Below are 56,335 nucleotides of genomic sequence, written 5' to 3' on the forward strand. Positions count from 1 at the left end.
GTTGCCATAGGTCTTCATCGCCTCCGACAGATCGGCGAAGCGGTTGGCGGCGTCCTCCTCCAGCACGCAGGCGTGGGCGAGGAACAGGGCGGCGTCGTGGATTTCGGTCATGGATCCCTTTGATAAGCGAATAAGCCCGACGACCCCAAAACCATACATTTTTTGCGGTCATCGGTCGCGGCCCCTGTCCCCCTCCCCCGCCCCTGCGACCTTTTGGCGCGCGCCGTGCCGCCCACTCCGCGAAAACCATTGCCTTTCCCGCCGGTTCGCGGCAGCAGACTCCCCCTCATGAGCAAGCCCGCCTTCCCCGCCCTTCCAATCGATCCCGTCCTTCCCGCCCTGCTGGAGGCGCTGGACAGCCGCGGCACCGCCGTCCTCCAAGCTCCGCCCGGCGCCGGCAAGACCACGCGGGTGCCGCTGGCCCTGCTCGACGCCGCTTGGGCAAAGGGCCGCAAGATCCTGGTGCTGGAGCCGCGGCGCCTCGCCGCCCGCGCCGCCGCCCGCCGGATGGCGTCGATGCTGGGGGAGACGGTGGGCGAGACCGTCGGCTACCGCGTGCGCCTGGACACCAAGGTCGGCCCGAAGACCCGGATCGAGGTGGTGACCGACGGCCTGTTCCTGCGCCAACTGCAGGAGGACCCGGAGCTTCCCGCCGTCGGCGCCGTCCTGTTCGACGAGTTCCACGAGCGCGGCATCGACAGCGACCTCGCCCTTGCCCTGGTGCAGGAGGCGCGCGGCGCGCTGCGCGACGACCTGCGCCTTGTCGTCATGTCGGCGACGCTCGACGCCGCCCCGGTCGCCACCCTGCTGGCCGACGCAGACGGCCCCGCCCCGATGGTGACCAGCGAGGGCCGCGCCTACCCCGTCGAGACCCGCCACCTCGACGCGCCCACCCAAGGCACCCGCATCGAGGACGCGGTGGCCGCCGCCGTTCGCCGCGCCCTGCGTGAGGAACCCGGCAACGCCCTGGTCTTCCTGCCCGGTGTCGGCGAGATCCGCCGCGTCCAGTCCCTGCTCGACCAGTCCGACCTCGGCCCGAACACCATCATCGCCCCGCTCTATGGCGACCTGTCGGCCGAGGCGCAGGACCGCGCCATCTCCCCCACCCCGCCCGGCCAGCGCAAGATCGTGCTGGCGACCTCCATCGCCGAGACCAGCCTGACCATCGAGGGCATCCGCATCGTGGTCGACAGCGGCCTGATGCGGGTTCCGCGTTTCGACCCGCGCGGCGGCATGACCCGTCTGGCGACGGTGAAGGTCAGCCAGGCCTCGGCCGAGCAGCGCCGTGGCCGCGCCGGCCGTCTGGAGCCCGGCGTCTGTTACCGCCTGTGGCCGGAGGCGACGCACAAGGCGCTGGCCCCCTTCACCACGCCGGAGATCGCCGACGCCGACCTCGCCCCGCTGGCGCTGGAGCTTGCGGTGTGGGGCGTCTCCGACCCCGCCAGCCTGTCCTGGCTCGACCAGCCGCCGGCCGCGGCGATGGCCCAGGCGCGCGAGCTGCTGACCGGCCTCGGCGCGCTCGACCGGTCGGGCGCGATCACCCCGCACGGCCGCCGCATGGCCGGCTTCGGCGTGCATCCGCGTCTGGCCCACATGATGCTGGCCGGCAAGGCGATGGGCCAGGGCGCGCTCGCCTGTCTGGTCGCGGCCCTGCTGGGCGAGCGCGACATCGTCCGCTCCCAACCGGGCTTCCGCGACGCCGACCTGCGCCTGCGCGTCGACCTGCTGCGCGGCGAGGAGCGCGGCGGCCAGGGTGCGGCGCGCGGCCTCAGCGTCGATCGCGGTGGGGCACAGCAGGCGGTGAAGCAGGCGCGGCAGTGGCGCCGGCAGCTCGGCGTGCGCGACGACGACGCGATGGACTCGAACGCCGTCGGCATCCTGGTGGCGCTCGCCTATCCCGACCGCATCGGCCAGCGCCGCCCCGGAGGCCAGCCCGGCGGGGTTGCGGCGCAGTATCGCCTGTCGGGCGGTCGCGGCGCCTATTTCCAGCAGGCCGAGCCGCTGTCGGCCGAGGAGTGGCTCGCCATCGCCGACCTCGACGGCGCCGCCCGCGAATCGCGCATCTTCCTGGCCGCCCCGGTCACGCTGGCCGATCTGGAGGAGAGCTTCGCCGACGACATCCGCAGCGAGACCATCGTCGCCTGGGACACGCGCGAGCAGATGGTGCTGGCGCGGCGCCGCCGCATGCTGTTCGCCCTGATCCTGAAGGACGAGAAGCTGGCCAAGCCGCCGGCCGAGGCGATGACCGCCGCGATGATCGAGGGCATCCGCGCGCTCGGCCCCGCCTGCCTGCCCTGGACCGACGAGCTGCGCAAATGGCGCACCCGCGTGATGTTCCTGCGCATGAAGGAAGGCGACGTCTGGCCCGACCTGTCCGACGCGGCCTTGATGGACGGCCTGGAGGAGTGGCTGGCCCCTTTCCTCGACGGCGTGTCGCGCCGCGCCCATCTGGAGCGCATCGACCTGTCGAGCGCCTTGCGCGCCCTGCTACCCTGGGAGTTGCGGACCCGCCTGGACGCCGAGGCCCCAACCCATGTCGAGGTGCCGAGCGGCTCCCGCATTCCCATCGACTATGACGGCGAGGAGCCGGTTCTGGCGGTGCGCCTGCAGGAGATGTTCGGCCTTGCCGAGACCCCGCGCATCGCCGGCGGCCGGGTTCCGCTTCTGCTGCACCTGCTGTCCCCCGCCCGCCGCCCGGTGCAGGTCACCCGCGACCTCGCGAGCTTCTGGGCCAACGCCTACAAGGCGGTGAAGGCGGATTTGAAGGGCCAGTACCCGAAACATTACTGGCCCGACAACCCGCTGGAAGCCGAACCGACCGCCAGGGCGAAGCCGAGGGGGCGGTAACGGCCCGCCCCCTCCCCTCCCCTCCGCAAACTTCCCCTCTCCCCCCTGGGGAGAGGGTCAGGGTGAGGGGGCAGCAAAGGCGCCAGCCTTTGCCAGGGGATTGCGAAGGGGCAGCATGCCCCTTGGCGGCGCGCGAAAGCGCGCCCGACCACCCTCTCCCTGGGGGGCTATGGCATTCACACAACTCCAGGCATCGCTAAGCTTCTGGGACAAAAGGAACTTTGCGTCATCCCCGCGAAGGCGGGGATCCAGGAAACTCCGCAGATCAGCGGCGGATGTGGCTGGATTCCCGCCTTCGCGGGAATGACGGCCGACAAAATTGCTTTATCCCAATATCTTAAGTGACGCTGAGATGTGTGAATGCCATCGCCCGCCCCGGGAGAGGGCGCGGAGCCGACGGCCGTAGGCCGGACGAGCACCGAAGGTGATCGTAGGCGGAGCGCAGTCGCGAGACTTGCGAGCGACTTTGGACCCGCGCCGAAGGCGTGGGGAGGGTGAGGGTTGGATCAAGAATCCAGAACCGCATGGCCCCTGCACATCCCCAGCCAAAGCCGGACGCAAATGCGGTAGCCGCATCCCCTCGCAAAGCGCATATTAGATGCGCCTCACCAGCCACCACGCCGAAGACACCAGGGAGCCCGACCATGCGGAGCTTGCATGATTTGCGCGACGAGATGCTGGCGGTCGCCCAGGGCACCCGCCCGGTTCTCCCGGTGCAGTCCGTGACGGATGGCGAGTCGGTCTCCGGCCTTCTCGGCGTGCTGACCCCGGCCAATCGTGCGTTGATGCAACTGATCGCCACCGAACGCCCGGAGACGGTCTCCCGCCTCGCCCAACTCGCCAACCGCGCCCAACCCAACGTCTCGCGCGCTCTGCAAGATTTGGCGAAGCACGGTCTTGTGCGACTGGTCCACGACGGCATGAAAATCCGGCCGGAAATACTAATCAGATAAGGAGCATCTCCTATACAATACAAATCACTGATGCGGAAAACCCTTCTATCATTGTCTTCTGAGAAGTTTGCGCTGACATCAATGATGGGTTTTGTCCATTGATTATTAAAGCATGATCACCAGATCGAAATCTCAGTGAGCCATTGATGTTTGCTAAGCCGATGAAAATTGGACGAAATCCGCGCCCCCTTCCAGAACTCAAACCGTATCTGGAAACTCCATCGGTCAATATCAGACTTAATGCCTCACCATAATCTATTACTTCCGCATAGTCATCTGATGTTCTCAAGCTTTCTAAAACCCCCATCCCACGATCACTTGCCGCAAATTCAAACACTCCTTTTTCAGCGCGAAATGCTATAATCCCATCTTCGCTTACGCCAGAATGCTCGTAAATATTGTCACGAAGTTCACCGAGCGCCCCAGCGAACTGTGCTGACGTTCTACGACTAAACCCCGCCATGTTTGCTGCTTTTTGAGCACATAAGGCAAATGAAACCCATGCCTTCTCATCATTCACTAAGTCAGATGATGTGCGCAAAAAGCCCATGGTCTGCGTTTCTGGAAGCACCCAATGTAGGCGCCCATCATCAAGAGCTCGAATAAAGGCGTCCAATTCTCCTAGCGACAACCAGGAAGCACTTCGGAGAGACGGCAATATCCTTCTCTCCGCTAAACGCGCAAATTCTAGTATAGGCCCAATTGCCTCAGCTTCAAATCTGGGAATTTGGCGACCATCAAGCCGCCCCCGATCTGCAGCGAAAGATAAGTCATCAAGTGCGCGAAAGTCAAATCTCATGGGTTTCAAGGCTGGCCTTTCTAATCTCTCTTTCGCGAATTTAAACTCTCCAGCATGTCTGACACTAAAAGCCTTGTCATCTCAACATTATGGAAAAAAATATCATCCAAACACTCCTCCGGTTCTGTTGGAGAGCTCACCCATGAAACCTCTGAATTCCCTTTTGGATACGCCTTATGACGCATCATTGTCCTCATGAAGGCCGACGAGTCAATAGAGGTTACTCTGTCAAAAAACTTTGCAATATCTGGAAGGAGGTCAACTCCACCTCGCACAAGCAAATTAAGGGGACGCCCAATATCGTTGACCATCTTGGTCAACATCTCTGCATGTGCTTTCCTACGCCCTGGCCATCCTGTTCCTGTTGTAAATTCATAAGCAAGATGACTAATCTCATCTCGGCTTTTAATGTAATCCCCCCACCTTTCGAAATCTCGTTCAGTTCTAGCATTTATATGGAGAGCCGCCGGCAATCCAAATCTAATAAACTCCTCATGAACAATAGCTATTCTCTTCATTGAATGCATATCGTCCCATCGAGGACGATCTATAAACAAGCTATAGTTTGGTGTTGTTACAATAGAAACTCCAACATTCTTCATCGCAATTATAATATTTTTTCGCAATTCCTCACCAAGGCCCCACCATTTTTCCAGCGGTGGATCCTTATTTGTTCCAGTCAGGACAATCTGCGCTCCGGGAGGAATGCAAAATTTTTCGCAGACCTCTTCGTGAGATGAAAAACGCGGCAGACCGGTGCGGGCGCTAAAAAGAGAGTAGAGCGACAGTGCAACTGTTGAAATATTGGGAGGAACTATCCGACGCGATCTATGATAAATAATTGGCACCACTCGAGGCAATTCTGGAGTATAAACTTTAGGGGCGCGCGGAACTGTATTTAGTTCAAAAGTTCCAACTTCACGAACCCTGTCAGCAAATTCATGGTGATTACGACAAACTCGGTCGCAATTCTCAGGATTTCCGCAACAAAACTGCAGACAGTCGAGGAGGGAAGATTCTATCGACAGCCCCCCACAAAGCTCTTTATCTGGACAAACTGCACATCCTAATGAACCTGATGCCGATCGAGGATTATCCCATAAACTCTTTTCAGCTTTTAGCTTTCTACGAATTCTAGCGCGCTTAACTTCTCTTTTTCCTATTCCCGTCAACATATTGAAATCTCCGCCACACCAGAGAATATATGAACTTGCTCAACAGTACCTTTTGCTATTCCGCAAGAATCTCCGATTGCCTGAATTAGAGCGGGAGAAGGATTCGGAAATTTGGCGACGCTGCGGTTTCCTCGGAGGGCGAACAACTCCCCTCCCCTAATCTCAACAGTTAGTTTATCTCCTGCAGAGAGATTTGTGTTGCCTATAATATCAGCCGCTGCAGTCCGGGTAGCCTTGGAAGGCTTACGTGTGAAGAGATCAGACGTAGCGAGTTCAACCTTCCCTCGATCCCAGCTCTTCAAGAAGCTAGGAGTTGCCTTCTCGACGAAGTCAGCACCCATCTCTCAACTCCCTTCAAAAAGAGGACGGTATCGCTTCGACCTACCTTGACTATCTTCGATAACGAGACCCAAGCTTGACAACGATGACAATCGATTATTCCATGCGGTTGTGTGTTTTGTTCCCTCACTCTGACCATATTCGCGCATCAACTCACCAGCATCAGTTATTCCATGCCTGCGTACAAGATCAAAAGTCATTCTCTGCTTAGGATCAAGTTCACCTAACGGGAAAGCATTCGATACATTTTCATTCTTCCCCAACGAACATAGCATTATGGCTTCGCCCCGCGACCTCAGAACCTCTAAGAGCTCGTCTTGCACAACGTCATTTGCGTTTGCAATGGCAGGATAAAAATTTGACTTTCTCTTGCGAATGATCTCTCGAAAAGCCAGAACAGACTCTCTCAGAAAACTCGCTGTTGCGACGTCTATATCAGAGAAATCTAAAAAAATCGGTTCTGGACCATCCCTTTCTGAGCTTGCAGCTTCAAGCAGGCGGTTCAAAGCCATCCTGCCGTTCATTGCGCCGGCCAAAATTGGGCTGCGACCGACTTCCAGCAGGTCAATTTTCATCGGATCACATACCTCACGTCAATCACGTGAGATAAATTAGGTTCAGGGCGTGCAGGAGTCAAGGGCTGATGTCACAGAGGCATTCAAGCCACAACTGTCTTTTCCACGCACCCTTACCGCCGACCGCCATTCGTGATAGGACTATAAACCTCAACCGCCCGAGGAGTGTCCTGCATGCATCGCCAACGGTGCCACGCCCCCTTGCGCCCGTCCTCCCGCGCCCCCGCCCCGCCAAATGGAACACTGAACAGCCCCCGGAAAACCGTTCCAACCTGTTCCAAACGTTCCATCCGACCGCCGCAGGCCGGGTCGGCCGCCCCCGATGGAACAGTGAACAGTCCCCCGAAACCTGTTCCACGCTGTTCCACCCACCCACCTCCGCCTCCAAAACGAAACGGCCCCCTTCCCTTGCGGGAAGAGGGCCGAAGTCGTTTCAGCTATCCGAACCGGCTCAGTCGCGCTTGACCGTGTCGCTGTTCAGCGCGGCCTGGGCGGCGGCGAGGCGGGCGATCGGCACGCGGTAGGGCGAGCAGGAGACATAGGTCAGCCCGATCTTCTCGCAGAAGGAGATCGAGGCCGGGTCGCCGCCATGCTCGCCGCAGATGCCCAGCTTGATGTCCGGACGGACTTTGCGGCCGCGCTCGGTGGCGATCTCCACCAGTTCGCCGACGCCGGTGACGTCCAGCGACTGGAACGGGTCCTGCTCCAGGATGCCCTGGCGCTGGTACTCCGGCAGGAAGCTGCCGGCGTCGTCGCGCGACAGGCCAAGCGTGGTCTGGGTCAGGTCGTTGGTGCCGTAGCTGAAGAACTCGGCCGACTCGGCGATCTCGCCGGCCTTCAGGGCCGCGCGCGGGATCTCGATCATCGTGCCGGTCAGGTACTCCACCGTCACGCCGGTCTCGGCCTTCACCTGCTCGGCGGCGCGGTCGATCACCGCCTTGAGGATGTCGAACTCCTTCTTCGTGATGATCAGCGGGATCATCACTTCGGGAATGACGGCCTCGCCGGTGGTCTTGGCGACCTCGGCGGCGGCGGCGAAGATGGCGCGGGCCTGCATCTCGTAGATCTCGGGGTACGAGATGCCCAGACGGCAGCCGCGATGGCCCAGCATCGGGTTCGCTTCATGCAGCTGGATGGTGCGGTGGCGCACCCGCAGCGGATCGGTGCCGGTGGCCTGGGCGACCTCCGCCATGTCCTCTTCGGTGTTCGGCAGGAACTCGTGCAGCGGCGGGTCGAGCAGGCGGATCGTCACCGGCAGGCCGGTCATGATCGTGAACAGGTCGACGAAGTCCTTCTTCTGGAAGGGCTCCAGCTTGGCGAGCGCCTTGCGGCGGCCGGCCTCGTCCTCCGCCAGGATCATCTCGCGGACGGCCAGGATGCGCTCCGGGTCGAAGAACATGTGCTCGGTGCGCGACAGGCCGATGCCCTCGGCGCCGAACTTCCGCGCGGTGCGGGCGTCCAGCGGGGTTTCGGCGTTGGCGCGGATCTTCATCCGGCGGATGCTGTCGGCCCAGCCCATCAGGGTGGCGAAGTCGCCCGACAATTCCGGCTGGATCGTCGGCACCTCGCCCAGCATCACCTCGCCGGTGGAGCCGTCGATGGTGACGATGTCGCCTTCCTTCACGGTGACGCCGCGCACGCCCATCTGCTTGGTCTTGTAGTCGATGCGCAGGTCGCCGGCGCCCGACACGCAGGCACGGCCCATGCCGCGGGCCACCACCGCCGCGTGGCTGGTCATGCCGCCGCGGCTGGTCAGGATGCCGCGGGCGGCGTGCATGCCGTGGATGTCCTCGGGCGAGGTCTCAATGCGGCAGAGGATCACCGCCTCGCCCTTGCCGGCCATCTGCTCGGCCTCGTCGGCGGTGAACACCACCTTGCCGGACGCGGCGCCGGGGGAGGCCGGCAGGCCCTTGGCGATGACCTTACGGTCGGCCTTGGGGTCGAGAGTCGGGTGCAGCAGCTGGTCGAGCGAGGCCGGATCGATGCGGCGGACCGCCTCGTTCTGGTCGATGACGCCCTCGTTCGCCAGATCGACGGCGATCTTCAGCGCCGCCGGCGCGGTGCGCTTGCCGTTGCGGGTCTGCAGCATGAACAGCTTGTTCTGCTGGACCGTGAACTCGATGTCCTGCATGTCGCGGTAGTGCTTTTCCAGCTTGAGGCGGACCTCGTTCAGCTGGTTGAACACCTCCGGCATCACCTCCTCCATGGCGGGGAGGTCGGACTTGTTGGCGAGCTTGCCGGCGACGGTCAGGTGCTGCGGCGTGCGGATGCCGGCGACGACGTCCTCGCCCTGGGCGTTGACCAGATATTCGCCGTAGAAGGCGTTCTCACCGGTCGACGGGTTGCGGGTGAAGGCCACGCCGGTGGCGCAGTCGTTGCCCATGTTGCCGAAGACCATGCACTGCACGTTGACCGCGGTGCCCCAGTCGGCCGGGATGTCGTGCAGCTTGCGGTAGGTGATGGCGCGGGCGTTCATCCAGGAGCCGAAGACGGCGCCGATGGCGCCCCACAGCTGCTCCTGCACATCCTGCGGGAAAGGCCGGCCCAGCTCGCGCTCGACCGCCTTCTTGTAGTCCTCGATCACCGCCTGCCAATCCTCGGCCGACAGGTCGGTGTCGAGGTTGTAGGACTTGTCGCGCTTGTGGTTGTCGAGGATGTCCTCGAAATGGTGATGCTCAACGTCGAGCACGACGTTGGAATACATCTGGATGAAGCGGCGATAGCTGTCGTAGGCGAAGCGGCCGTCGCCCGACCGCTTGGCGAGGCCGGCGGCGGTCGCGTCGTTCAGGCCCAGGTTCAGGACGGTGTCCATCATGCCGGGCATCGACGCGCGGGCGCCGGAACGGACCGACACCAGCAGCGGGTTGACCGGGTCGCCGAACTTGGCGTCCATCGCCTGTTCCAGCCGCGCGATGGCGGCGGTCACCTGCGCCGTCAGCTCCGGCGGATAGGAGCGGCCGTTGGCGTAGAAATAGGTGCACAGCTCGGTGGTGATCGTGAAGCCCGGCGGAACGGGCAGGCCAAGATTGGCCATCTCGGCCAGATTGGCGCCCTTGCCGCCCAGCAGGTTCTTCATATCGGCCCGTCCTTCGGTGGCACCGGCCCCGAAGCTGTAGACCCACTTGGATTCACCCTGGCTCGCCATCGCGGAATTCCTCTCGCCCCATGGTCGTCCGGCATGCGGGTGCTCCCCTTGTGCTCCACGGGCGATCCACCGGGCGGGTCCTTTCCGCTCAGCGAAACACCGTGGTCAGTTTGCTTGACCGCACATGCCGCTGAGTGGACCTTCTATCGCCCCAAACGTTGGGACACAAGACAGTCGCGTGGTCTAGAACGGGATGACCTGCGCTTTGCCGGCAAAGGAGCGTTGCGACTATATCCTATTGCCGGATCCCCATTACTCCGGCGGATCCGCATAAGCACCGATTCGAATGGTGAAATGCGGTCGAAGTACCCCGTAAATCCAAAGAAAAACGGGACCATTTCCACTGCAAATGTTTCAGATGCTGAAGCAGGCCTCGGCCGGGCACTGCGTCCAGTGCTTGCCCTCCCCCCTCAGCCAGTCCACCAGCGCCGCCGCCGCCATCGGCCGGGCGAAGCGGTAGCCCTGGCCGATGGCGCAGCCCTCCGCCTCCAGCATCAGGTGCTGGGCCTCGCGCTCCACCCCCTCCGCCACGACGGTCAGGCCCAGCGCCTCGCCGATCTGGATGATGGCCCGCACCAGCGGCCGGTTGGCGGCGTCGATGTCCAGCTCCTTGACGAAGCTGCGGTCGATCTTCAGTTCGCCGACGGGGAATCGCTTCAGATAGCTGAGTGACGAATAGCCGGTACCGAAATCGTCGATCGACAGGGTGACGCCCAGCGCATGCAGGGCATCCAGCGCGTCATGGACGCCGACCTCCTCCGTCATCATCAGCCGCTCTGTGATCTCCAGCGTCAGGTCGTTGGCCGGGATACCGTTGGCGGCGAGCGCGGCGCGGACCTGATCCGGCAGATCGCCGCGGGCGAAACGGACGGCCGAGACATTCACCGCCATCCCCGGCACCGGCACCCCCGCCGCGCGCCAGCGGCCAAGCTGTGCCACCGACGTCTGCAGAACCCAGCTGTCCAGCCGGTCGATCAGCCCGCATTCCTCGGCCAGCGGAACGAATTCCACCGGCGACACCGCCCCCCAGCGCGGGTGGGTCCAGCGGATCAGGGCCTCCACCCGGTACAGGCAATGCGGCTTCAGCCGGACCTGGGGCTGGTAATGCAGCTCGAACGGTGCTTCGCCGTCCGGGCAGCCGGCCTCCTGGCGGTCCAGCGCCTCGCGCAGCGCTGCCTCCATCTCCAACCGGCGCACCGCCTGTTCGTTCATGTCGCGGCGGAAGAAATGGCAGCGGTTGCGGCCGGCCTGCTTGGCCCGGTACATCGCCGCATCGGCTTGGCGCAGCAGGGTATCGAAGTCCATGCCGTCGTCGGGATGCACGGCGATGCCGATGCTTGCGGTCGGGGTCAGCGTCAGCTCGGCCACCGTCAGCGGCACCGACAGGGTGGCCAGCACCCGTTCGGCCAGCAGCGAGGCATGGGCGGCATCGCAGCCCGGCAGCAATGCCACGAACTCGTCGCCACCCAGCCGGGCCAGCGTGTCGCCCTCGATGAACAGGCGCTTCAGCCGGGTCGCCACCTCCACCAGCAGCCGGTCGCCGACCGCATGACCCAGCGAATCGTTGATGGTCTTGAACCGGTCGATGTCCAGGAACATCAGCGTCACCGGCTGCCGCGTGCGTCCGGCCAGCGCCAGCGCCGCGGTGGCGCGGTCGGCCAGGAGCTGGCGGTTGGGCAGCCCGGTCAGCATGTCGAAATAGGCCAGCCGGTTGATCTCCGCCCGTGCCCGGTCATGTTCGATGGCGAGCGCGCACAGATGCACGCAGGCCTCCACCAGCCGGCGGTGAAAGGGAGCGGCGGGGCGGGGCTCGCGGTAATAGAGCGCAAAGCTGCCCAGCATCCGGGCGTCCCGCCCCTTGATCGGGTTGGACCAGCAGGCGGCCAGCCCATGCGCCAGCGGCACGTCGCGATAGGGGGCCCAGCGCGGGTCTTCGGCGATGTCGACGGACATCACCGCCTCTCCCTGGCTCATCGCGCTGCCGCAGCAGCCGACGTCGGGGCCGATGGCCAGCCCGTCGATGGCAGTGGCATAGACGGCGGGCAGCGATGGGGCCGCGGCGACCCGCATGCGGTTCTCGTCGTCACGCAGCATCACCGAACAGGCGACCTCCGGCGCGCAGGCCTCCACCTGCCTGCAGAGGAAATCCAGGACCTGTTTCAGCGACCGGCCGGCGGCCACCAGTTCCAGGACATTCTGCTGCAGGCGTGCCACCGCCTCCGCCCGTTCGCGCTCGTCGAAATCGCGCATCTCGCACAGAAGCAGGACGTCGTCGCCATCGGTCAGATGCTGCCAGTGCAGATCGACCGGGACCGGATCGCGGCGGGGAACGCGCAAGGCACCGGTGCCGGGCGGTGGATGGTCGTTCTCCTTCGCCCCATCCCACACCGCCAGCCAGTCACGACCACCGAAATCGAGCAGGGCGGGCAGCGGGCAACCAACCAGCGCATCCAGAGGGATGCCGGCCAGCCGGGCAAAACCGGGATTGGCGCCGACGATGGTGCCGTCGGCCGATGTCCAGACCAAGGCCGCGCTCCATTGCGCAGCGGTTGCCCGCAACAGGCGATCGGACGGCAGGCGGTCGTCCAGCGCGGTCCCGGCCGAATCCATGACCCCTGATCCCTCCGGACATGCTTCGGGAACGCCGCGCCGGCGTCCCGGGGGAGTCAGCTAACATGAACACACGCGGCGCGGTCAAGGCTCCTCATCATCCGGCCATGCTGTTGCATCCACACGAGAATGGTTCCAAACAGCGCGCAGCAAATTTGTTTGCACACAAGCAAAAGGGAGGGAGCGGTTTCCCGCGCCCTCCCCTTCGTCGTTCATCGCCCGGCGAGGCTCCCGGGGAGCGCTCCGTGCAGGATCAGCTGCAGCCGGTGGTCGACCCGCAGCTGTCGCACTTCAGGCAGGTGCCGTTGCGGACCAGGGTCATGTTGCCGCACTCGCCGCAGGGGTCGCCCTCGTAGCCACGGGCGCGGGCCTCGCGGATGCGGTCGAAGCGCTGATCGCTGGTGCTGCCGCCATAGGCCGTGCCAGTGGCCGCGGTGGCGGCGACATGGCCCTGGGCGGTGGCGGCGGCGACCGCCGGGCTGGCCGCCATGGCCGTCTGGGCGGAAGCCTGGGTGACGGCCGACGCCGTGACGCTCACGGCAGCGGTGTCGGTGCCGGTGGCGGCGAAGGCCGCCGCGGCACTGGCCCGCTGGACCTGACCGCCCGTCTGGCCGCCATGCAGGACGCGCAGGTTGTTGCGGACATAGCCGGTCGACGCGATGCGGCGGACGATGTCCGACGGCTGCACCGGGGTGTCCGGCAGGTCGCCCTGCTTGTCGCCGCTGCCGACCGTCGACGGGACCAGATCCTCCGGCGTGGCGTGGGCCAGATCGGTGCGGTTCAGGTAGGAGATGGCGATCTCGCGGAAGATGTAGTCGATGATCGACGTCGCCATCTTGATGGTGTCGTTGCCGGTCACCATGCCCGACGGCTCGAAGCGCGTGAAGGTGAAGGCCTCCACGAACTCCTCCAGCGGCACGCCATATTGGAGGCCGATCGACACCGCGATGGCGAAGTTGTTCATCAGCGACCGGAAGGCGGCGCCTTCCTTGTGCATGTCGATGAAGATCTCGCCCAGGCGGCCGTCCTCATACTCGCCGGTGCGCAGATACACCTTGTGGCCGCCGACATTGGCCTTCTGGGTGTAGCCCTTGCGGCGGTGCGGCAGACGCTCGCGCGAGCTACTCTTCCGCTCGACCACCCGCTCGATCACCTTCTCGACGATGCGCTCGGTGACCATCTGGGCGCGGACTGCGGCCGGCGCCTCGATCACCGCCTCGACCGCCTCGCCATCCTCCTCGTCATCGAGCAGGGCGGCCTGCAGCGGCTGGCTCAGCTTGGAGCCGTCACGGTACAGCGCGTTCGCCTTCAGGCCCAGGCGCCAGGACATCAGGTAGGCGTCCTTGCACTCGTCGACCGTCGCCGTGTTCGGCATGTTGATGGTCTTGGAGATGGCGCCGGAGATGAAGGGCTGCGCCGCCGCCATCATCGTGATGTGCGATTCCCAGGACAGGAAGCGCTTGCCGATGCGGCCGCAGGGGTTGGCGCAGTCGAACACCGACAGGTGCTCGTCCTTCAGGAAGGGCGCGCCTTCCAGCGTCATGGCGCCGCAGCAGAAGGTGTTGGCCGCCTCGATCTGCGCCTTGGTGAAGCCGATGTGGCTCAGCAGGTCGAAGCCCGGTGCGTCCAGCGTCTCGGCCGGGATGCCCAGCGTCTGGGTGCAGAAATCGGCGCCGATGGTCCAGCGGTTGAAGACGAACTTGATGTCGAAGGCGGTGGCGAGGTTGCCTTCCAGACGCTCCAGCAGCTCGTCGGTGAAGCCCTTGGCCTTCAGCGACTCGTGGTTGACGCCCGGCGCGTTCTTCAGCGTGCCGTGGCCGACGGCGTAGAGCGCGATCTCTTCGATCTGGTCCGGGGTGTAGCCGAGCGTCTTCAGCGCCTCCGGCACCAGCCGGTTGACGATCTTGAAGTAGCCGCCGCCGGCCAGCTTCTTGAACTTCACCAGGGCGAAGTCGGGCTCGATGCCGGTGGTGTCGCAGTCCATCACCAGGCCGATGGTGCCGGTCGGGGCGACCACGGTGGCCTGGGCGTTGCGGTAGCCGTGGGCCTCGCCCAGTTCCAGCGCTTCGTCCCACACGCGGACGGCGGCGAGCGCCAGTTCCTGGTCCGGGCAGAGGTCGGCGACGAAGGGCACCGGCTCGACCGCCAGCCCCTCATAGCCGTTCATCTCGCCGTTGGCGGCGCGGCGATGGTTGCGGATGACCCGCAGCATGTGGTCGCGGTTGGCCTCGAAGCCCGGGAACGGACCCAGCTCCTGCGCCATCTCGGCCGAGGTGGCATAGGCGACGCCGGTCATGACGGCGGAGATGCCGGCGCAGTAGGCGCGGCCCTCGTCCGAGTCATAGGACAGGCCCGACGCCATCAGCAGGCCGCCGAGGTTGGCGAAGCCGAGGCCCAGCGTGCGGAACTCGTAGGAGAGCTGGGCGATTTCCTTCGACGGGAACTGCGCCATCAGCACGGAGATTTCCAGCACGATGGTCCACAGCCGGCAGGCATGCTCGAACGCCTCGACGTCGAAGGAGCCGTCCTTCAGACGGAACGACATCAGGTTCAGCGACGCCAGATTGCAGGCGGTGTCGTCGAGGAACATGTACTCCGAGCACGGGTTCGAGGCGTTGATGCGCCCCGAGGCCGGGCAAGTGTGCCACTCGTTGATGGTGCTGTCGAACTGCACGCCCGGATCGGCGCAGGCCCAGGCGGCATAGCCGACCTTGTCCCACAGGTCGCGGGCGCGGACGGTCTTCACCACCTTGCCGTTGGTGCGGCCGATCAGGTTCCAGTCGGCATCGTCCAGCACAGCCTGCACGAACTCGTTGGAGATGCGCACGGAGTTGTTGGAGTTCTGGCCGGAGACCGTCAGGTAGGCTTCCGAATCCCAGTCGGTGTTGTAGGTCTTGAACTCGATCGAGGTGAAGCCTTGGCCGGCGAACTGGATCACGCGCTGGATATAGTTCTCCGACACCTGATCCTTGCGGGCGGCGAGGATCGCCTTCTTGAGTTCCTTGTTCTCCTTCGGGTCCAGGCCCGACTGGGCGGCGGCCATCACCGCCGTCAGGTGCTTCTGGCAGATCTTGGAGCCGGTCACGAGCGCCGCGACCTTCTGCTCCTCGTTCACCTTCCAGTCGATGTAGCCTTCGATGTCCGGGTGGTCCATGTCCACCGTGACCATCTTGGCCGCACGGCGGGTGGTGCCACCCGACTTGATGGCGCCGGCCGCGCGGTCGCCGATCTTCAGGAAGCTCATCAGGCCCGACGACTTGCCGCCGCCGGCCAGCTTTTCGCCCTCGCCGCGCAGGCGGGAGAAGTTGGAGCCGGTGCCCGAGCCGTACTTGAACAGGCGGGCCTCACGCACCCACAGGTCCATGATGCCGCCCTCGTTCACCAGATCGTCGGCGACGGACTGGATGAAGCAGGCGTGCGGCTGCGGATGCTCGTAGGCCGAGGCGGACGAGGTCAGCAGGCCGGTCTTGAAATCGACGTAGAAGTGGCCCTGGCTCGGGCCGTCGATGCCGTAGGCCCAGTGCAGGCCGGTGTTGAACCACTGCGGGCTGTTCGGGGCCGCCATCTGGGCGGCCAGCATGAAGCGCATCTCGTCGAAGAAGCTGCGGGCGTCGGCCTCGGTGTCGAAATAACCGCCCTTCCAGCCCCAATAGGTCCAGGTGCCGGCCAGGCGGTCGAAGACCTGCTTGGCCGAATGCTCACCGACGAAACGCTTTTCCTTCGGCAGCGCGGCCAGCTTCTCGCTATCGGCTTCCTTGCGCCACAGCCAGGACGGAACGGTGTTCTCCTCCACGGCGCGGAGCGCGGCGGGGACGCCGGCCTTGCGGAAATACTTCTGGGCCAGGATGTCGCTGGCGACCTGCGAGAAGTTGTCCGGCACCTCGATGCCGGTCTGCTGGAAGACGATCGTCCCATCCGGGTTGCGGATCTCGCTGGTCGCCTGGCGGAAACCGAGGCTGGCGTAGGCGTCCTGACCTTCGTGCGTGAAACGACGCTCGATCCGCATGATGACACTGTCCCCTGCTTGGAGCACGCCGCGGCGCGCTCGAATGGAAATGTGGTGCGACCCGTCCCGATCAGAGCGGCCGGCGGTCTCTGCCGCCGTCCGGCCCGGCAACGCAGATGGCGCCGTACAAACAGGGGCCTCTTGCCCGACTGTCCGCCGTCGCCGCTGTGCTGCCGGGACCGGGGCCGCCGCTTGAGGCCGGCCGGGTCACGTGGGCCGCATCCTAGCCAGCGCGACGGGGGCAAGCAAGCCCCACTCTGCTAGATATTGTGGTTGACATGACCGAACCCCTCAAAACCTTGGGCTTGTGGTGTTCAACCCGTTACCGGGGATCCTGTTCCCGCCCGCCAAGCAAATTTTTGAGGAGGCGGCGATTGGGCCGCATCGCGGCCGGACGGCACCAACTGTGGGCACTCGAATGGCCGCCGGTGCTGGAGATGACCGCGGTACCCCCCGATTAGAGCGCAAAACGCGCCCGACCGCCAGAGCTTCCTTGCGGTGAAAATCAACATGTTGTTGCTAATATGCCGTTGCACCCACCACCGATTCGCCGTGGGGCGACTCGGACCAAGCCACCGGAATCCAGGGGGCGACTCGAAAAGGCCCGTCTTTCCCGCCCCGAGTCGCCGCTGTTTCGCCGAGGGTTCGGCACGGAAGAGGGGTAGTGGCAGCTGACCCGCAACTATTTCATGCGATCCCGGTTGAGGCGCATGGAGCCAAGGTGGATCCCACGCGACCCTGGGGGAGGAGAGGCGCCCATGCTGAAGATCACCCACAAGATGTGGTTTGCATTGCCTGCGCTGACACTGCTGGTCGGCATGGCGACTCCGCAGGGGGCGGCCGGACAGACGGTCATCATCGACGGCTCGACTCCGGCCGTCGGCGCCACGGTGGAGCGCAAGACCGGTCCCAGCGTCGATCAGTTGATGAACCGCAGCGTCGTCGGCGCCGACGGGTCGAAGATCGGCACCGTGACCGACGTGATCCTCGACGACAAGGGCGAGGCCCAATACATCGTCATCCACTCCGGCGGCATTCTGGGCTTCGGCGGCAAGGACATCGCGGCCGACCTGACCCTGGCCGACTTGCGCACCGGCAGCGAGGCGATCCGCCTGCGCGAGGTGACTGCCGCCAGCGTCCGCGACATGCCCGAATTCCGCTATGACGACAGCATCACGTCCCTGACCCGCAGCCCGGAGCCACAGCGGTAACAACCGGACGGAACAACGAGAAAGGCCGCGCCCCAAGCGGGACGCGGCCTTTCTCTTACCCTTCCGGGAGATCGCGAGCCTCCTCCACCACGTCGCCGCGGCGGAGGATGGCGTCAGCCGATCACTCGTCGTTCTGCTGCTTGCGCTTCAGAGCGGCGCCCAGGATGTCGCCCAGCGAGGCGCCCGAGTCGGACGAACCGAACTCGGCCATCGCCTGCTTCTCTTCCTCCATCTCGCGGGCCTTGATGGACAGCGAGATGCGGCGGGAAGCGCGGTCGATCTGGGTGACCTTGGCATCGACCTTCTCGCCGACGGCGAAACGGTCCGGGCGCTGTTCCGAACGGTCGCGGGACAGGTCCGACTTGCGGATGAAGCCGGTGTAGCCCTCGCCGACGGTCACTTCGATGCCGCCGTCCGTCACCTGCGTCACGGTGCAGGTCACGACCTCGTTCTTCTTCAGGCCGGCGGTGGCCGACTCGAACGGATCGCTGGCCAGCTGCTTGATGCCGAGGCTGATGCGCTCCTTCTCGACGTCGACGTCGAGAACCTTGACCTTGACGCGGTCGCCCTTCTTGTACTCGGCGATCGCCTCTTCACCCGACTTGTTCCAGTCGAGATCGGACATGTGGACCATGCCGTCGATGTCGCCCGGCAGGCCGACGAACAGACCGAACTCGGTGATGTTCTTGACTTCGCCTTCCAGCTCGGTGCCAGGACCGAACTTGTCGGTGAAGGTCTCCCACGGGTTGTCCAGGCACTGCTTCAGGCCGAGGCTGATGCGGCGCTTCTGCGGATCGACGTCCAGGACCATGACCTCGACTTCCTGCGAAGTCGACACGATCTTGCCCGGATGGACGTTCTTCTTGGTCCAGGACATTTCCGACACGTGGACCAGGCCCTCGATCCCCGGCTCCAGCTCCACGAAGGCGCCGTAGTCGGTGATGTTGGTGACGCGGCCCTTGAACTTCGCGCCGACCGGATACTTGGCCTCGACGCCTTCCCACGGGTCGGCTTCGAGCTGCTTCATGCCCAGGCTGATGCGCTGGGTTTCCGGGTTGAAGCGGATGACCTGGACCGTGACAGTCTGGCCGATCTGCAGGGCTTCCGACGGATGGTTGATGCGGCGCCACGCGATGTCGGTGACGTGCAGCAGGCCATCGACGCCGCCCAGGTCGACGAACGCACCGTAGTCGGTGATGTTCTTGACGACGCCCTGGAGGATCTGGCCTTCCTTGAGGTTGGCCACCAGCTCCGAACGGGCCTCGGCGCGGCTCTCTTCGAGCACGGCGCGGCGCGACACGACGATGTTGCCGCGCGAGCGGTCCATCTTCAGGATCTGGAACGGCTGCGGGGTGCCCAGCAGCGGGGAGATGTCGCGGACCGGACGGATGTCGACCTGCGAACCCGGCAGGAAGGCCACGGCGCCCGACAGGTCGACCGTGAAGCCGCCCTTGACGCGGCCGAAGATGACGCCGGTGACGCGGGTCTGGTCGTTGAACGACTTCTCCAGCAGGGCCCAGGCCTCTTCGCGCTTCGCCTTCTCACGGCTCAGCATCGCCTCGCCGTTCTTGTCTTCCATCCGCTCGAGGTAGACCTCGACGGTGTCGCCCGCCTTCAGCTCGGGCGGCTGGCCGGCAACGGCGAATTCCTTCAGCGCGACGCGGCCTTCCGACTTCAGACCGACGTCGATGGTGACCATGTCGTTCTCGACGGCGACGACGCGTCCCTTGACGACCGTACCTTCGAGCGACTCGGCCGCGCCCAGCGACTCTTCAAGCAGAGACGCGAAGCTTTCCTTTTCGACCGTGCGGGCCAGTGACTGTGCCATTGAAACTCCTAAAGGTGGCGCGAAAGCGGCCCCGTTCCGGTCCCTCCCGCGGCAAAACGGGTGGAACCTCGACCGAACCGCCGCGCCGGGCACCACGCCCGGCGACTTGGTTGATGGTTTTCCTTGGAGGGAGTCGGACCCGTTCGCGCCGCCACCGGCGGCCCGTCAACGGAAGTCGGAAGCGGCGGCGTTACGCCGTGGGCTTCAGACCGGTTTTCGAACCGATGTGGGCGACCGCCATCGAGAACACCTGATCGGCATCGAGAGCGGACGTATCAAGCACAAAAGCGTCGGCAGCCGGACGGAGCGGGGCCACCGCTCTCTGGCTGTCGCGCGCATCACGAGCCTTCATGTCCTCCAGGACATCGGAGGATATAGCCGGAATCCCCCGTCTCTGCAACTCCTTGAGTCGCCGTTCGGCCCGGACCTCCACCGAAGCGGTAACGAACAGTTTGGCCTGGGCATCGGGGCAGACCACCGTTCCGATGTCGCGCCCGTCCAGAACCGCCCCCGGCGCGCCGCCCGGCGGGTGGGTGGCGAAGCGCCGCTGAAAGTCGAGCAGAGCCGCCCGAACCTCCGGCACAGCCGCCACCTTGCTGGCCGCCTGCGCCGCCTCGTCGGTGCGCAGCGCCACCTCCTGCAGGATGGGGTGTTCGGGGTGCAGTTCGTAGGCGGCGCGCGCCGCCGCCGCATTGTCGGCCGGATCGCCGCCGGCCCGCAGCACCGACACGCCGACCGCGCGGTACAGCACGCCGGTGTCGAGATGGGCGAAGCCGAAGGCATCGGCGATGCGCTGCGACAGGGTGCCCTTGCCGCTGGCGGCCGGGCCGTCGATGGCGACGACGACCGCCTTGGCCGAAGACTCCTGGTTGGAAAGCGGCTGTGTCATCGCCTCACGCCTCACCGATCTTGGCGCCGAGCCCGTTCATCAGCCCGACGAAGCTGGGGAAGCTGGTGTCGATGAAGGCGCCGTCGTCGACCGACACCGGCTCTTCCGTCGCCATGCCCAGCACCAGGAAGCTCATGGCGATGCGGTGGTCCATGGCGGTGAGGACGGTGGCGCCGCCCTTCGGTCCCTTCCCCGTTCCACCGGTGCCGTGCACCGTCAGGCTGTCGTCGGCGCCGACCTCCACCGACACGCCGCAGCGGGTCAGCCCTTCCGCCACCATGGCGAGGCGGTCGCTCTCCTTCACCCGCAGTTCCTTCAGCCCCAGCATCACCGTGGTGCCCTCGGCACAGGCGGCGGCGGCGGCCAGGACCGGGTATTCGTCGATCATGCTCGGCGCGCGGTCGGCCGGAACCACCACGCCCTTCAGCGCGCTGTGGCGCACCCGCAGGTCGGCCACCGGCTCGCCCGCCTGGTCACGGCGGTTCTCGAAGGCGATGTCGGCCCCCATCTCCACCAGCGTGTCGTAGAGACCGGTGCGGCGCGGATTCATGCCGACGTCGTTCAGCAGCAGGTCCGAGCCCGGCCGCAGCAGGGCGGCGACCGCCGGGAAGGCGGCGCTGCTGGGATCGGCCGGCACATGGATGGTACGGCCGGTCAGCTCCGGCTGGCCGACGACGGTGACGGCCAGCGCGCCGTCCTCCAGCCGTTCGGTCGTCACGGTTGCGCCGAAATGGCGCAGCATCAGTTCGGTGTGGTCGCGCGTCGGCTCCGCCTCGATCACCGTGGTGGCGCCGGCGGTGTTGAGGCCGGCCAGCAGGATCGCCGACTTGACCTGGGCGGAGGCCACCGGCAGGCGGTAGGTGATCGGGACCAGATCGCCGCTGCCGACCACGGTCAGCGGCAGCCGCCCGCCGGAGCGGCCGACGAAGCGGGCTCCCATCTCCTCCAGCGGCTTGGTGACGCGGGCCATCGGGCGCTTGTTCAGCGAGGCGTCGCCGGTGAAGACGCAGGTGATCGGGTGGCCGGCGACCAGACCCATCAGCAGGCGGGCGGCGGTGCCGCTGTTGCCCATGTCCAGAACCTGCGCCGGTTCCTGCAACGCCCCCAGCCCGACGCCGCGCACGCGCCAGACACCGTCGTCGTTCCGCTCCGCCTCCGCCCCCAGCAGGCGCATGGCCGCCGCGGTGTGCAGGACGTCCTCCCCCTCCAGCAGGCCGTGGATCACCGTCTCACCCACCGCGATGGCGCCCAGCATCAGCGACCGGTGCGAGATCGACTTGTCGCCGGGAACGCGGATGCTGCCCCGGATCGCGCCGGTGGTGGTGGAGCGCAGCGGCCTTGCATGCGTCATGGGACGGGTCCTTCGGATCGGAACGGGAAGCGGTTGTGGCCGCCGTTCCTATCACAGCCCCCGCCCCGATGCGAGAGGGCCGGCAAATACCGCTTGGCGCCAATGAAAAGAGGCCGCCCGAAGGCGGCCCCGAGTTCAAGGAGGAAACCAAATGGAGGAGTTGCACACTGTGCAGGTCCGTTCTAGCGAGTTATGGTTAACGCTCTGTAAAGGCAACCCCTGCCCGGCCGGGATACCTCTTTCCCGCTACCGCTGCGGTACGGCGATCACCGGGCCGCTTCATCTTTTTTTTGACAAGCGCCGCCGGGCATGGCAAAGGGCGCCTCTTGAGAACCCCCTGATTTTTGTGACGGAGGACGTGGCGTGGCCAAACCCGAATGGGGCGTCAAGCGCATCTGCCCGAGCTGTGGCGCTCGTTACTATGACATGCGCAAGGACCCGCCGGTCTGCCCGAGCTGTGGCGCGCAGTTCGATCCCGAGGCTCTGCTGAAGTCCCGCAAGGCCCGTCCGGCCCCGGCCGACGACACCAAGAAGGTGGTCGCCGTGGCGGAGGACGAGGAAGAGGCCGAGACCGAGACCGAGACCACGGAGCTGGAGGACGTCGAGGACGACATGTCCGTCGACGACATCGAGGAAGCCGACGACGCCACCGAGGATGAGGATGACGTCCTGATCGAGGACACGTCCGAACTGGGCGAGGACGACATGGACGAGGTCGTCGACGTCGAAGGCGAGGACGAGGAGGAGCGCTGACCGGCGCCCTTCCCGCGGACCGCTTTCCGGTGGGGGCGGGAGGTCCGGCGGGGTGGTGAAAAAAAGCGGGAAAGGACGAATTTTCCGCTTGCATCACTCCACCGCCTGACTATTATCCCGCTCCACCAAGGCCGGACGGAAACGACCGGCCCCCAGAGTTAAAGGGGCCATAGCTCAGCTGGGAGAGCGCTACAATGGCATTGTAGAGGTCAGGAGTTCGATCCTCCTTGGCTCCACCAAATCGATCAAGGGCTCGGCGAGCAATCGCCGGGCCCTTGATGCTTTTACACCATGCTCCTGGCTGAACCTCCGGCTTTACCCATATTTGCCGGCTCACTCCATTTAATGGCCGGACAGATGGCCAGCCCCATGGAATGCCGCCGCGCACGGAATCGGCGCAACGGCATCCGCATGGCTCCGGCCGGCTACTTCAGCCAGCGGTCGAACACCGCCTGATACTCGCCAGTGGCGACGGCACGATGCAGCCACTGGTCGATCCACAGCTTCAGCACGATGTCGCGCGGCAGCAGGAAGGCCTTTTCCGAGAAGTCGAAGGGCTTGTCCGGATGGACGGCGCACAGCTCCGGATGCAGCTTCTGCTGAAGCCGGGTCTCCACCGCGTCGGTGATCATCAGGTCGGCCTTGCCGGCGACGATCTGGTCGAAGATGGTGACGTTGTCCGGATGCACCTCGATCTGGGCAGTGTGGATGTGGGCGCGGGCGAATTTCTCGTTGGTGCCGCCCGGATTGACGATCAGGCGGACGCCGGGCTTGTCGATGTCGGCAACGGTCTGGAAGCGGTCCTTGTTCTCACAGCGGGTGATCGGCGTCTTGCCGTCACGCATCAGCGCATCGGAGAACAGCGCCTTCTTCTGCCTCTCCAGCGTCACGGAAACACCGCCGACGGCGATGTCGTATTTGTCGGCCAGCAGGTCGGGCAGCAGGGTGCCCCATGTCGTCTTCACGAACTCGACCTTGACGCCCAGCGCCTTGCCCATGGCCTCGGCAAGGTCGATGTCCATACCCTCGAACTTCTGCGTCTGCGGATTCAAATAGGTAAAGGGCTTGTAGTCGCCGGTGGTGCCGACGCGCAGCGTGCCGGCCGACAGGACGGCGTCCAGGCGCGACGTCTCGGTTGCCGTGCCGGCGGCCTGTGCGGCGGGGGCCGTCTGCGCCGAGGCTCCGGTGGGCGACAGGGCGGCGACGGCACAGACCAGAACCGCGCCGACGGCGGCGGCAATGCTCCGGCCGCGGCGGCGCAGGGTACGGACAGGCATGAAGAATCCTCCCAATGCTTTGTTTGCGAACCGGATGGTACGGCGCAGGGAAGGATCTGGCGAGGGGGCTTGGCGAGGGAAGCGAACCGAGCGGGCGGAGTGCAGATATGCAGCGCCCGTGGGGGTGCGGAAGCGCCAAAATGGAGAAGGCCGCGAACCCGTTCCGGTTCGCGGCCTTCAGAATGGTGGGCGGTACTGGGATTGAACCAGTGACCCCTACGATGTCAACGTAGTGCTCTCCCGCTGAGCTAACCGCCCACTGTAGCGGCCGGTGGCGAAGCGCTTGGCGTCGTTCCGTCCGGCGTGGGCGGGTGTATACCGACCTCCTTGCCGACACGCAAGACCTTTCATGACCACTCCCGCTTTTTTTATCCGCCAGCGATAGAGCGGCTGCCGATCCCGTGACAGAGGTCCCGTGACACGGGGGCCACCGTCCATTACATCATTCGACCATGGACGCCTCCTTCGACGCGCAGCGCGACGCCGGCGCCGGAACCGATCCGGCCGCCGCCGCTTCGCCGCCAAATGCCCCGGCCTTCGAAATCCTGGCCCCGCAGAGCCAGAGGCTGCCGCTCGTGCTGGCGTCGCCGCACAGCGGGAACGCCTATTCCGCCGCGTTTCTCGCCTCCTCCCGCCTGGATGCCCGCGCGCTGCGCAAGTCGGAGGACTGCTTTGTCGACGAGATCTTCGCCTTCGCCCCCGGTTTGGGCGTGCCGCTGATCCGCGCCCTGTTCCCGCGCGCCTATCTGGACGTCAACCGCGAGGCCTACGAGCTGGACCCGGAGATGTTCGCCGATCCGCTGCCGGCCTATGTCAACACCCGCTCGCCCCGGGTGGCGGCGGGGCTGGGCACCATCGCCCGCGTGGTCGCCAACGGCGAGGACATCTACAAGAGCAAGCTGCGCTTCGCCGAGGCGCTGGACCGGGTCAGCCGCTGCTACACCCCCTATCACAACGCCCTGCGCCAGCTGGTCGACGCAACCCGCGACGCCTTCGGCCACGTGCTGCTGATCGATTGCCACTCCATGCCGTCCGCCGGCGCCGCCACCGATGGACGGCGGGGCAACGGACGGGGCGGCGGGCGCGGCGCCAGCCATCCCGACATCGTGCTGGGCGACTGTTTCGGCAACGCCTGCGCCCCGGCGGTGATCGACGCGGCGGAGGCCTACCTGTGCGGGCTGGGCTATGCCGTCAGCCGCAACAATCCCTATGCCGGCGGCTACACCACCCGCCATTACGGCCGGCCGCGCCAGGGCATCCACACGCTGCAGATCGAAATCGCCCGCGACCTCTACATGGACGAGGCGGCGCTGACGCGCCTGCCCTACCTGGACGTTCTCGCCCGCCACATGACCGAACTGGTCGACACGCTGGGCCTGCTGCCGCCGCACGGACTGGGTCCGCGCTGATCGGCGGATGAGGCGCCGGCAAGGGACCATTGCCCCGTCTCTGCCACAGTTTCGCCTTATCACGTCAGGGCCAAGCTTCGGCTCGGCACCGCTGCGGCGTCTTCCGGGCAGGCGCGCCTTCGCGCCGGAACCGGGGGCCATTCGCACAAAAAAAGGGCCGCGGGCGGACCCGCGGCCTCAGTCTAGGGAGGAAACGCCCAAGAAGTGCGTTACGCCAACTTCCACGCCGAGGCGCGACCGTTGCCGCACTGCACAATATGAACGCGACCCCGGCCGGCTTCAAGCCCAAAAAAGAATTTCTTATTCATTACATTACGTTAACCGCAGTTGGAGGTATCGCGAACCGGATAGCGCCTAGGCATGCTATGTTGCGATGCAGCATGGCCGTTCGTGGAGTGATCCGCCCCAAAGGACAGGGAGCGCCGGACCTTCGGACCAGCGTCTTGAGCTTGACGGCCGGCGCTCGGAACCAAGCCCGCCCACGGTCGTTTCGTAGTGGTCCCGCAAAGGGTGTCCGCCAGGACAGCCGGACCTCGCGGGCTGCGGAACGCCCTGCCGGCGGCCAATAAGGAGAAGAACATCGTGAGCAGGCTCGTCGTCGTATCCAACCGGGTGGCCCTGATGGAAGAGGGCAAGCAGGCGGCCGGCGGTCTCGCCGTCGCCATCCTCGCGGCCTTGAAGAAGACTGGCGGCATCTGGTTCGGGTGGAGCGGAAAGGTCGTCGACGGCGAGTCGCAGGCGGAACCGACCCGGACGGAGGCCGGCAAGCTGACCTATGCCACGCTGGACCTGGGCCGCCGCGACCACGAGGAATATTACAACGGCTTCGCCAATCAGACCTTATGGCCGCTGTTCCATTACCGGCTGGGCCTGATCTCGGTAAACCGGCGCACGCGCGAAGGATACGAGCGGGTCAACGCCTATTTCGCCGACAAGCTGGAGCCGCTGCTGCGCACCGACGACATGATCTGGGTCCACGACTATCACCTGATCCCCTTCGGCGACGAACTGCGCCGGCGCGGCTGTTCGCAGCGCATGGGTTTCTTCCTGCACACGCCCTTCCCGCCGCCGGAACTGCTGACCGCCCTGCCCAACCACCGCGACCTGATCCGCGAGCTGTGCGCCTACGATCTGGTCGGATTCCACACCGCCACCGACCTGCGCGGCTTCTGCGACTATATCCGCACCGAGACCGACGGCACGGTGGAGCAGCGCGGCGCCTACGGGACGGCGACGATCCGCGCCTTCGGCCGCACCCTGCTGGCGAAGGTCTTTCCCATCAGCATCGACACCGAGGCGCTGGAGAGCCTGGCCCGCACCGCCGGCCGCTCGCGGCAGGCCGAACGTCTGCGCGAGAGCCTGGTCGGCCGCCGCCTGATCATCGGCGTCGACCGGCTCGACTACTCCAAGGGCCTGCCGCAGCGCTTCGCCGCCTTCGAGCAGCTTCTGGAGAGCTATCCGGAGCATTGCAACCGCGTCTCCTTCCTGCAGGTCGCCCCGCCTTCGCGCGAGGATGTGCCGGAATACATCGCCATCCGCCGCGAGTTGTCGGAGATGGCCGGCCGCATCAACGGCCGATTCGCCGAGTTCGACTGGCAGCCGATCCGCTATCTGAACCGCAGCTTCGGCCAGCGCGTGCTGGCGGGCTTCTACCGGCTGGCCAATGTCGGGCTGGTGACGCCGCTGCGCGACGGCATGAACCTCGTCGCCAAGGAATATGTCGCCTGCCAGGACGCCGACGATCCGGGCGTGCTGGTGCTGTCGCAGTTCGCCGGCGCCGCCCACGAGATGGGCGAGGCGCTGATCGTCAACCCCTTCGACATCGAGGGCGTCGGCGACGCGCTGCAGCGGGCACTGACCATGCCGCTGGGCGAGCGCAAGGAACGCCATGCCGCCCTGATGCAGACCCTGCGGCGGCACGACATCAGCTGGTGGCGTGAAAGCTATGTGGACGCGCTGACCCGCGCACCGTATGACTTTCCGGTCACCTGAGCATCCGCTCGGTCCATAATCGAGCATCCGCCCGACCCATCATTCGAGCGTCCGCTCGGCCCACCAACAACGCAGACCCGGATCCATGGCCGCCGATCTCTCCTCCACCCCGGCTCCCATCCTTGTCGCCGACATCGGCGGCACCAATGCCCGCTTCGGCCTGATCGACGGCAGGATCGTGCGCGACACCCGCGTACTGCGCTGCGCCGACTACGCCTCGATCGAGGATGCGGCCGGCGCCTATCTGGCGGCGGTCGGGCTGGCGGCGGTCGGCACCCCCGGCCGGCCGAGGCGCGGCGCCTTCGCGGTGGCCGGGCCGGTCACCGGCGACCACATCGCCATGACCAATCTGGTCTGGCAGTTCTCCGTCAACCGGGTGCGCGACGCCCTGGGGCTGGAGGGGCTGGTCGTCATCAACGACTTCACCGCCGTCGCCCTGTCGGTGCCGCGTCTGGCGGAGGAGGACCGGCGCCAGATCGGCGACGGCGCGCCGCAGGCGGGGGCCGTCGTCGGGGTGCTTGGGCCGGGCAGCGGTCTGGGCGTGTCCGGTCTGGTGCCGGGCGCCAACGGCCGCTGGACCGCGCTGTCGGGCGAAGGCGGTCATGTCAGCATGGCGCCGATCAGCGACCGCGAGAGCGCCGTGCTGGGCCAGCTGCGCAAGAGCTTCGACCATGTCTCGGCCGAGCGGGTGCTGTCCGGGCCGGGCCTCGTCAACCTCTACGGCGCACTGTCGATCCTGGACGGGCGGGAACCGGCCGCCCTTACGCCTGCGCAGGTGGCCGACAACGCGCTCAACGGCAGCGAACCCCATTGCGTGGAGGCGGTGGAGATGTTCTGCGCCATGCTGGGCACCGTCGCCGGCAACCTCGCCCTGACGCTGGGCGCGCGCGGCGGCGTCTATATCGCCGGCGGCATCACTCCGAAGCTGGGCACGCTGTTCACCCACTCCCGCTTCCGCAAGCGCTTCACGGAAAAGGGCCGTATGCGCGACTTCCTGGCCCCGATCCCCACCTATGTCATCACCCACGACCTGCCCGCCTTCCTGGGCCTCGCCGAGGCCGCCGGGGCGGAGTAAGGACCGCGGAGCAGGGCGCGCGGAACAGGGTTCGCCCCACTTGCCGCTTGAACCGGTGGGGCGGACCCCACATGGTTGTTCCCATCCCTTTCGGATTCGCAACGGACCACCATGCCCGCCGACCTTCGTGTCCGCTTCCTGCACCCGTCGGGCGCCATCGGCCCCGGCAAGATTGCCCTGCTGGAGGCCATCGACCGCACCGGCTCGATCTCCGCCGCCGCGCGCTCGCTGGACATGACCTTCCGCCGCGCCTGGTTCCTGGTGGAGACGATGAACACCGCCTTCCGCGAGCCGGTGATCCGCACCAGCGTCGGCGGGCGTGAAGGCGGCGGCGCCGGCCTGACCCCGCTGGGCCAGGAGGTGGTCGCCCGCTACCGCCAGACCCAGGAAGAGGCGCGCAAGGCCGCCGAGCCGCACCTGCGCTGGCTGGACGAGGTGCTGAAGGACGAAACTCCCAAAGAAAAGCCCAGGGGAGAGAAGTCCGGAGAGGAGTCCGCCGGAACGGGCTAACGCCTCCGGAGGACTTCACCCTGTCCGGGGGCGGTCGAATTGGACACTGGCGCACCGGGACCGTCGCGCCTAAAAGATGCCTCGTGCACCGCAACGGCAGCGACGAAGGACGGCCCATTCATGCTGAAGCGTCTTTACGACTGGACGATGGCCAAGGCCGCGTCGAAGGATTCGACGGCCTGGCTGGCCGGGGTCTCCTTCGCCGAAAGCTCCTTCTTCCCGCTGCCGCCGGACCTTCTGCTGGTGCCGATGGTCATCGCCAACCGCAAGGCGGCGTGGAAGCTGGCGACGATCTGCACGCTGGCCTCCGTCGTCGGCGGCATCGCCGGCTACATGATCGGCTATTTCCTGTACGAGACGATCGGCCGCTGGGTGATCGACTTCTATCACCTCACCGACAAGTTCGAACAGCTGCGCCACACCTTCGTCGAGTACGGGGCGGAGATCCTCATCATCAAGGGCATGACGCCCATCCCCTACAAGCTGCTGACCATCACCGCCGGCGTGGCGCATCTGCCGCTGTGGGTGTTCATCGGCGCGTCGATCATTTCGCGGTCGATCCGCTTCTATCTGGTGGCGGCGCTGCTGTATTTCTTCGGCCCGCCGATCCGCGCCTTCATCGAAAAGCGGCTGACCCTGGTCACCAGCGTGTTCGCGGTGGCGCTGATCGGCGGCTTCCTGGTGGTAAAGCTGCTGTAAGCCGCCACTTCCTTTCAGACAGACAGGACCTCCATGCCTCCGCGCGGGCGCCCGCCCCATCCCAGCCGCGCCCGTTCCCGGATCGCCGCCCCCGCCATCCCGTCCGCTCCGTCAGCCCCGGAGCCCACCGAATCGCGCAAGCTGTTCCGCGTCGCTGGTCTGGCCGCCGTCTCCGCCCTGTTCGCCCATGAGCCGGAGCGGGTCGAGCGCCTGTTCTTCGACGAGCGGCTGAAGCCGGCGGTTGGCGCCTACTGCAAGGCAATGGCGGCGGCCCGCAAGCCCTACCGCATGGTGGAGGCGGACGAACTGGCGAAGGTCGCCGGCACCGTGCTGCATGGCGGGGTGGTGGCGCTGATGGCGCCGCGGACGCTGCCGCTGTTCGACACGGAGGCCGCGCGCCGGGCGTCCGAACCGCTGCTGATCCTCGACGGGGTCGGCAACCCGCACAATCTCGGCGCCATCCTGCGCACCGCCGCCTTCTTCGGCCTGCCCCGCGTCCTGGTGTCGGACCATCCCGGTCAGGCCCTGCCGTCGGAGGCCGCCTATCGCGTGGCCGAGGGCGGGTTCGAGTGGGTGGCGCTGGAGCGCGCCCCCACCCTGCCGGCCATGCTGAAGCGTCTGCGTGCCAGCCACCGGGTGTTCGGAACGGCGCTGGACCAGACCCGGCCGACGGTCGATGCCGGCGCGCTGACCGGCTGGCGCGGCGAACGGACTGCCAAGCCGCCAGCCGTCATTCTGGGCAACGAGGAGGACGGCATCCCGCCGGCCACCCTGGCGGCCTGCGAGGCGGTGCTGACCATTCCCGGCAGCGGGCGGGTCCAGTCGCTGAACGTCGCCGCCACCGCAGCCATCCTCATCCACGCGCTGACGGCAGGCTGAGGCGGCTTAACCGAGCATCGCGATCAACACCACCGCAACCAGGGCCATGGAGGCCAGCGGCAGCAGTTCCACGCCGTCACGCATCCAGGTCGGCGCATTGCCGTGATGGCCGCCGGCATGTCCGTCCGCGATGTCGTCGGCCCAGCCATGGCGCGAGGGAATGGCACCCGGCGCCGACACCGCGGGAGCCGCCGGATTCGCCATATCGACGACCCCGTCGCCACGGTGATAGTCGCCGCGCTGGCGGGCCAGTGCCGGATTGGGCCGGCCCCGCATCAGGCGGGAATCGTCCAGTTCGACCTCGACGCCGGCAGCCTCCACCCGCTCGATCACCGCGGCGGTTTCCTCCGGCGTCATGGTATCGACGGGCAGGATCTCGCCCAGCGCTTCGGCGCTCAGCCGGTTGCCGTTGCGGCGGCCACGGTCGATCAGCGATTGGATGAGGCGGTCGTCTGTGGTGCTGGCCATGATGGCTCTCCTTCTTGACCTTTTTCAAAACTTGGGCATAGCGTTCTGCATGTTCAAACGCGCGGAACCGGGTGAAGGTTCACGCCATCCCCCCATCCTCTTCCCCTGCGCCACCTTGCCGCGGCCCGGACTCCACCCGACATAAGTGGTCACTCCAACGGATCGTCATCGATCCACAGGATCGTCACTGATGGGAGACCCGACCATGCTGGGGCATTTTCTGCGCAAGCCGGCGACGCTGCCGACGCCGGAGGAGGCGCTGCCCGGCCGCAGCCAACCCGTTCCGGTTCCCGAACAGCATCACGTCAACGGCCATCGCCTGACAGGCCCCTACCCGCCGGGGTTGGAGGTCATCGACCTCGGGCTCGGCTGCTTCTGGGGGGCGGAGCGCAAATTCTGGCAGCTTCCCGGCGTCTGGGTGACCGCCGTCGGCTATCAGGGCGGCCACACCCCGAATCCGACCTATGAAGAGGTCTGCTCCGGCCGCACCGGCCACACCGAGGCGGTGCGCGTCGTCTACGACCCGGCGATGGTGAAGGTCGAGGACCTGCTGCGCGTCTTCTGGGAATCGCACGACCCGACCCAGGGCATGCGCCAGGGCAACGATGTCGGCACCCAGTACCGCTCGGCCGTCTACACCCACAGCCCCGCCCAGAAGGCGGCGGCGGAGTCGACGCTGGCCGCCTATCAGGAACGGCTGGCCCAGGCCGGCTACGGCCCGATCACCACCGAGATCCGCGAGGCTCCGCCCTTCTACTTCGCCGAAGGCTACCACCAGCAGTATCTCGCCAAGAATCCCAACGGCTATTGCGGGCTGGGCGGCACCGGCGTCACCTGCGCGGCGTAGCGACGCGCGGATGGATGCAGGACTGCGGCGCCGCTGCCGGGCTTAGCCCTTGCGGTTGCGCCGCACCGGCCCTTGCGGGTATGGTTCGGGCGGCTCTTGAAAGCTCCGGCGGCATCATCGCGCGGGAGCGCCGCCCGTCCAGCTGCGATTGTCATGACCAAGGAAAGAACCGAGCTGGCGACGCCGTATCTCAGCGGCCTGCTCGAATTCTGGCTCACCAAATCCGTCGCCGGCCGTCCGCCGGTCCCCAGCAGCATCGCCCCGGCCGATCTGCGGCCGTGGAAGGACAACATCGCGGTGTTCGAGGTGATCGGGGAGGAATCCGGCACCTTCGTCTATTCCTATTACGGCAGGGCGCTGGCCGCCGCCTTCGGCCAGTCGCGCCTTGGCGCCACGCTGGACGATCTGCCGCCCGAACAGCGGGCGTTGCTGCAGCCGGAATACGAGACGGTGCGCCGTGAACGGCTGCCCGTCGCCCGTGTCCACACCGCCGTCTTCGGCGGACGCACCCGCAGCTTCGAACGGCTGGTTCTGCCGATGTCCAGCGATGGGGTCAGCATCGACAAGCTGCTGGTCGCCGCCTACGAGATGACGCCGCGCGAACTGGCGGCGCGGCCTCCGATGCACTCCCCGGCGCCGGGTTCTTCCTCCGGTCCAATCCCCCTCACCGTTCAGAAGCCGGGAGCCTCGGCATGACCCCGCGTATGCCGCATCTCGCCGCCCCGCCCACCCAGGCGGGCGTGGTGACCGCCGACGAGTTCAATCTGTGGTGCGCGCTGAACGGCCGCCCCTTCAACCTCGTCCCCAACCCGCGCCCCGACGGCCGCGTGATGTGGGATGTGGAGGTCCTGCCCGGCACGCCGCGCGCCGGCACCGTCTATTCCACCAACCTGTCGGACGAGGCGCTGGCGGTGGTCGCCGGCTTCGCCTTCCTGTCGGGCGTCGAATGGGCCTATGAGGCGCGCGATCCGGCGGAGGCCGAAGCGCCCGCCGCCGCCCCGTGCGAGGCCGCACCGGCCGCCGCCGCAACTCCCGCCCCGGCGGCGGTTCCCTGCGCGCCGGCCGCGCCCGCCGCTCCGGCAGAGCCGGTGGAATATCCCGCCGTCTATTCGCTGCCCGCCGTCGCGCTGCTGCAGAACCCGCCGCCGCGCCCGGTCCTGCAGCATGACGAATCGGTGCTGGCCCGCAACGCGCGGATGCTGGAAACCGTCCTGAAGAACTTCCGCGTCCGCGGCGAGATCATGGACGTCCGCCCCGGCCCGGTGGTGACGCTGTACGAGTTCGAGCCGGCGCCCGGCACCAAGTCGGCGACCGTCATCAACCTGACCGACGACATCGCCCGCTCGATGAGCGTGGTCACCGCCCGCATCGCCATCGTCCCCGGCCGCAGCGTCATCGGCGTCGAGCTGCCGAACCCGGTGCGCGAGATGGTCTATCTGCGCGAAAGCTTCGACCACGACGCCTTCCGCAACACCACGGCCCAGCTCGCCATCGCTCTCGGCAAGGACATCAGCGGCGAGCCGGTGGTCGCCGACCTCGCCCGCATGCCGCACCTGCTGGTCGCCGGCACCACCGGGTCGGGCAAGTCGGTGGCGATCAACACCATGATCCTGTCGCTGCTCTACCGGCTGCCGCCGGAGCGCTGCCGTTTCATCATGGTCGATCCCAAGATGCTGGAGCTGTCGGTCTATGACGGCATCCCGCACCTGCTGACCCCCGTCGTCACCGACCCCAAGAAGGCGGTGGTGGCATTGCGCTGGGCCGTGCGCGAGATGGAAAGCCGTTACGAGGCGATGTCCAAGCTCGGCGTCCGCAACATCGAGGGCTACAACGCCCGCATGGCGGAGATGATCGCTGCCGGCGAGAAGATGCCGCGCCGCACCCCGGCGCCGGGAGAGCCCGAGAATGTCTTCGACCTGACGCCGTCGGAACCGACGCCGCTGCCCTACATCGTGGTCATCGTCGACGAGATGGCCGACCTGATGCTGGTCGCCGGCAAGGAGATCGAGGCGGCGATCCAGCGCTTGGCCCAGATGGCGCGTGCCGCCGGCATCCACCTGATCATGGCGACGCAGCGTCCCTCGGTCGACGTCATCACCGGCACCATCAAGGCCAACTTCCCGACCCGCATCAGCTTCCAGGTCACCAGCAAGATCGACAGCCGCACCATCCTCGGCGAAGCCGGGGCGGAGCAGCTGCTGGGCCAGGGCGACATGCTGTACATGCAGGGCGGCGGCCGCATCACCCGCGTCCACGGCCCCTTCGTCTCCGATTCGGAGGTCGAGGAGATCGTCCAGTACGTCAAGGCCCAGGGCGCCCCCAACTACGTCACCGCCATCACCGAGGAGGAGGAGGAAACCGCCGCGGTGGAGGACGAGGAGGGCGGTCCGGCCGCGACCGGCGACGACCTCTACATGCAGGCCGTCAACCTCGTGGTGCGTGAAGGCAAGGTGTCGGTCAGCTTCATCCAGCGCCAGCTGCAGATCGGTTACAACCGCGCCGCCCGTCTGGTCGAGCGGATGGAGACCGAGCGTGTGGTCGGCCCCGCCAACCACCAGGGCAAGCGCGAGGTTCTGCTGTCCCACGCCGGCCTGTCGGCCAAGCGCGCGGGGGTTTGATCCTCACTCCTCCGTAAGAGGCTTCCCATGGACCCCAAGCCGCATTTCGAGACCCTCGCCCGCTACAACCGATGGGCCAACCGCCGCCTGTACGACGCCGCGGCCCAGCTGTCCGACGCGCAGTTCCGCGAGGATCGCGGCGCCTTCTTCCGCTCGATGTGCGGCACGCTGAACCACATCCTGGTCGCCGACCGGGTGTGGCTGGAGCGGATCGAAGGCGGCGGGCCGAAGCCGTCGTCGCTCGACGAGATCCTGCATGACGATTTTGCCAGCCTGCGCGCCGCCCGCGAGGCGGAGGACGAGCGCATCCTGCGCGTGGTCGCCGCGACTCCGGCGGAGCGGTTCGAGTCGGTCCTCTCCTACCGCAGCATGGCCGGCACGCCCTATGAGATGCCCTTCGCCCAAATCCTGACCCACGTCTTCAACCACCAGACCCATCATCGCGGACAGGCGCACACGCTGCTGGGCCAGTTCGGGCTGACGACTCCGGTGCTCGATTTCGTCTATTTCCTGCTGGATACGAAATGAGCCGCCCGATCACCGACCTCGCCGCGCTGGAAGCCCTCTATGGCGAGCCGGCCGCGGCCTCCATCGCCAAGGAGGTGCCGGCGCTGACCCCCGGCTACCGCGCGCTGATCGAGGCGTCGCCCTTCCTCATTCTCGCCACCAGCGGGCCGGACGGGCTGGACGCCTCGCCGCGCGGCGACGGGCCGGGCTTCGTCCGGGTGGCCGACGACCGCACCCTGCTGATCCCCGACCGCCGCGGCAACAACCGCATCGACAGCCTGCGCAACATCCTGGCCGATCCGCGGGTCGGGCTGCTGTTCCTGGTGCCGGGCCTGAACGAGACCCTGCGCGTCAACGGCCACGCCGTGATCGACACCGACCCCACGCTGTGCGACAGCTTCGCCGTCGACGGCAAGGCGCCGAAATCGGTGCTGGTGGTCACCATCGAGACGGTGTTCTTCCAGTGCGCCCGCGCCCTGCTGCGCTCCCGCCTGTGGGATCCGGCGGCCCAGGTGCCGCGGAGCGATCTGCCGTCGACAGGCGCCTTGCTGGCGGAGGCCAGCGCCGGGCGCGAGGGCGGCGACGCCTATGACCGGTCACTGGCCGAGCGGATTCCGAAGTCGCTCTACTGAACCGCCGCCGCTATTGCGCGGCGAGCCTGCCGGGAACCGACAATTGAGCGCGGCCGTCCGGCAGCCTGATGGTGAAGACGGAGCCCTCGTCGCGCACGCTCTCCACCGTCAGCGTTCCGCCATGGGCGGCGACGATCTTCTGCGTCATGTAGAGCCCCAGCCCCGACCCCTTGGTCCCGCGCGAGGATGAGGCGCGGAAATAGATCGAACCGATGCGCTCCACCTCGTCGGGGCTCATGCCGCGGCCCTGGTCGGCGACGCGGATGACGACGACGCCCCCATCATCGCCGGCGCTCACCCGGACCGCCGTGTCCGGAGGCGAGTAGCGCAGCGCGTTCTGCACCAGATTGCCGATCGCCACCCCCAGGAACGGCGCGTCGGCCACAAGCACGCGGTCCGGGACCTCCACCGAAAGTTGCAGACGCTCCTCCGCCTCCGTCCCGGTCAGGCCGGCCCGAACCTCCTCCAACAGCTGGCCCAGCGCCACCGGCTCCGGCTTCAGGGCCAGCGCCCCCTGGTCCAGCGCATCGGCGGACAGGAACAGTTCCACCAGTTCCGCCATCTTGCGGGTGGTGTTGCGGATGCGCTGCAGCCGGGTCAGCGCCGACGGCGCCTCCACCGCGCCCGACAGTTCGATCATCTGTGCGGCGCTGTCTATGGAGGCCAGCGGGGTGCGGAACTCGTGCGACAGCATGGCGACGAAGCTGCGCTGCTCTTCCGCACGCTTGGTGGCGAAGGCCGATTCCTCGCGGGCGCGCAGCCGTTCCGTCTGCAGTCGGCCGATGCGCAGGGCCAGACCGGTGCCCAGCACCAGAACCGCCAGCATCGAGGCGACCTGATAGGGATCGGCGATGAAGAAGTCGGCGGGCAGGACACCGCGCAGGATCATCTGCGCCATGGTCAGTCCGCTCAGCGATACCAGGGTACTGGCAAGATAGAAGCGCGGAGTCGGATCACCGCGGTTCAACCAGGTCATCCGCGCGGTCAGCACAAGCGCGATGACCACCACGATCAGCGCCGACACCGTCACGATCGGGTTGGTCAGGGCGTAGAGCGGGGACACCGTCGACGGCAGCATCAGCACGGCCAGCAGCGCCAACCCCTGGTAGCAGCGGCGCAGCGAGGGTGCCCACGTCCGCAGATCGAGGATATAAACCCACATGATCAGCGCAGCGGCAAAGCCCAAGAAGCCCGTGCTACCCACCATCATGTTCATGAACCAGCCCGGCAGGTCCGGTAGCAGGGTGGCGGCGATTCCGTTGGCGAACAGGTAGTAACAGAAGACGGTGGCGACATAGCCGGTGTAGGCCAGCAGCGCCCCGTCGCGCAGCAGCAGGCCCAGCGCGACATAGCCCAGGACCAGAATGCCCAGCACCCCCAGGAACAGCCCCTGGAACAACAGATCGGTCGTCTGGTGGCCGATATAGGCGGCGGGTGCCCACACCCGCGCCGACAGGCGGATGGCGCTGACCGAATCGACGCGCAGATAGAGCGAGACCGGCTGTCCCTCCGGAAGGGTCAGCGACAGGGCATGCAGACGGGTCTTCATCGGCCGCTGGCTGAAGGGGACGAAATCGCCCAGCCGGACCAGCCGGTAGGCGGCGGGATCCTGCGGCCGGCCCCCCGCCGCCTTTGCCGCTGCCGTCGCCTTTGGCCCGATAGTTTTCAGAATGAACAGGTCCAGATGGTCGATATAGGCCTCACCCATTTCCAGCAGCCAGTCGGCCGGGGCGCCGGGCGCGCGCATCAGGTCGAAGCGGTACCAATGGATGTCGCGGGTCTGCCCGGCGCCGCGGAAATCCTCCCGCGGCTCCATCCCGCCGTCGGCATCGGCCTTCAGAACATCGGCGAAGTCCAGCTTGCGGTCAGGATCGACCAGCCGGGCGAAATGGCCGGCCAGAGTCGCGCTGGTGGTGGCGGAGCCCAGCAGCAATGGCTCCACGGCCGCTCCCGCTGCATGCGCCGCACCGGCGAACAACGGCAGGGCCGCCCAGAGCAGGACGAACAGCCTTGCGATCCGGCGGAAACGAACGGAGATCGCAGCCGCGCGCGCCGCGTCGCATGCGCCGCCGACGGTTCGCCGGGCCGGCAAAATGCCTTTCCCGCTTCCGCCCTTACGGCCGTTGTTCAAGTCCGTCGTCATCGTAAGGCATGAATAAAGCTAAAGTTTTAGAAAAAGATTAAGTTGGTATGTAATTCGTCCTCTGGAATTGCGGCCCCTTCCTGAGCCGCCTCAGATGCGCGACGGCGACAGCCTGAACTCCACGACGGCGTCGGTCGAGGCGAGGGCGCCGACCAGCGCCATCGGATCGGGATCGCCCTTTCCCTGCAGCACCAGTTGGCATTCGAACTGACCGCTGCCGCTGGCAAGGTGAAAGGCCCAGTCGATCACCTCGAATCCGTGCTTCTTGGCCTGCGCCCGCAAATCCTCCGGCGGCGGCGCCTTGTCGCGCGGGAAGACCAGGGTCAGATGGATCACCGACTGGTGCGGCAGCAGACGCTCGATTGGCCGCAGCAGGCTCATCACCAGAATGGTCAGCAGCGCTGCGGCGACGGCGACGGCATAGAAGCCGAGCCCGATGGTGATGCCGATGGCTGAGGTCGCCCAGATCGACGCGGCGGTGGACAGGCCGCGAATCGACAGCCCTTCACGCATGATGACTCCGGCGCCGAGAAAACCGATGCCGGTGACGATGCCCTGGATCACCCGCGTCGGATCGCCGGCCAACGCCGTCCCCTGCGCCGCCCCCTGCGTCCCGATGCCGCCATACCACATCGACGGGTAGGCGTTGACCACCGTCAGCGCGGCCGACGCCAGGCAGACCAGCCCGTAGGTCCGCATCCCGGCCGCCCGGCCGTGATAGCTGCGCTCGTACCCCAGCAGCAGCCCGACCGCCAAAGCCCCCAAAAGATGAAGGAGAATCAACCCGTTGGTCACCAGCTCGGCCGGCGACCAGTAGGAGCGCAGCAAATCCATGGCTCATCCTATCGCAAACCGGAGCGTCCGGTTCATGCCCTCGTCATAACTCTAGCGCAGCCGGGGCAGGAGCGCCCGCGCGGCGCAAGGCGCCATTCCGTCACAGGGCGTGTAGGGCCCCGCTTGACCTGGGTCAATTCCAGACCGCCGGAAAGTACCGATACTAAGGGCCGAAAACCGATACCTAAGTATCAGACTAAAGAACTGGTACACGGGATCGGCTCAAACCATTCCCGCTCCGTCCCGTTCCGCTCCGACCGAGAGTGCCGCCATGAGGCCCATCCCCTCCCCCATCCTGTCCCATCCGTCCGACCGGAAGGCGACCGACTCCGCGCCGGCCCCGACCCGCCGGGCCGAAGGGCTGATGTTCCTGTGGCTGGCGTTCCTGGTCTGGCCGTTGATCGCCGTCGGCACCGTCGCCGCCTACGGCTTCTCGATCTGGATGTACCAGCTCCTCACCCACTGAGTCCCTGCCCCCCGAGTACTGCCATGCCCCGCGCCCCCGAAGTCCACATTTCCAGCCTCGTCATCCAGCACAGCCCCGACCGCACCGACGCGCTGCGCGAAGCGGCGGCCGCCGTCGCCGGGCTGGAGTGGTGCGCGGCGGAGAACGGCAAGGCGGTGGTGACCCTGGTCACCGCCAGCGCGGCCGAGGTGGTCGACCGCATCGCCCTGCTGAACGCCGTCCCCGGCGTCCACAGCACCACCATGGTCTACCACCACTACGAACCCGCGGACGCGATCGACGCCGCCTGACGGCGGCGCAGTCCCGACCGAATTTCCTCCGAAACTGGAGTCTGCCTGCCATGTTCCTGACCCGCCGCGATTACCTGAAGGCGCAAGCCGCCGCTGCCGCCGCCGCGGCGGCCGGAATTTCGCTGCCCGCCTCCGCCGCCAACATCCTGACCGGTGAAGGCGCCAAGCTGAACTGGTCCAAGGCCCCCTGCCGGTTCTGCGGCACCGGCTGCAGCGTGATGGTCGGCGTCAAGGACGGCCGCGTGGTCGCCACCCACGGCGACGTGAAGGCCGAGGTGAACCGCGGCCTGAACTGCGTGAAGGGCTATTTCCTGTCCAAGATCATGTATGGCGAGGACCGGCTGAACCAGCCGCTGCTGCGCATGAAGGACGGCAAGTTCGACAAGGACGGCGAGTTCACCCCGATCACCTGGGACGCCGCCTTCGACATCATGGCGCAGAAGTGGAAGGAGACCCTGAAGAAGAAGGGTCCGACCGCCGTCGGCATGTTCGGCTCCGGCCAGTGGACCATCTATGAGGGCTATGCCGCCTCCAAGCTGATGAAGGCCGGCCTGCGCTCCAACAACCTGGACCCGAACGCCCGCCACTGCATGGCGTCGGCGGTGGCCGGCTTCATGCGCACCTTCGGCATGGACGAGCCGATGGGCTGCTACGACGACATGGAGCACGCCGACGCCTTCGTGCTGTGGGGCTCCAACATGGCGGAGATGCACCCCATCCTGTGGACCCGCGTCACCGACCGCCGCCTCAGCCATCCCGGCTGCAAGGTCGCCGTGCTTTCCACCTTCGAGCACCGCAGCTTCGACCTCGCCGACATCGGTCTGGTCTTCACCCCCGGGTCCGACCTGGCGATCCTGAACTACATCGCCAACCACATCATCAAGACCGGCCGGGTGAACAGGGAGTTCGTCGAGAAGCACTGCAACTTCAAGCGCGGCCGCGACGACATCGGCTATGGCCTGCGTCCCGACAACCCGCTGGAGCAGAAGGCGAAGAACGCCGCCAAGGCCAACGACTCCGACCCGATCACCTTCGACGAGTTCGCCAAGTTCGTCGAGCCCTACACGCTGGACAAGGCGCACGAGCTGTCGGGCGTGCCGAAGAACCGGCTGGAGGCGCTGGCCGAGCTGTATGCCGACCCGAAGGTGAAGGTCGTGTCCTTCTGGACCATGGGCTTCAACCAGCATGTCCGCGGCGTCTGGGCCAACAACCTCTGCTACAACATCCACCTGCTGACCGGCAAAATCTCCCAGCCCGGCAACGGCCCCTTCTCGCTGACCGGCCAGCCCTCTGCCTGCGGCACCGCGCGCGAGGTCGGCACCTTCTCCCACCGGCTGCCCGCCGACATGGTGGTGACCAACCCCGAGCACCGCAAGCACGCCGAGGAGATCTGGAAGCTGCCGGAGGGGACCATCCCCGACAAGGTCGGCTACCACGCCGTCCAGCAGGACCGCATGCTCAAGGACGGCAAGCTCAACGCCTACTGGGTCATGTGCAACAACAACATGCAGACGGCCCCGAACACGGCGAAGGAGACCTTCCCCGGCTACCGCAACCCGGAGAACTTCATCGTCGTCTCCGATCCTTACCCGACCGTCACGGCGCTGGCCGCCGACCTGATCCTGCCCACCGCCATGTGGGTGGAGAAGGAGGGCGGTTACGGCAACGCCGAACGCCGCACCCAGCTGTGGCGCCAACTGGTCGACGCGCCGGAGGGCGCGCGCTCCGACCTGTGGCAGCTCATGGAGTTCTCCAAGCGCTTCACCGTGGAAGAGGTGTGGCCGGAGGACCTGCTGAACAAGAAGCCGGAGCTGCGCGGCAAGACCCTCTACGAGGTGCTGTTCCGCAACGGTCAGGTCGACCGCTTCCCGCTGTCCGACCTCGACCCGGCTTACAACAACCAGGAGGCCAAGGAGGCCGGCTTCTACGTCCAGAAGGGCCTGTTCGAGGAATATGCCGCCTTCGGCCGCGGCCATGGCCACGATCTGGCGCCCTTCGAACAGTACCACCAGGAGCGCGGCCTGCGCTGGCCGGTGGTGGACGGCAAGGAGACCAAGTGGCGCTACCGTGAGGGCTCCGATCCTTACGTGAAGGCCGGCGAAGGCATGCGCTTCTACGGCAACAAGGACGGCAAGGCCAACGTCTTCGCCCTGCCCTACGAGCCGCCGGCCGAGGCGCCCGATGCCGACTATCCGTTCTGGCTCAGCACCGGCCGCGTGATCGAGCACTGGCACAGCGGGTCGATGACCATGCGGGTTCCCGAACTGCGCAAGGCCTTCCCCAATGCCGTGGTCTTCATGCACCCCGACGACGCCAAGGAATTGAACGTCCGGCGCGGCCAGGAGGTGCGCGTCACCTCCCGCCGGGGCGAGGTGCGGGTGCGGGTCGAGACGCGCGGGCGCAACAAGCCGCCGCGCGGCCTGGTCTTCGTCCCCTTCTTCGACCAGACGGTCCTCATCAACAAGGTGACGCTCGACGCCACCGACCCCATCAGCAAGCAGACCGACTTCAAGAAATGCGCGGTCAAGATCACGCCCGTGAACGCCTGAGGAGTGTCGGCATCATGAAGACCCGTTTCCTGATTGCCGCGCTGGCCCTTCTGGCCGGCGTTCCGGCCCTGACCATCGGCGTCGCCACCAGCGGCGTGGCCGCCGACAAGCCCATCGCTGCCGCGACCGGCACCGGCACGGTCGGAGGGATCAAGGTCCCCTCCACCAACCACCCGATCACCCTGGACGTCCCGGCCGAGGCGACTCACCGCGAGATCACCGACGACCAGAAGCACGTGCGCAACTATGCCGACCAGCCGCCGCTGATCCCGCATGCCATCCGCGACTATCAGATCGACCTGAACATCAACAAGTGCCTGACCTGCCACGACCGCCGCAACACGGCCGGCTCGCAGGCGCCGATGCTGTCGGTCACCCATTTCCAGGACCGTGACGGCCAGACTCTGGGCACGGTGGCGGCGCGGCGCTACTTCTGCACCCAGTGCCATGTGCCGCAGACCGACGCCCAGCCGATCGTTCCCAACAGCTTCCAAGACTTCGACTCGGTCCTGGGCCATGCCCAAGGCGGCCAGAAATGACGATCCGCTCCGCGTTTCTGGGCCTGTGGCGGCTGTTCGCCCGTCCCAGCGTCCATTTCAGCCTGGGCTTCCTGACGCTGGGCGGCTTCATCGCCGGCGTGATCTTCTGGGGCGGCTTCAACACCGCCCTGGAGGCCACCAACAAGGAAGCCTTCTGCATCAGCTGCCACGAGATGCGCGACAATCCCTATGAGGAGCTGAAGCAGACCATCCACTTCACCAACCGGTCGGGCGTGCGCGCCAGTTGCCCGGACTGCCACGTCCCGCACGAATGGACCGACAAGATCGCCCGCAAGATGCAGGCATCCAAGGAGGTCTGGGGCAAGATCTTCGGCACCATCGACACGCGCGAGAAGTTCCTCGACAAGCGCCGCGAACTGGCCGAGCACGAATGGGCGCGGCTGAAGAGCAACAATTCGCTGGAATGCCGCAACTGCCACAGCGCCGATTCGATGGACATCACCAAGCAGAACCCGCGCGCCGCGAAGATGCACGAGACCTACCTGTTCACCGGCGAGAACACCTGCATCGACTGCCACAAGGGCATAGCCCACCGCCTGCCCGACATGCATGGCGTGGAGCCGGGCTGGAGCATGAAGACCAGCCAGAAGTAAGCGTTTGAGTATGGAAACAGCCCCGCCTCCGGAAGGAGCGGGGCTGTTTGCGTTTCACGGGAACCTCGTCAGGCTATCGAACCGCCGCCCACCGCACCGCCAGCCCGCTTTCGACACCAGCGATATCACCGATAGGAAATGGCAACTCCATCCATGGAGCTTTCTCTCTGAACGACGTTCCCCTCGCCGAACGCCTCGGCGGCATTGGAGGCGGTGATTTCAACGGTTGCCGCATCAATCCATCTGACATGGAGGTCATGCTGTCCCCGCACATACAGGAACTGCTTGCTGCCATCGGGATCGAACTTCCGATTTGCCGGGGCCAAGGTTGCCCGGGTGTTGAAGCCTGTTGTTGCACCACAATCGACTGAATAGATGACCACCGCCACCTTTCCATCTGGCGAAGGCGTCTCTCCAAAATTATCAACTCGGCACATATCGAAGAAAAAAGCGATATAGATGAAAAATGTTGCGTATATCAATATAGGCACAAAAATAAACACACCAGCTGCAATCAATATGATTTTCTTTATTTGGGATTTTTTAATCATAATTTTCTATTGCCACTCGGTGATATATCTTGTCTAAATATTTAGCTCAAAATCAGAAAAATTTTGCCGGTATCTTTGCAAGGGCTTATCTTCTTTACTTTCCGGCATGGCATGCACCTATCGACAAAGAAAGTGTTACCGATAGGAGATGGCGACTCCATCCATGGTGTTTTCTCTCTGAACGATGTTTCCCTCGCCGAAAGCATCGGCGGCGTCGGCGGCAGTGATTTCAACGGTTGCCGCATCGATCCATCTGACATGGAAGTCGTGCTCACCCCGTACATGAAGGAATTGCTTGCCGATCTTCGGATCAAAGTCCCTGTTCGCTGGAGCCAAGCTTGCCCGTCTGTTAAACTTGGTTGCCGCACCACAGTCGATTGAATAGATGACTACAGACATCTTCCCGTTTGGCGAGGGAATTTTGCTAAATTCCTCAACCTCGCATAAATTAAAAAAATATTCTACATACACATACCCCGCCACAAAAACAATAATCGGAGCCGATATCAGTAATATCAATAGAGCACATATCCAACGCCATATTTTACCAATTTTACTGGACATCACTTTCCCCATCGATATTTCATAAGATAATATTCATAGCCCCTCGCTATATCATTATAGTCAACCGGATCATCTCCAAATGGTGCGCGCCCTCCGATCCCAAGATAGGCTTCAAGTATACTGGGCGCCGTCCCCCAAGATGGGTCACTTTTCCCATGTGTCACTTGATACCAGCCAGCCATCCGTTGAAGGGTATCCAATGAATATCCCGTCGCAGCGCCAACGGCACCATAATGAAAATTCCCAAACTCCTCGTACTCTCTCGATATCCTTTTAAAATCCCATGGACCATAACTCTTGACTTGGTCGTAAAACAACAAATCACCCACGACAGTATGCGCCGAATGATTCTCCGCCTCTCTTATGTTCTTATCGATATCCACACCCGGCGGAGCTTTCGGTACGCCGTTTCCCGGACTGTAACCATGAGATTGAGCATGACCGCTGCCGGACGGCCAACCGCGCTCATGTTCTGAAACGAGCACATCCTCACCGCTTACAGTTCGGATGTATTCGTTGACATGAACCGTAACGCCATGCTCCGCCCTATCGTTCGGACGTCCGGCAAAGTCATGGCGGGAATTATCAGGATATAGCGCGTCAAAGCCGCGCGTCACCTTCGCAATCCATCGTTCACGCTCTGGATCCGCGGCATTCCAATAACGCGGATCCCGCATCATCGCGTGCAGAGCATCCATTGCCGATGCCTTTGCCCGTTGACTGGACATAACGCCCGCCCCCATCACAACACACCTGTAATAGGAATATTTGCGCAACGCACCTTCGTTCAGACATAAATTCAAATCTCAACATCTGAAGAACTGCCCGTTCCCCTGATCGAAATCAGGATTTCCCTCTGCCTACCCCAGCATCGCCACCGCCGACAGCGCCAGCAGCGTCACCAGCACCGCCTCGCCCAAGCCCACCAGGCCGCGCAAGCCCAGTGCCACCCACCAGCTCGCCCAATCGCGCCGGTGGCGGACCTCCTTCAGCAGGCGTTCCTGGATGCCGGCGACGGTGCGGCGGGCCGACAGGCTGGCGATGCCGCCGACCAGCGCCACCAGTCCCGTGCCCAGCACGAAATACAGAGCGCCCTTCCAGCCGGCGAAATGGTCGGGGTCGTTCAGGTAATGCCCGGTGCCGACGACGATCCACACCGCCGCCGGCCAGACGCCGACGATCTCCGGCCCCGGCCCATTCTGCGGCGGTCCTTCCTTCGGCTGCTCGCCCATCGCCGCCCCCTCAGCCGCCCGGCACATGGCGGTAGGCGAGCACCCGCGTCGCCGGCCCGCCCTCGACATCGGCGAGCGGCAGCAGCAGTTCGACGAACTTCGCCCCCGGCAGCATCGGGTCGTCGCGCACCAGCAGGCAGCGCGGCTCGCCGCTCTCCAGGCAGGCGCGCAGGTCGGACAGCCAGCGCTGCGCCGCCTGTTCCGGATGGCAGTCGCTCACCCGCTTGGTCGTCGGCCGCCCGGCCAGCCGGCGCTGCAGGGCGCGGCCGCAGGATTTGTAGACGAAGTCGCCACCATCGGCGGTCGGCTCCATCAGGGCGATGCGCGGCACGCTCTCCCGCACCTGGGCGGTGTCGATCTCGGTCGCCAGCGGCATGCGGCGCTTGCGCTTCAGCCGCACCCAGTGGGTGTAGAGGATGCGGACCTGCGGCGTCTGCTCCACATCGATCACGTCGGCCCGGCAAGGCGGCGGCGGGGCGTCGATCACCGGCACAGCCACCGGCGCCGACGCGAATGCAGCCGCCGCCGGCACCGGCTGAGAGACCGGCTGCTGCACCGGCCGCGACGCCGCGGCGGTGACCAGCGTGTGCGCCTGTCCCGCCGGCGTGTGGCCGATCCGTCCGCCATGCTTCTTCAGCATCGGCAGCGGCGCCCAGGCGGTGCAGGTGTGATAGCCCTTGGTGATGCGGCGGTAGTCCTGGCTGCTGGCGGTGCGGCATTCGCCCTCCACCCCGTGGCGGGCGACGTAGACCAGCGTGTTGTCCTCCGACAGCGCGCGCTCCCCGCCCCACGAGACGCAGGCGGCGCAGGCGCGGCTGTCCTTGGCGAATGCGTGGCTCATCGGGGCGTATCTCCAAAGGGTATGCGAAGCGGGAGAATGGGAATTGATGCGTCCCTTTCCCCATCGGTTCAAGGGCCGCATGGGCCGGAACTGCCCTGCCCGAGATTCAGTCATGCGAGGGTGACATCCATGCCACCCCTTCCCCCCCGGCCCGGAACCCCCTATAAGGGGGCCTTGCACGACATGCCCATCCCCGCTCTCCGTCTCCGGTCCTCCGGCGCCGGGGGGTTTTCGGCTGACCACACTTCAGAGAAGCGGACCCATGCCCAAACGCACCGACATCAAATCCATCTGCATCATCGGCGCGGGTCCGATCGTCATCGGACAGGCTTGCGAGTTCGACTATTCCGGCGTTCAGGCGTGCAAGGCGCTGCGCGAGGAAGGCTATCGGGTCATCCTCGTCAACTCCAACCCGGCCACCATCATGACCGACCCCGGTCTGGCCGACGCCACCTACATCGAGCCGATCACCCCGGCCGTCGTCGCCAAGATCCTGGAGAAGGAGCGTCCCGACGCGCTTCTGCCGACCATGGGCGGCCAGACCGCGCTGAACACGGCGATGGCGCTGTCCGACGACGGCACGCTGGAGCGGCTCGGCGTTGAGATGATCGGCGCCAAGCGCGACGTCATCGCCAAGGCCGAGGACCGCATCCTGTTCCGCGACGCCATGGACAAGCTCGGCCTCGAATCGCCGAAGTCGCGCATGGTCCGCACGCTGGACGAGGGCATGGAGGCGCTGGAACTGGTGGGCCTGCCGGCCATCATCCGTCCCAGCTTCACGCTGGCCGGCACCGGCGGCGGCATCGCCTACAACCGGGCGGAGTTCGAGGACATCGTGCGCGGCGGCCTGCGCGCCAGCCCGGTCGGCGAGGTGCTGATCGAGGAATCGGTGCTGGGCTGGAAGGAATACGAGATGGAGGTCGTGCGCGACGGCGCCGACAACTGCATCATCGTCTGCGCCATCGAGAACATCGATCCGATGGGCGTCCACACCGGCGACTCGATCACGGTCGCGCCGGCGCTGACGCTGACCGATAAAGAATACCAGATCATGCGCAACGCCTCGATCGCGGTGCTGCGCGAGATCGGCGTGGACACCGGCGGGTCGAACGTCCAGTTCGCGGTCAACCCGGCCAACGGCCGCCTGATCGTCATCGAGATGAACCCGCGCGTGTCGCGCTCCTCGGCGCTGGCGTCGAAGGCCACCGGCTTCCCGATCGCCAAGATCGCCGCCAAGCTGGCCGTCGGCTACCGCCTGGACGAGCTGACCAACGACATCACCGGCACCACGCCCGCGAGCTTCGAGCCGACGATCGACTATGTCGTCACCAAGATGCCGCGCTTCACCTTCGAGAAGTTCAAGGGCTCCGAGCCGCTGCTGACCACCTCGATGAAGTCGGTGGGCGAGGCGATGTCGATCGGCCGCACCTTCCAGGAATCGGTGCAGAAGGCGCTGCGCTCGATGGAGACCGGCCTGACCGGCTTCAACGAGGTCAAGATCGGCACCGACGAGACGCCTGACCGCACCGCCATCCGCGGCGCTCTCGCCACCCCGACGCCCGACCGCCTGCTGGTGATCGCCCAGGCCTTCCGCCACGGCTTCACCATCGACGAGGTGCAGGCCGTCTCCAAGTACGACCCCTGGTTCCTGGAGCAGATCAAGGAGATCACCGACCGCGAGGCGGCGATCCGCGACGGCGGCCTGCCGACCGACAAGGCCGGCTGGCTGAAGCTGAAGCAGATGGGCTTCTCCGACGCCCGTCTGGCCGAGCTGGCCAAGACCAGCGAGGCGGCGGTCGCCGCGGCGCGCCGCATGGCCGGCGTCACCCCGGTCTACAAGCGCATCGACACCTGCGCCGCCGAATTCGCCTCCGCCACCCCCTACATGTACTCGACCTACGAGACCGACGGGACCGGCGAGGCGGAGTGCGAGTCGGAGCCGACCGACAAGCGCAAGGTCGTCATCCTCGGCGGCGGCCCGAACCGCATCGGCCAGGGCATCGAGTTCGACTATTGCTGCGTCCATGCCGTCTACGCCCTGCAGGAGGCCGGCATCGAGACCATCATGGTCAACTGCAACCCGGAGACCGTCTCCACCGACTACGACACTGCCGACCGCCTGTATTTCGAGCCGCTGACGGCCGAGGACGTGGTGGAACTGGTGCGGGTCGAGCAGCGCAACGGCACCGTGCTGGGCTGCATCGTGCAGTTCGGCGGCCAGACCCCGCTGAAGCTCGCCGCCGCCCTTGAAGCCGCCGGCATTCCGATCCTGGGCACCTCGCCCGACGCCATCGATCTGGCCGAGGACCGCGAACGCTTCCAGAAGCTGCTGCACGAGCTGAACCTGAAGCAGCCGGCCAACGGCCTCGCCCGCTCGCTGGAAGAGGCCGAGGCGGTCGCCACCCGCATCGGCTTCCCGGTCGTCATCCGCCCGTCCTACGTGCTGGGCGGCCGGGCGATGGAGATCGTCCACGACATGGCCGGGCTCCAGCGCTACATGGGCACCGCGGTGCAGGTGTCGGGCAAGAACCCGGTGCTGATCGACAGCTATCTGCAGGATGCCATCGAGGTCGACGTCGACGTCGTCTGCGACGGCGAGCAGGTCTATGTCGCCGGTGTGATGGAGCACATCGAGGAGGCCGGCATCCATTCCGGCGACAGCGCCTGCGCCCTGCCGCCCTACACGCTGCCGGCCGACACCGTCGCCGAGATCAACCGCCAGTCGGACGCGCTCGCCCATGCGCTGAAGGTGGTCGGCCTGATGAACGTGCAGTTCGCGGTCAAGGACGGCACCGTCTACATCCTGGAGGTCAACCCGCGCGCCAGCCGCACGGTGCCCTTCGTCGCCAAGGCCACCGGCACCGCCATCGCCAAGATCGCCGCCCGCGTCATGGCCGGCGAGAAGCTGTCCGCCTTCACCCTGAACGGCCCGACCCCGCCGCACACCGCGGTCAAGGAAGCGGTCTTCCCCTTCGCCCGCTTCCCCGGCGTCGACATCGTGCTGGGTCCGGAGATGAAGTCGACGGGCGAGGTCATGGGCCTCGACCACAACTTCGCGCTGGCCTTCGCCAAGGCGCAGCTCGGCGCCGGCGTGACCCTGCCGGTCAAGGGCAGCGTCTTCGTCTCGGTCAAGGACCACGACAAGCCGGCGCTGGCGGTGATCTCCAAGAAGCTGCACGAGATGGGCTTCCGCATCCTCGCCACGTCCGGCACCGCCAAGGTGCTGAGCGACGCCGGCGTGCCGGCGGAGACCATCAACAAGGTGGTGGAAGGCCAGCCGCACATCGTCGACGCCATGATCAACGGCGACGTGCATCTGGTCATCAACACCACGGAAGGCGCCCAGGCGCTGGCCGACAGCTTCAGTCTGCGTCGCACCGCGCTGACCTACAACATTCCGTATTACACCACCGTGGCGGGAGCACGCGCGGCGGTGGAAGCGATTGCCGCACTCCGGAACGGCAGCCTTGAAGTCGCCCCGTTGCAGTCGTACCTTAGCGGATCGTATTAAGGACGGACGACGGCGCGGCGGACCTCCTCCGCGCCGTCTTCGTCCTTGATGTCGCTTTGGACAGGTCGAACGACTGCAAGCGGTGATGGACCGAACATGGAAAAAGTTCCGATGACAGCGGCGGGCTTCAACCGCCTCCAGGAGGAATTGAAGCACCTTAAGATCACCGAACGCCCGGCGGTCATCAAAGCCATCGCGGAAGCCCGCGAACATGGCGACCTTTCGGAAAACGCCGAGTATCACGCGGCGCGCGAACGTCAGAGCTTCATCGAAGGCCGCGTGCTGGAGCTTGAGGACAAGATCAGCCGTGCCGAGGTCATCGACCCGGCCAAGCTGACCGGCAACACCGTGAAGTTCGGTGCGACCGTGACCCTGGCCGACCAGGACACGGACGAGGAGACGACCTATCAGATCGTCGGCCAGGACGAGAGCGACATCAAGAACCGCCTTCTGTCGATCCAGGCGCCGCTGGCCCGCGCCCTGATCAACAAGGCCGTCGGCGACAGCGTGGAGGTCTCCACCCCCGGCGGCTCCAAGCTGTACGAGATCGTTTCGGTCGAGTTCCGTTGATGATGCCTCCCCCTCTCCCCGCGTGGGAGAGGGGACATCAGGCGCACATCACCCCCTGAGCTTCTCCTTGAAGAACTCCATCACCCGCCGGATCGCGTCCGAGCGGGCGTCTTCGTTCGTGCCGACATGGGCGGTGCCGCCGGGAGCGGTGGCGAGGTCCTGGCGCTTGCGCACCGGGGCGTCCGGCGCATCGAAGCCGTGATAGGCGTCGGGATAGACCACCAGATCGACCTTGTCCTTGACCCCGTCGCGGCCGGCCAGCTCGATGCAGGCCTGCGGCGGCGTCCAGTCGTCCTTGCCGCCGACCAGCAGCATCAGCGGGCCGTCGGGCTGCCAGTCCTCGTTGCTCAGCGGCGCCCTGCAGCCGGGATAGAAGGCCACGGCGGCGCGGAAGCCGCCCTCTTCCGTCCCGGCCGGCCCATCCTCGCCGGCACCATAGGCGGCCAACACAGTGCTCGCCCCCTGCGACCAGCCGATCAGGCCGATGCGTTCATGATCGACCTCCGGCCGCTTGCGCAGGAAGGCCAGCGCCCCCCAGGCGTCGCGCATGCGCTCCCGTGTGGCACGGACGGTGCGGTCCTTCAGCGCGGTGGTGCAGACCTCCTCCACGTCGCGCGGGCCGAAGCTGTCGACCATCAGCACCTCGAAGCCCTGCCGTTGCAGGTGGGTCGCCCACCAGACATGGCGCGGCGATACCCGGCCGCTGCGGGCATAGAGGCCGCCGCAGCCGTGCAGCATGACCACCGCCGGATGCGGGCCGTTGCCGGCCGGCCGCAGCAGCCGTCCACTCAACATCGTCGGCGCCCCGCCGGTCAAATCCCCGTCGGCGGAGGGAAAGCGCACGATCTCTTCGGCATGGACACCGACGGCGGCCTGCGCCGGCCCCGCCAGCGCCAATTGTCCAAGAACGGTCAACCCGACACCGGCACACAGCGCCGCGCCCAACACAGCGGCGCGACCGCGGGCGGAAGCCTTCATTCTGCAACGTCCCCGACGTCCGGCGCCGGCCACGACGGCGGCGCTCGCGGTTGCAATATTAATCCTCCGCGCTGCGGAAGACCATGGGCGCCCCGCAATTGTCTCCGGGCCGGCTGCCTTGCGGCGGCGTTTGCGCTAGGCTTGCGGGACCATGAGCGATTCTCCACCCCTCCGCCCTTCCTTCGGCGCCTTCTGCCTTTATTGGCTGCGGCTTGGGCTGACCAGCTTCGGCGGGCCGGCCGGGCAGATCGCGATGATGCAGGGCGAACTGGTCGACCGCCGCCGCTGGATCGACCAGACACGGTTCCTGCATGCGCTGAACTTCTGCATGCTGCTGCCGGGCCCGGAGGCGCAGCAGCTCGCCACCTACATCGGCTGGCGGATGTATGGTGTGCGCGGCGGGCTGGTGGCGGGCGGGCTGTTCGTGCTGCCGGGTGCGCTGGTCCTGCTGGCCCTGTCCTGGATCGCCGCCGCCCATGGCGACACCGGGCTGGTCGGCGCCCTGTTCGACGGCATCAAGCCGGCGGTGGTGGCGATCATCGCCGCCGCGGTCTGGCGGATGGGCCGCCGCACGCTGAAGGGACCGGCGGCCGTCGCAATGGCCGGTTCCGCCTTCCTGGCGCTGTTCACGCTGCACCTGCCCTTCCCGCTGGTCATCGGTGCCGCAGCGGTGATCGGCGGCATGGCGGCGCGCCTGGGCCGCCACTGGTTCGCCCACCCGCATCCGCTGGCAGACGGCGATGCCGACCCGGCGGAGGCGCCGCAGGGGCGCAGCCGGCTACCGACCCTGCTGGCTCTGTTCGTGCTGCTGTGGCTGCTTCCGGTCGGGGCGGTCGTGCTGACCTTCGGCGCCGATCCCTGGCGCGGCATCGCGGCGCTGTTCACCAAGGCGGCCTTCGTCACCTTCGGCGGCGCCTATGCCGTGCTGCCCTACATCGCCGGGCAGGCGGTGGATGCCTATGGCTGGCTCGGCCCGCGCGAGATGGTCGACGGCCTGGCGTTGGCCGAGACGACTCCGGGGCCGCTGATCCTGGTCACGCAATATGTCGGCTTCTTCGCCGGCTGGAACCGGCCGGGCGCCCTGTCGCCGGCGCTGGCGGGAGTGCTGGGGGGGGCGCTGACGACCTACGTCACCTTCCTGCCCTGCTTCCTGTTCATCTTCGCCGGCGCGCCTTATGTGGAGCGGCTGATTCACAACCGTCTGGCCACGGGGGCGCTGGCCGCCATCGCCGCGGCGGTGGTGGGGGTGATCCTGAACCTGGGCGTCTATCTGGGGATGGCGGTGCTGCTGCCGGGCGGCCAAACGGCCGGGCACATGATCTGGACCTGGGCGATCATGCTGGTCGCGCTCTATGCGCTGACCCGCCGCAACATGGCGATCCACTGGGTGGTGCTGGGGGGAGCGGCGGCGGGCCTGCTCCAGGCGCTCGCCGCATCTTCCCTTTAGCGAGGCTTCGACGCCCCGGCCCCGCTCAGCGCCGAGTGGCGCGGGCGGGCGTCTCGGCCTCGTCCTCGACGAAATCCTCGTCCTCGTCGTCCTCGGTCCCTTCCGGGATGTCGGGCGAATCGACGTCGATCGGAACGCCGGGGGTGTGCTTGCTGGTGCGGATCGACAGGGCCGACTTCACATGGGCGACATTGGGCGCCGCCGTCAGCTTGGTCGTCAGGAAGCGCTGGTAGTCGTCCCAGTCCTCCGCCACGATCTTCAGGACGAAATCATATTCGCCGGCCAGCATGTTGCACTCACGCACCAGCGGCCAGCTGTTGACGAGCTCCTCGAATTTCTTTAGGTCCGCTTCGGCCTGGCTGCTGAGGCCGACCTGGGCGAACACCGTGACGCCGAACCCCAGTGCATCGGGGTTGACGTCGGCGTGGTAGCCACGGATGAATCCCGCCTCCTCCAGCGCGCGGACGCGGCGCAGGCAGGGCGGAGCGGAGATGCCGGCACGTCGGGCAAGCTCCACGTTGGTCATCCGGCCGTCGTTCTGCAGATCGCGCAGAATCCGACGGTCAATTCGGTCGAGTTTGACCCGCCGCATGGTTTACTCGGTCGCTCCGGGGATGATTTGGAGAAAGGATATTACACGGGCATGGTGTCTACGCCAAGACGGAAACCCCCGCAAGGGCGAGCAACCCGGATATCGGTCTTTTCGCCGCAATCCCCTTCGCAGCCTCAACGATCCGGGTTCTCATGCAACCTTTGACCTGCTGGCCCCTTACCTGCTGGGTCGTGTCGGACGGCAAGGCCGGCATGGAAAACCAGTGCATCGGTCTGGCGGAGTCGCTTGGCCTGACGCCGGTCGTCAAGCGCGTCCACCTGCGCACGCCCTGGCGCCAGCTGACCCCCTACTGGCGCATCGGCAACCGCTTCGCCGCCGGTCCGAAGGGCGATCCGGTGGAGCCGCCCTGGCCCGACCTGCTGATCGGCACCGGGCGGCAGTCCATCGCCGTCTCGCTGGCGGTGCGCCGCCAGTCGGGCGGCCGCACCTTCACCGTCCAGATCCAGGATCCGGTGATGAACCCGCGGCATTTCGATCTGGTCGTCGTGCCGCGCCACGACAAGCTGCGCGGCGACAATGTGCTGGTGACCCGCGGTGCCCTGCACCGGGTGACTCCCGCCATCCTGGCCGACGCGGCACAGCGATTCGCACCGAAGCTGGCCCATCTGCCGCACCCGCGCATCGCCGTGCTGATCGGCGGCGACAACGGCGTCTACCGCCTGACGCCCACCATCATGGGCGACGTGGCCGAACGGCTGGCCAACCTGACGCGCAGCCACGGCGCCGGGCTGATGGTCACCCCGTCGCGCCGCACCGGCGCCGACAACGAGGCGATCCTGCGCGCCCGCCTGTCCGGCCTGCCGGCGGAGGTGTGGGACGGCACCGGCGAGAATCCTTACTTCGCCTATCTCGGTTTGGCGGATGCGGTGGTGGTGACCTGCGACAGCGTGTCGATGACGTCGGAGGCCTGCTCCACCGGCAAGCCTGTCTATGTGATCGAGCTGGAGGGCGGGTCGCCCAAGTTCCGCGCCTTCCATGACGGGCTGTACCAGGACGGCATCACGCGGCCCTTCGACGGCTCGCTGGACCAGTGGAGCTATCCGCCGCTGAACGAGACGGAGGTGGTGGCCGACGAGGTGCGGCGCCGCCTGCCCCTGCACCGAAAGCGCTTCGGCCTGTCCTGACGACGCCGGCGGGGTGCGGCGCGACCAATGCGCGCACCCCGCTGGTAAGACCGGTTTGGGTGCGGAGTTCCGCCGTGGGCCATGCCATAAGCGCTGGCGAACCGGCCGTCTCCAAAAGCGCGGTCCGGGGCCGTCCTTCCATCCGGAACCTCGCCGCCATGACCACCCCCGACGCCGTTTCCGCCTCCTTCCTGCGTTGCCTGGAAAACAGCCGGCTGTTCGACCGGCCGTACAATCACTGGCTGCTGACCGAGGCTCTGCCGGCCGAGTCCGCCGACGCCATCGCCGACCTGCCCTGGGGGCCGCCCCCGGTGTCCGATACCTACGGCAAGCGCGAGACCAACAATGCGTCGCGCACCTATTTCGGCGAGGAGAACCGCGCGAAGTACGCGGTGTGCGAAACGGTGGCCCAGGCCTTCCAGAGCCGCCCGGTGGTGGACGCCATTCAGAAGACCTGCAACGTCGACCTGACCGGCACCAGCCTGCGCATCGAATATTGCCAGGACACCGACGGCTTCTGGCTGGAGCCGCACACCGACATCGGCGTCAAGAAATACACGATGCTGATCTATCTCTCGAAGGGGCCGAACTGCTCGCACTGGGGCACCGACGTGCTGGACGAGAGCCGGACGGTCGTCGCCCGCGCGCCCTACGCCTTCAACGAGGGGCTGATCTTCATCCCCGGAAGCAATACTTGGCATGGCTTCGAGAAACGTTCGATCGACGGCGTGCGCAAATCGATCATCGTCAACTATGTCGGCCCCGAATGGCGGGCGCGGCAAGAATTGTGCTTCCCCGACAAACCTGTTGCATAAAACTTCCGTCGTGATTAAGTGACGCCGGTTTTGGGGGGCAAAGCCATCGTCGGCATGCTCTTTGGGAGTTCCGTAGCCATGTCCATGCTTGATCTGGACAAATTCCGCGCCACCCCCCTGCAGCACGACCCGTATGATTTCCTGTGCGTTCCGGGTTTCGTGAAGCGGGAGTTTCTTGAAGAGCTGCACCGCGACTATCCCAAGGTCGACAAGCCAGGTTCGATCCCGCTGGGCGTCTTCCCGCAGGGGCCGAGCTTCGACCGGATGATCGCCGAGTTGAAGGGGCCGGAGGTCTGCAAGGCCTTTTCCGACAAGTTCGATCTGGATCTGTCGAAATACCCGACCATGTTCACGGCACGCGGCATGTGCCGGGCGACCGACGGCAAGATCCATCCGGATTCGGCCAGCAAGGTCATCACCGTGCTGATCTACATGAACCCGCCCTGGGAGGCGACCGGCGGCCGCCTGCGCATCCTGCGCTCCCAGAACCTGGAGGATTACGCCGCCGAGGTCCCGCCGGAGGAAGGCACCCTGATGTGCTTCCGCCGCAGCGACACCTCCTGGCACGGGCATTACCCCTTCGAAGGCCAGCGCCGCGCCATCCAGATGAACTGGGTCAAGGGCAGCGTCTATATCTGGCACGAACAGTGGCGCCACCGCATCGGCGCCTGGGCGAAGGGCGTCTTCGGCGGCCAGCAGTCGGCAGGCTATTGAGGACGGTGGGTTTTTAGGGCCGATTATTAGCCGTCATCCCCGCGAAGGCGGGGATCCAGGAAACTCCGCATTCAAGCGGCTGAAGCGACTGGATTCCCGCCTTCGCGGGAATGACGGCCGAAAGACGTGAAACTCAGAAGGACCGCGCCCCTCAGTCGATCAGATCCTCGACCTCGCGGATGCGGCCATTGTCGATCATGAACTGGACCAGTTCCGGGCGCTGCTTACCCAGCTTGCGGTGACGCTGGCGGACGGCGGCGATCAGATCGCCGTTGCGGCCGAGGATGTCGTCGGCGAACTCGATCATGCGCAGGTTGGGCCAGGTCTGGGCGCGGATGGCGACCACCGTCCCCACCGCGTCGGCCGCCGGAAGGTCGGGGCGCGCCTGGGCCAGGATCATGGTCAGCGCTGCGGTGGAGCGCGACACGCCGGCATGGCAGTGGACCAGCAGATGGCGGCAATCCACCGGCTCGGCCAGCAGGTCGCGGCCGAAGGCCAGGATGCGCTCCACATCGGACCGTTCCGGCGCGATCTGGCCGCGGGTCG

At 66.1% G+C, this 56,335-nt stretch carries 49 protein-coding genes and 2 tRNA genes (2 of these 51 running past the window's edge); 27 read left to right on the top strand and 24 right to left on the bottom strand.

What is annotated here, in order from left to right; genetic code table 11:
• Positions 1-111: the beginning of a ferritin-like domain-containing protein gene (locus tag PWS46_RS11590; RefSeq protein ID WP_434615193.1), read on the bottom strand. 363 nt of this gene lie to the left of the window's left edge; only the first 111 of its 474 coding nucleotides appear in the window; its start codon is at positions 109-111; its stop codon lies off the left edge, out of view.
• Positions 112-288: 177 nt separating this feature from the next.
• On the opposite strand from PWS46_RS11590, the gene hrpB reads away from it, so the two are divergent.
• Positions 289-2,847, top strand: coding sequence for an ATP-dependent helicase HrpB (gene hrpB / locus PWS46_RS11595; protein WP_434615196.1), 2,559 nt, complete (start codon positions 289-291; stop codon positions 2,845-2,847).
• A gap of 644 nt (positions 2,848-3,491) precedes the next feature.
• Positions 3,492-3,800 carry a helix-turn-helix domain-containing protein gene (locus PWS46_RS11600; protein WP_434615199.1) on the top strand — a complete coding sequence of 103 codons (309 nt, stop codon included), beginning with the start codon at positions 3,492-3,494 and terminating at the stop codon, positions 3,798-3,800.
• Between the two features lie 10 nt (positions 3,801-3,810).
• On the opposite strand, the gene PWS46_RS11605 is transcribed toward PWS46_RS11600, so the two are convergent.
• From PWS46_RS11605 to PWS46_RS11635, 7 genes are all read right to left on the bottom strand, one after another.
• Positions 3,811-4,350 (bottom strand): hypothetical protein, encoded by a 540-nt coding sequence (locus PWS46_RS11605; RefSeq protein WP_434615202.1) that lies wholly within the window; start codon positions 4,348-4,350, stop codon positions 3,811-3,813.
• Positions 4,351-4,619: 269 nt separating this feature from the next.
• On the bottom strand, positions 4,620-5,774 hold the full coding sequence (locus tag PWS46_RS11610; protein ID WP_434615205.1) for a hypothetical protein: 1,155 nt from the start codon (positions 5,772-5,774) through the stop codon (positions 4,620-4,622).
• Positions 5,768-6,115: a hypothetical protein gene (locus tag PWS46_RS11615; protein ID WP_434615208.1), complete on the bottom strand. Its 348-nt coding sequence runs from the start codon at positions 6,113-6,115 to the stop codon at positions 5,768-5,770. Before PWS46_RS11615 ends, PWS46_RS11610 begins: the two co-directional genes overlap by 7 nt.
• 3 nt (positions 6,116-6,118) lie before the next feature.
• On the bottom strand, positions 6,119-6,688 hold the full coding sequence (locus PWS46_RS11620) for a hypothetical protein (protein WP_434615211.1): 570 nt from the start codon (positions 6,686-6,688) through the stop codon (positions 6,119-6,121).
• Positions 6,689-7,139: 451 nt separating this feature from the next.
• Positions 7,140-9,833, bottom strand: a complete 2,694-nt coding sequence (ppdK, locus tag PWS46_RS11625) for a pyruvate, phosphate dikinase (RefSeq protein WP_434615214.1) — start codon at positions 9,831-9,833, stop codon at positions 7,140-7,142.
• Positions 9,834-10,187: 354 nt separating this feature from the next.
• Positions 10,188-12,443, bottom strand: coding sequence for a putative bifunctional diguanylate cyclase/phosphodiesterase (locus PWS46_RS11630; protein ID WP_434615217.1), 2,256 nt, complete (start codon positions 12,441-12,443; stop codon positions 10,188-10,190).
• 253 nt (positions 12,444-12,696) lie between these two features.
• Positions 12,697-16,449, bottom strand: a complete 3,753-nt coding sequence (locus PWS46_RS11635; RefSeq protein ID WP_434615220.1) for a vitamin B12-dependent ribonucleotide reductase — start codon at positions 16,447-16,449, stop codon at positions 12,697-12,699.
• A 758-nt stretch (positions 16,450-17,207) separates the two neighbouring features.
• Between PWS46_RS11635 and PWS46_RS11640 the strand changes: the two genes are divergently transcribed.
• A complete protein-coding gene (locus PWS46_RS11640) occupies positions 17,208-17,660 on the top strand; it encodes a PRC-barrel domain-containing protein (protein WP_085090350.1) in 453 nt (150 codons plus the stop codon).
• A 121-nt stretch (positions 17,661-17,781) separates the two neighbouring features.
• Here the strand turns inward: PWS46_RS11640 and rpsA are convergent, their stop codons facing one another.
• The 3 genes from rpsA to aroA form a co-directional block, all read right to left on the bottom strand.
• Positions 17,782-19,488 (bottom strand): 30S ribosomal protein S1, encoded by a 1,707-nt coding sequence (rpsA, locus tag PWS46_RS11645; RefSeq protein ID WP_042694362.1) that lies wholly within the window; start codon positions 19,486-19,488, stop codon positions 17,782-17,784.
• A 190-nt stretch (positions 19,489-19,678) separates the two neighbouring features.
• Positions 19,679-20,377 (bottom strand): (d)CMP kinase, encoded by a 699-nt coding sequence (cmk, locus tag PWS46_RS11650; protein ID WP_434615224.1) that lies wholly within the window; start codon positions 20,375-20,377, stop codon positions 19,679-19,681.
• 4 nt (positions 20,378-20,381) lie between these two features.
• Complete coding sequence (gene aroA / locus PWS46_RS11655) at positions 20,382-21,728, bottom strand: 3-phosphoshikimate 1-carboxyvinyltransferase (RefSeq protein WP_434615227.1); 1,347 nt, start codon at positions 21,726-21,728, stop codon at positions 20,382-20,384.
• Between the two features lie 363 nt (positions 21,729-22,091).
• Here aroA and PWS46_RS11660 point away from each other — a divergent pair, with 363 nt between their 5' ends.
• Together PWS46_RS11660 and PWS46_RS11665 are read left to right on the top strand one after the other, a co-directional pair.
• Positions 22,092-22,481, top strand: coding sequence for a TIGR02300 family protein (locus PWS46_RS11660; protein ID WP_085090353.1), 390 nt, complete (start codon positions 22,092-22,094; stop codon positions 22,479-22,481).
• 163 nt (positions 22,482-22,644) lie between these two features.
• Positions 22,645-22,720 (top strand) — tRNA-Ala (locus tag PWS46_RS11665).
• 186 nt (positions 22,721-22,906) lie between these two features.
• Here PWS46_RS11665 and PWS46_RS11670 read toward each other — a convergent pair.
• Complete coding sequence (locus tag PWS46_RS11670) at positions 22,907-23,758, bottom strand: transporter substrate-binding domain-containing protein (RefSeq protein ID WP_434615230.1); 852 nt, start codon at positions 23,756-23,758, stop codon at positions 22,907-22,909.
• A gap of 183 nt (positions 23,759-23,941) precedes the next feature.
• Positions 23,942-24,016: transfer RNA gene (locus PWS46_RS11675), tRNA-Val, on the bottom strand.
• 194 nt (positions 24,017-24,210) lie between these two features.
• Between PWS46_RS11675 and PWS46_RS11680 the strand changes: the two genes are divergently transcribed.
• The 6 genes from PWS46_RS11680 (at position 24,211) to PWS46_RS11705 (ending at position 30,322) form a co-directional block, all read left to right on the top strand.
• Positions 24,211-25,167: an N-formylglutamate amidohydrolase gene (locus tag PWS46_RS11680; RefSeq protein ID WP_434615233.1), complete on the top strand. Its 957-nt coding sequence runs from the start codon at positions 24,211-24,213 to the stop codon at positions 25,165-25,167.
• 582 nt (positions 25,168-25,749) lie between these two features.
• Positions 25,750-27,159 (top strand): alpha,alpha-trehalose-phosphate synthase (UDP-forming), encoded by a 1,410-nt coding sequence (gene otsA / locus PWS46_RS11685; protein ID WP_434615236.1) that lies wholly within the window; start codon positions 25,750-25,752, stop codon positions 27,157-27,159.
• Between the two features lie 85 nt (positions 27,160-27,244).
• Positions 27,245-28,234, top strand: a complete 990-nt coding sequence (locus PWS46_RS11690) for a glucokinase (RefSeq protein ID WP_434615239.1) — start codon at positions 27,245-27,247, stop codon at positions 28,232-28,234.
• A gap of 111 nt (positions 28,235-28,345) precedes the next feature.
• Entirely contained in the window at positions 28,346-28,744 is a 399-nt protein-coding gene (locus PWS46_RS11695; protein WP_434615242.1) for a winged helix-turn-helix domain-containing protein, read from the top strand.
• A 120-nt stretch (positions 28,745-28,864) separates the two neighbouring features.
• Complete coding sequence (locus PWS46_RS11700) at positions 28,865-29,443, top strand: YqaA family protein (protein WP_109085039.1); 579 nt, start codon at positions 28,865-28,867, stop codon at positions 29,441-29,443.
• A gap of 33 nt (positions 29,444-29,476) precedes the next feature.
• A complete protein-coding gene (locus tag PWS46_RS11705) occupies positions 29,477-30,322 on the top strand; it encodes a TrmH family RNA methyltransferase (RefSeq protein WP_434615246.1) in 846 nt (281 codons plus the stop codon).
• 6 nt (positions 30,323-30,328) lie between these two features.
• Here the strand turns inward: PWS46_RS11705 and PWS46_RS11710 are convergent, their stop codons facing one another.
• Positions 30,329-30,790, bottom strand: a complete 462-nt coding sequence (locus tag PWS46_RS11710) for a hypothetical protein (protein ID WP_434615249.1) — start codon at positions 30,788-30,790, stop codon at positions 30,329-30,331.
• Positions 30,791-30,995: 205 nt separating this feature from the next.
• On the opposite strand from PWS46_RS11710, the gene msrA reads away from it, so the two are divergent.
• From msrA to PWS46_RS11735, 5 genes are all read left to right on the top strand, one after another.
• Entirely contained in the window at positions 30,996-31,637 is a 642-nt protein-coding gene (gene msrA / locus PWS46_RS11715; RefSeq protein WP_434619983.1) for a peptide-methionine (S)-S-oxide reductase MsrA, read from the top strand.
• Between the two features lie 153 nt (positions 31,638-31,790).
• Positions 31,791-32,333, top strand: a complete 543-nt coding sequence (locus PWS46_RS11720; protein ID WP_434615252.1) for a PAS domain-containing protein — start codon at positions 31,791-31,793, stop codon at positions 32,331-32,333.
• A complete protein-coding gene (locus PWS46_RS11725; protein WP_434615255.1) occupies positions 32,330-34,255 on the top strand; it encodes a DNA translocase FtsK in 1,926 nt (641 codons plus the stop codon). The genes PWS46_RS11720 and PWS46_RS11725 overlap by 4 nt, the downstream gene beginning before the upstream one ends.
• A gap of 27 nt (positions 34,256-34,282) precedes the next feature.
• Positions 34,283-34,783 (top strand): DinB family protein, encoded by a 501-nt coding sequence (locus PWS46_RS11730; RefSeq protein WP_434615258.1) that lies wholly within the window; start codon positions 34,283-34,285, stop codon positions 34,781-34,783.
• On the top strand, positions 34,780-35,394 hold the full coding sequence (locus PWS46_RS11735; protein WP_434615261.1) for a pyridoxamine 5'-phosphate oxidase family protein: 615 nt from the start codon (positions 34,780-34,782) through the stop codon (positions 35,392-35,394). Before PWS46_RS11730 ends, PWS46_RS11735 begins: the two co-directional genes overlap by 4 nt.
• A gap of 10 nt (positions 35,395-35,404) precedes the next feature.
• Here the strand turns inward: PWS46_RS11735 and PWS46_RS11740 are convergent, their stop codons facing one another.
• Positions 35,405-37,486, bottom strand: a complete 2,082-nt coding sequence (locus PWS46_RS11740) for a sensor histidine kinase (protein ID WP_434615264.1) — start codon at positions 37,484-37,486, stop codon at positions 35,405-35,407.
• Between the two features lie 141 nt (positions 37,487-37,627).
• Positions 37,628-38,371 (bottom strand): MgtC/SapB family protein, encoded by a 744-nt coding sequence (locus tag PWS46_RS11745; protein ID WP_434615267.1) that lies wholly within the window; start codon positions 38,369-38,371, stop codon positions 37,628-37,630.
• Positions 38,372-38,642: 271 nt separating this feature from the next.
• Here PWS46_RS11745 and PWS46_RS11750 point away from each other — a divergent pair, with 271 nt between their 5' ends.
• Genes PWS46_RS11750 through PWS46_RS11770 form a run of 5 tightly spaced genes read left to right on the top strand, consistent with a single transcriptional unit; the run spans position 38,643 to position 42,829 of the window.
• A complete protein-coding gene (locus tag PWS46_RS11750; protein ID WP_434615270.1) occupies positions 38,643-38,837 on the top strand; it encodes a periplasmic nitrate reductase, NapE protein in 195 nt (64 codons plus the stop codon).
• A gap of 23 nt (positions 38,838-38,860) precedes the next feature.
• Positions 38,861-39,127: a chaperone NapD gene (locus PWS46_RS11755; RefSeq protein WP_434615273.1), complete on the top strand. Its 267-nt coding sequence runs from the start codon at positions 38,861-38,863 to the stop codon at positions 39,125-39,127.
• A gap of 50 nt (positions 39,128-39,177) precedes the next feature.
• Complete coding sequence (gene napA / locus PWS46_RS11760; protein ID WP_434615276.1) at positions 39,178-41,676, top strand: nitrate reductase catalytic subunit NapA; 2,499 nt, start codon at positions 39,178-39,180, stop codon at positions 41,674-41,676.
• A 14-nt stretch (positions 41,677-41,690) separates the two neighbouring features.
• Positions 41,691-42,215, top strand: a complete 525-nt coding sequence (locus tag PWS46_RS11765) for a nitrate reductase cytochrome c-type subunit (RefSeq protein ID WP_434615279.1) — start codon at positions 41,691-41,693, stop codon at positions 42,213-42,215.
• Positions 42,212-42,829 (top strand): cytochrome c3 family protein, encoded by a 618-nt coding sequence (locus PWS46_RS11770; RefSeq protein ID WP_434615282.1) that lies wholly within the window; start codon positions 42,212-42,214, stop codon positions 42,827-42,829. Before PWS46_RS11765 ends, PWS46_RS11770 begins: the two co-directional genes overlap by 4 nt.
• Positions 42,830-42,954: 125 nt before the next feature.
• Here the strand turns inward: PWS46_RS11770 and PWS46_RS11775 are convergent, their stop codons facing one another.
• The 5 genes from PWS46_RS11775 to PWS46_RS11795 all read right to left on the bottom strand — a co-directional run bounded on the left by PWS46_RS11775 (position 42,955) and on the right by PWS46_RS11795 (position 46,017).
• Positions 42,955-43,380, bottom strand: coding sequence for a DUF5412 family protein (locus tag PWS46_RS11775; protein WP_434615285.1), 426 nt, complete (start codon positions 43,378-43,380; stop codon positions 42,955-42,957).
• 135 nt (positions 43,381-43,515) lie between these two features.
• Complete coding sequence (locus tag PWS46_RS11780; RefSeq protein ID WP_434615287.1) at positions 43,516-43,944, bottom strand: DUF5412 family protein; 429 nt, start codon at positions 43,942-43,944, stop codon at positions 43,516-43,518.
• Positions 43,944-44,642, bottom strand: coding sequence for a polymorphic toxin type 44 domain-containing protein (locus PWS46_RS11785; RefSeq protein WP_434615290.1), 699 nt, complete (start codon positions 44,640-44,642; stop codon positions 43,944-43,946). The genes PWS46_RS11780 and PWS46_RS11785 overlap by 1 nt, the downstream gene beginning before the upstream one ends.
• A 162-nt stretch (positions 44,643-44,804) precedes the next feature.
• On the bottom strand, positions 44,805-45,176 hold the full coding sequence (locus PWS46_RS11790) for a hypothetical protein (protein ID WP_434615293.1): 372 nt from the start codon (positions 45,174-45,176) through the stop codon (positions 44,805-44,807).
• Positions 45,177-45,186: 10 nt separating this feature from the next.
• Positions 45,187-46,017: a hypothetical protein gene (locus PWS46_RS11795; RefSeq protein WP_434615296.1), complete on the bottom strand. Its 831-nt coding sequence runs from the start codon at positions 46,015-46,017 to the stop codon at positions 45,187-45,189.
• Positions 46,018-46,279: 262 nt separating this feature from the next.
• Here PWS46_RS11795 and carB point away from each other — a divergent pair, with 262 nt between their 5' ends.
• Complete coding sequence (carB, locus tag PWS46_RS11800; protein ID WP_434615299.1) at positions 46,280-49,528, top strand: carbamoyl-phosphate synthase large subunit; 3,249 nt, start codon at positions 46,280-46,282, stop codon at positions 49,526-49,528.
• Between the two features lie 96 nt (positions 49,529-49,624).
• Complete coding sequence (gene greA / locus PWS46_RS11805) at positions 49,625-50,098, top strand: transcription elongation factor GreA (protein WP_085090382.1); 474 nt, start codon at positions 49,625-49,627, stop codon at positions 50,096-50,098.
• Between the two features lie 48 nt (positions 50,099-50,146).
• On the opposite strand, the gene PWS46_RS11810 is transcribed toward greA, so the two are convergent.
• On the bottom strand, positions 50,147-51,076 hold the full coding sequence (locus tag PWS46_RS11810) for a dienelactone hydrolase family protein (RefSeq protein ID WP_434615303.1): 930 nt from the start codon (positions 51,074-51,076) through the stop codon (positions 50,147-50,149).
• Between the two features lie 151 nt (positions 51,077-51,227).
• On the opposite strand from PWS46_RS11810, the gene chrA reads away from it, so the two are divergent.
• A complete protein-coding gene (gene chrA, locus PWS46_RS11815; RefSeq protein ID WP_434615306.1) occupies positions 51,228-52,523 on the top strand; it encodes a chromate efflux transporter in 1,296 nt (431 codons plus the stop codon).
• Positions 52,524-52,548: 25 nt separating this feature from the next.
• Here chrA and PWS46_RS11820 read toward each other — a convergent pair whose 3' ends face one another.
• Positions 52,549-53,115 (bottom strand): Lrp/AsnC family transcriptional regulator, encoded by a 567-nt coding sequence (locus PWS46_RS11820; protein WP_012972884.1) that lies wholly within the window; start codon positions 53,113-53,115, stop codon positions 52,549-52,551.
• 152 nt (positions 53,116-53,267) lie between these two features.
• On the opposite strand from PWS46_RS11820, the gene PWS46_RS11825 reads away from it, so the two are divergent.
• The 3 genes from PWS46_RS11825 to PWS46_RS11835 all read left to right on the top strand — a co-directional run bounded on the left by PWS46_RS11825 (position 53,268) and on the right by PWS46_RS11835 (position 55,789).
• Positions 53,268-54,260 carry a mitochondrial fission ELM1 family protein gene (locus PWS46_RS11825; protein ID WP_434615310.1) on the top strand — a complete coding sequence of 331 codons (993 nt, stop codon included), beginning with the start codon at positions 53,268-53,270 and terminating at the stop codon, positions 54,258-54,260.
• 158 nt (positions 54,261-54,418) lie between these two features.
• Positions 54,419-55,075 carry a 2OG-Fe(II) oxygenase gene (locus PWS46_RS11830; RefSeq protein ID WP_434615313.1) on the top strand — a complete coding sequence of 219 codons (657 nt, stop codon included), beginning with the start codon at positions 54,419-54,421 and terminating at the stop codon, positions 55,073-55,075.
• A gap of 78 nt (positions 55,076-55,153) precedes the next feature.
• Positions 55,154-55,789, top strand: coding sequence for a 2OG-Fe(II) oxygenase (locus PWS46_RS11835; RefSeq protein ID WP_434615316.1), 636 nt, complete (start codon positions 55,154-55,156; stop codon positions 55,787-55,789).
• Positions 55,790-55,940: 151 nt separating this feature from the next.
• Here the strand turns inward: PWS46_RS11835 and PWS46_RS11840 are convergent, their stop codons facing one another.
• Positions 55,941-56,335 carry the 3' portion of a tyrosine phosphatase family protein gene (locus tag PWS46_RS11840; RefSeq protein WP_434615318.1) on the bottom strand. The gene runs 187 nt beyond the window's last position, so the window shows 395 of its 582 coding nt (coding positions 188-582); the start codon falls outside the window, past its right edge; its stop codon occupies positions 55,941-55,943.

This window comes from Azospirillum sp. B2RO_4 (assembly GCF_051124815.1).
Lineage (GTDB): Bacteria > Pseudomonadota > Alphaproteobacteria > Azospirillales > Azospirillaceae > Azospirillum.

Bases quoted from the DNA above. Each gene is read 5' to 3' on its own strand.
- hrpB (WP_434615196.1), top strand. From the start codon at position 289: ATGAGCAAGCCCGCCTTCCCCGCCCTTCCAATCGATCCCGTCCTTCCC.
- PWS46_RS11600 (WP_434615199.1), top strand. From the start codon at position 3,492: ATGCGGAGCTTGCATGATTTGCGCGACGAGATGCTGGCGGTCGCCCAG.
- PWS46_RS11605 (WP_434615202.1), bottom strand. From the start codon at position 4,350: ATGGGCTTTTTGCGCACATCATCTGACTTAGTGAATGATGAGAAGGCA.
- PWS46_RS11610 (WP_434615205.1), bottom strand. From the start codon at position 5,774: ATGTTGACGGGAATAGGAAAAAGAGAAGTTAAGCGCGCTAGAATTCGT.
- PWS46_RS11615 (WP_434615208.1), bottom strand. From the start codon at position 6,115: ATGGGTGCTGACTTCGTCGAGAAGGCAACTCCTAGCTTCTTGAAGAGC.
- PWS46_RS11620 (WP_434615211.1), bottom strand. From the start codon at position 6,688: ATGAAAATTGACCTGCTGGAAGTCGGTCGCAGCCCAATTTTGGCCGGC.
- ppdK (WP_434615214.1), bottom strand. From the start codon at position 9,833: ATGGCGAGCCAGGGTGAATCCAAGTGGGTCTACAGCTTCGGGGCCGGT.
- PWS46_RS11630 (WP_434615217.1), bottom strand. From the start codon at position 12,443: ATGGATTCGGCCGGGACCGCGCTGGACGACCGCCTGCCGTCCGATCGC.
- PWS46_RS11635 (WP_434615220.1), bottom strand. From the start codon at position 16,449: ATGCGGATCGAGCGTCGTTTCACGCACGAAGGTCAGGACGCCTACGCC.
- PWS46_RS11640 (WP_085090350.1), top strand. From the start codon at position 17,208: ATGCTGAAGATCACCCACAAGATGTGGTTTGCATTGCCTGCGCTGACA.
- rpsA (WP_042694362.1), bottom strand. From the start codon at position 19,488: ATGGCACAGTCACTGGCCCGCACGGTCGAAAAGGAAAGCTTCGCGTCT.
- cmk (WP_434615224.1), bottom strand. From the start codon at position 20,377: ATGACACAGCCGCTTTCCAACCAGGAGTCTTCGGCCAAGGCGGTCGTC.
- aroA (WP_434615227.1), bottom strand. From the start codon at position 21,728: ATGACGCATGCAAGGCCGCTGCGCTCCACCACCACCGGCGCGATCCGG.
- PWS46_RS11670 (WP_434615230.1), bottom strand. From the start codon at position 23,758: ATGCCTGTCCGTACCCTGCGCCGCCGCGGCCGGAGCATTGCCGCCGCC.
- PWS46_RS11680 (WP_434615233.1), top strand. From the start codon at position 24,211: ATGGACGCCTCCTTCGACGCGCAGCGCGACGCCGGCGCCGGAACCGAT.
- PWS46_RS11690 (WP_434615239.1), top strand. From the start codon at position 27,245: ATGGCCGCCGATCTCTCCTCCACCCCGGCTCCCATCCTTGTCGCCGAC.
- PWS46_RS11695 (WP_434615242.1), top strand. From the start codon at position 28,346: ATGCCCGCCGACCTTCGTGTCCGCTTCCTGCACCCGTCGGGCGCCATC.
- PWS46_RS11700 (WP_109085039.1), top strand. From the start codon at position 28,865: ATGCTGAAGCGTCTTTACGACTGGACGATGGCCAAGGCCGCGTCGAAG.
- PWS46_RS11705 (WP_434615246.1), top strand. From the start codon at position 29,477: ATGCCTCCGCGCGGGCGCCCGCCCCATCCCAGCCGCGCCCGTTCCCGG.
- PWS46_RS11710 (WP_434615249.1), bottom strand. From the start codon at position 30,790: ATGGCCAGCACCACAGACGACCGCCTCATCCAATCGCTGATCGACCGT.
- msrA (WP_434619983.1), top strand. From the start codon at position 30,996: ATGCTGGGGCATTTTCTGCGCAAGCCGGCGACGCTGCCGACGCCGGAG.
- PWS46_RS11720 (WP_434615252.1), top strand. From the start codon at position 31,791: ATGACCAAGGAAAGAACCGAGCTGGCGACGCCGTATCTCAGCGGCCTG.
- PWS46_RS11725 (WP_434615255.1), top strand. From the start codon at position 32,330: ATGACCCCGCGTATGCCGCATCTCGCCGCCCCGCCCACCCAGGCGGGC.
- PWS46_RS11730 (WP_434615258.1), top strand. From the start codon at position 34,283: ATGGACCCCAAGCCGCATTTCGAGACCCTCGCCCGCTACAACCGATGG.
- PWS46_RS11735 (WP_434615261.1), top strand. From the start codon at position 34,780: ATGAGCCGCCCGATCACCGACCTCGCCGCGCTGGAAGCCCTCTATGGC.
- PWS46_RS11745 (WP_434615267.1), bottom strand. From the start codon at position 38,371: ATGGATTTGCTGCGCTCCTACTGGTCGCCGGCCGAGCTGGTGACCAAC.
- PWS46_RS11750 (WP_434615270.1), top strand. From the start codon at position 38,643: ATGAGGCCCATCCCCTCCCCCATCCTGTCCCATCCGTCCGACCGGAAG.
- PWS46_RS11755 (WP_434615273.1), top strand. From the start codon at position 38,861: ATGCCCCGCGCCCCCGAAGTCCACATTTCCAGCCTCGTCATCCAGCAC.
- napA (WP_434615276.1), top strand. From the start codon at position 39,178: ATGTTCCTGACCCGCCGCGATTACCTGAAGGCGCAAGCCGCCGCTGCC.
- PWS46_RS11765 (WP_434615279.1), top strand. From the start codon at position 41,691: ATGAAGACCCGTTTCCTGATTGCCGCGCTGGCCCTTCTGGCCGGCGTT.
- PWS46_RS11770 (WP_434615282.1), top strand. From the start codon at position 42,212: ATGACGATCCGCTCCGCGTTTCTGGGCCTGTGGCGGCTGTTCGCCCGT.
- PWS46_RS11775 (WP_434615285.1), bottom strand. From the start codon at position 43,380: ATGATTAAAAAATCCCAAATAAAGAAAATCATATTGATTGCAGCTGGT.
- PWS46_RS11780 (WP_434615287.1), bottom strand. From the start codon at position 43,944: ATGTCCAGTAAAATTGGTAAAATATGGCGTTGGATATGTGCTCTATTG.
- PWS46_RS11785 (WP_434615290.1), bottom strand. From the start codon at position 44,642: ATGGATGCTCTGCACGCGATGATGCGGGATCCGCGTTATTGGAATGCC.
- PWS46_RS11790 (WP_434615293.1), bottom strand. From the start codon at position 45,176: ATGGGCGAGCAGCCGAAGGAAGGACCGCCGCAGAATGGGCCGGGGCCG.
- PWS46_RS11795 (WP_434615296.1), bottom strand. From the start codon at position 46,017: ATGAGCCACGCATTCGCCAAGGACAGCCGCGCCTGCGCCGCCTGCGTC.
- carB (WP_434615299.1), top strand. From the start codon at position 46,280: ATGCCCAAACGCACCGACATCAAATCCATCTGCATCATCGGCGCGGGT.
- greA (WP_085090382.1), top strand. From the start codon at position 49,625: ATGGAAAAAGTTCCGATGACAGCGGCGGGCTTCAACCGCCTCCAGGAG.
- PWS46_RS11810 (WP_434615303.1), bottom strand. From the start codon at position 51,076: ATGAAGGCTTCCGCCCGCGGTCGCGCCGCTGTGTTGGGCGCGGCGCTG.
- chrA (WP_434615306.1), top strand. From the start codon at position 51,228: ATGAGCGATTCTCCACCCCTCCGCCCTTCCTTCGGCGCCTTCTGCCTT.
- PWS46_RS11820 (WP_012972884.1), bottom strand. From the start codon at position 53,115: ATGCGGCGGGTCAAACTCGACCGAATTGACCGTCGGATTCTGCGCGAT.
- PWS46_RS11825 (WP_434615310.1), top strand. From the start codon at position 53,268: ATGCAACCTTTGACCTGCTGGCCCCTTACCTGCTGGGTCGTGTCGGAC.
- PWS46_RS11830 (WP_434615313.1), top strand. From the start codon at position 54,419: ATGACCACCCCCGACGCCGTTTCCGCCTCCTTCCTGCGTTGCCTGGAA.
- PWS46_RS11835 (WP_434615316.1), top strand. From the start codon at position 55,154: ATGTCCATGCTTGATCTGGACAAATTCCGCGCCACCCCCCTGCAGCAC.